This is a genomic window from Nocardiopsis yanglingensis, assembly GCF_045809185.1.
Lineage (GTDB): Bacteria > Pseudomonadota > Gammaproteobacteria > Xanthomonadales > Xanthomonadaceae > Stenotrophomonas > Stenotrophomonas yanglingensis.
In genome coordinates this window covers 173,182-223,189 of record NZ_JBJNRH010000001.1, presented here as the reverse complement: position 1 = coordinate 223,189, position 50,008 = coordinate 173,182, and the positions used below count along the sequence as shown (strand labels likewise).

At 66.6% G+C, this 50,008-nt stretch carries 46 protein-coding genes, 7 tRNA genes and 1 pseudogene; 29 read left to right on the top strand and 25 right to left on the bottom strand.

The window, feature by feature from the left end:
- Positions 1-135: 135 nt before the first annotated feature.
- On the top strand, positions 136-1,011 hold the full coding sequence (locus ACJ7C5_RS01025) for an EcsC family protein (protein ID WP_412702819.1): 876 nt from the start codon (positions 136-138) through the stop codon (positions 1,009-1,011).
- Between the two features lie 27 nt (positions 1,012-1,038).
- Positions 1,039-2,166 (top strand): annotated as a pseudogene (locus tag ACJ7C5_RS01020) (alkene reductase); the annotation flags it as partial.
- Between the two features lie 227 nt (positions 2,167-2,393).
- Here ACJ7C5_RS01020 and ACJ7C5_RS01015 read toward each other — a convergent pair.
- Positions 2,394-3,287, bottom strand: a complete 894-nt coding sequence (locus ACJ7C5_RS01015) for a mechanosensitive ion channel family protein (RefSeq protein WP_412702818.1) — start codon at positions 3,285-3,287, stop codon at positions 2,394-2,396.
- Between the two features lie 154 nt (positions 3,288-3,441).
- Positions 3,442-5,820: a phosphoenolpyruvate synthase gene (gene ppsA, locus ACJ7C5_RS01010; RefSeq protein ID WP_106468461.1), complete on the bottom strand. Its 2,379-nt coding sequence runs from the start codon at positions 5,818-5,820 to the stop codon at positions 3,442-3,444.
- Positions 5,821-5,964: 144 nt separating this feature from the next.
- On the opposite strand from ppsA, the gene ppsR reads away from it, so the two are divergent.
- The 5 genes from ppsR to ACJ7C5_RS00985 all read left to right on the top strand — a co-directional run bounded on the left by ppsR (position 5,965) and on the right by ACJ7C5_RS00985 (position 10,221).
- The gene (ppsR, locus tag ACJ7C5_RS01005; protein ID WP_014037622.1) at positions 5,965-6,786 is read left to right on the top strand and encodes a posphoenolpyruvate synthetase regulatory kinase/phosphorylase PpsR; all 822 of its coding nucleotides are present in this window, start codon (positions 5,965-5,967) and stop codon (positions 6,784-6,786) included.
- Between the two features lie 150 nt (positions 6,787-6,936).
- Entirely contained in the window at positions 6,937-7,446 is a 510-nt protein-coding gene (locus tag ACJ7C5_RS01000) for a DUF1249 domain-containing protein (protein ID WP_033833151.1), read from the top strand.
- A 42-nt stretch (positions 7,447-7,488) separates the two neighbouring features.
- Complete coding sequence (locus ACJ7C5_RS00995) at positions 7,489-7,977, top strand: NUDIX hydrolase (RefSeq protein WP_094000883.1); 489 nt, start codon at positions 7,489-7,491, stop codon at positions 7,975-7,977.
- A gap of 143 nt (positions 7,978-8,120) precedes the next feature.
- Positions 8,121-8,738 (top strand): DUF2239 family protein, encoded by a 618-nt coding sequence (locus ACJ7C5_RS00990; RefSeq protein ID WP_412702817.1) that lies wholly within the window; start codon positions 8,121-8,123, stop codon positions 8,736-8,738.
- Positions 8,739-8,856: 118 nt separating this feature from the next.
- Positions 8,857-10,221: an MATE family efflux transporter gene (locus ACJ7C5_RS00985; RefSeq protein WP_412702816.1), complete on the top strand. Its 1,365-nt coding sequence runs from the start codon at positions 8,857-8,859 to the stop codon at positions 10,219-10,221.
- A 224-nt stretch (positions 10,222-10,445) separates the two neighbouring features.
- Here ACJ7C5_RS00985 and ACJ7C5_RS00980 read toward each other — a convergent pair whose 3' ends face one another.
- Positions 10,446-11,090, bottom strand: a complete 645-nt coding sequence (locus ACJ7C5_RS00980) for a class I SAM-dependent methyltransferase (RefSeq protein ID WP_412702815.1) — start codon at positions 11,088-11,090, stop codon at positions 10,446-10,448.
- A 350-nt stretch (positions 11,091-11,440) separates the two neighbouring features.
- Between ACJ7C5_RS00980 and ACJ7C5_RS00975 the strand changes: the two genes are divergently transcribed.
- From ACJ7C5_RS00975 to phaC, 3 genes are read left to right on the top strand one after another with little or no spacing between them, the layout of a single operon-like run.
- Positions 11,441-12,055 (top strand): CDP-alcohol phosphatidyltransferase family protein, encoded by a 615-nt coding sequence (locus ACJ7C5_RS00975; RefSeq protein ID WP_014037616.1) that lies wholly within the window; start codon positions 11,441-11,443, stop codon positions 12,053-12,055.
- 22 nt (positions 12,056-12,077) lie between these two features.
- On the top strand, positions 12,078-13,142 hold the full coding sequence (phaE, locus tag ACJ7C5_RS00970; RefSeq protein WP_285317878.1) for a class III poly(R)-hydroxyalkanoic acid synthase subunit PhaE: 1,065 nt from the start codon (positions 12,078-12,080) through the stop codon (positions 13,140-13,142).
- The gene (phaC, locus tag ACJ7C5_RS00965) at positions 13,139-14,206 is read left to right on the top strand and encodes a class III poly(R)-hydroxyalkanoic acid synthase subunit PhaC (protein ID WP_412702814.1); all 1,068 of its coding nucleotides are present in this window, start codon (positions 13,139-13,141) and stop codon (positions 14,204-14,206) included. The genes phaE and phaC overlap by 4 nt, the downstream gene beginning before the upstream one ends.
- Before the next feature lie 58 nt (positions 14,207-14,264).
- On the opposite strand, the gene ACJ7C5_RS00960 is transcribed toward phaC, so the two are convergent.
- Positions 14,265-14,768: a DUF4822 domain-containing protein gene (locus ACJ7C5_RS00960; RefSeq protein WP_176433074.1), complete on the bottom strand. Its 504-nt coding sequence runs from the start codon at positions 14,766-14,768 to the stop codon at positions 14,265-14,267.
- Between the two features lie 110 nt (positions 14,769-14,878).
- On the opposite strand from ACJ7C5_RS00960, the gene ACJ7C5_RS00955 reads away from it, so the two are divergent.
- The 7 genes from ACJ7C5_RS00955 (at position 14,879) to ACJ7C5_RS00925 (ending at position 22,176) form a co-directional block, all read left to right on the top strand.
- Positions 14,879-15,211, top strand: a complete 333-nt coding sequence (locus tag ACJ7C5_RS00955; protein ID WP_412702813.1) for a YfeK family protein — start codon at positions 14,879-14,881, stop codon at positions 15,209-15,211.
- A 64-nt stretch (positions 15,212-15,275) separates the two neighbouring features.
- The gene (locus ACJ7C5_RS00950) at positions 15,276-15,479 is read left to right on the top strand and encodes a PspC domain-containing protein (protein ID WP_010484929.1); all 204 of its coding nucleotides are present in this window, start codon (positions 15,276-15,278) and stop codon (positions 15,477-15,479) included.
- Positions 15,476-15,928: a hypothetical protein gene (locus ACJ7C5_RS00945; RefSeq protein WP_412702812.1), complete on the top strand. Its 453-nt coding sequence runs from the start codon at positions 15,476-15,478 to the stop codon at positions 15,926-15,928. Before ACJ7C5_RS00950 ends, ACJ7C5_RS00945 begins: the two co-directional genes overlap by 4 nt.
- Positions 15,929-16,675: 747 nt before the next feature.
- Entirely contained in the window at positions 16,676-16,891 is a 216-nt protein-coding gene (locus ACJ7C5_RS00940) for a hypothetical protein (protein WP_005417149.1), read from the top strand.
- 207 nt (positions 16,892-17,098) lie between these two features.
- Positions 17,099-19,486, top strand: coding sequence for a Tex family protein (locus ACJ7C5_RS00935; RefSeq protein WP_412702811.1), 2,388 nt, complete (start codon positions 17,099-17,101; stop codon positions 19,484-19,486).
- 207 nt (positions 19,487-19,693) lie between these two features.
- Entirely contained in the window at positions 19,694-21,883 is a 2,190-nt protein-coding gene (locus ACJ7C5_RS00930) for a PAS domain S-box protein (RefSeq protein WP_412702810.1), read from the top strand.
- Positions 21,884-21,945: 62 nt separating this feature from the next.
- Positions 21,946-22,176 carry a hypothetical protein gene (locus tag ACJ7C5_RS00925; protein ID WP_097049223.1) on the top strand — a complete coding sequence of 77 codons (231 nt, stop codon included), beginning with the start codon at positions 21,946-21,948 and terminating at the stop codon, positions 22,174-22,176.
- Between the two features lie 39 nt (positions 22,177-22,215).
- Here ACJ7C5_RS00925 and ACJ7C5_RS00920 read toward each other — a convergent pair whose 3' ends face one another.
- Positions 22,216-23,304, bottom strand: a complete 1,089-nt coding sequence (locus ACJ7C5_RS00920) for a DUF5694 domain-containing protein (RefSeq protein WP_097049222.1) — start codon at positions 23,302-23,304, stop codon at positions 22,216-22,218.
- Positions 23,305-23,415: 111 nt separating this feature from the next.
- Between ACJ7C5_RS00920 and ACJ7C5_RS00915 the strand changes: the two genes are divergently transcribed.
- Together ACJ7C5_RS00915 and ACJ7C5_RS00910 are read left to right on the top strand one after the other, a co-directional pair.
- Positions 23,416-24,000 carry a GNAT family N-acetyltransferase gene (locus ACJ7C5_RS00915; protein WP_412702809.1) on the top strand — a complete coding sequence of 195 codons (585 nt, stop codon included), beginning with the start codon at positions 23,416-23,418 and terminating at the stop codon, positions 23,998-24,000.
- A 254-nt stretch (positions 24,001-24,254) separates the two neighbouring features.
- A complete protein-coding gene (locus ACJ7C5_RS00910) occupies positions 24,255-26,081 on the top strand; it encodes a methyl-accepting chemotaxis protein (protein ID WP_412702808.1) in 1,827 nt (608 codons plus the stop codon).
- On the opposite strand, the gene ACJ7C5_RS00905 is transcribed toward ACJ7C5_RS00910, so the two are convergent.
- The 3 genes from ACJ7C5_RS00905 to ACJ7C5_RS00895 form a co-directional block, all read right to left on the bottom strand.
- Positions 26,078-27,517 (bottom strand): GGDEF domain-containing protein, encoded by a 1,440-nt coding sequence (locus tag ACJ7C5_RS00905; RefSeq protein ID WP_412702807.1) that lies wholly within the window; start codon positions 27,515-27,517, stop codon positions 26,078-26,080. The genes ACJ7C5_RS00910 and ACJ7C5_RS00905 overlap by 4 nt on opposite strands.
- A gap of 114 nt (positions 27,518-27,631) precedes the next feature.
- Positions 27,632-28,177, bottom strand: coding sequence for a GNAT family N-acetyltransferase (locus ACJ7C5_RS00900; protein WP_412702806.1), 546 nt, complete (start codon positions 28,175-28,177; stop codon positions 27,632-27,634).
- A 70-nt stretch (positions 28,178-28,247) separates the two neighbouring features.
- Positions 28,248-28,333: transfer RNA gene (locus tag ACJ7C5_RS00895), tRNA-Leu, on the bottom strand.
- A gap of 132 nt (positions 28,334-28,465) precedes the next feature.
- Between ACJ7C5_RS00895 and ACJ7C5_RS00890 the strand changes: the two genes are divergently transcribed.
- Entirely contained in the window at positions 28,466-28,846 is a 381-nt protein-coding gene (locus ACJ7C5_RS00890; RefSeq protein ID WP_049443545.1) for a response regulator, read from the top strand.
- Between the two features lie 10 nt (positions 28,847-28,856).
- Here the strand turns inward: ACJ7C5_RS00890 and ACJ7C5_RS00885 are convergent, their stop codons facing one another.
- Positions 28,857-29,813, bottom strand: a complete 957-nt coding sequence (locus ACJ7C5_RS00885; protein WP_412702805.1) for an SOS response-associated peptidase family protein — start codon at positions 29,811-29,813, stop codon at positions 28,857-28,859.
- 77 nt (positions 29,814-29,890) lie between these two features.
- On the opposite strand from ACJ7C5_RS00885, the gene ACJ7C5_RS00880 reads away from it, so the two are divergent.
- Positions 29,891-30,307, top strand: coding sequence for a GNAT family N-acetyltransferase (locus ACJ7C5_RS00880; RefSeq protein WP_088026337.1), 417 nt, complete (start codon positions 29,891-29,893; stop codon positions 30,305-30,307).
- Between the two features lie 165 nt (positions 30,308-30,472).
- Here the strand turns inward: ACJ7C5_RS00880 and ACJ7C5_RS00875 are convergent.
- The 7 genes from ACJ7C5_RS00875 to ACJ7C5_RS00845 all read right to left on the bottom strand — a co-directional run bounded on the left by ACJ7C5_RS00875 (position 30,473) and on the right by ACJ7C5_RS00845 (position 31,808).
- A tRNA-Glu gene (locus tag ACJ7C5_RS00875) sits at positions 30,473-30,548 on the bottom strand.
- A gap of 47 nt (positions 30,549-30,595) precedes the next feature.
- Positions 30,596-30,671 (bottom strand) — tRNA-Ala (locus ACJ7C5_RS00870).
- A gap of 45 nt (positions 30,672-30,716) precedes the next feature.
- Positions 30,717-30,792, bottom strand: a tRNA-Glu gene (locus ACJ7C5_RS00865).
- 49 nt (positions 30,793-30,841) lie between these two features.
- Positions 30,842-30,917: transfer RNA gene (locus ACJ7C5_RS00860), tRNA-Ala, on the bottom strand.
- A 183-nt stretch (positions 30,918-31,100) separates the two neighbouring features.
- Positions 31,101-31,176, bottom strand: a tRNA-Glu gene (locus ACJ7C5_RS00855).
- 54 nt (positions 31,177-31,230) lie between these two features.
- Positions 31,231-31,306 (bottom strand) — tRNA-Ala (locus ACJ7C5_RS00850).
- A gap of 103 nt (positions 31,307-31,409) precedes the next feature.
- Positions 31,410-31,808: a heavy metal-responsive transcriptional regulator gene (locus ACJ7C5_RS00845; RefSeq protein ID WP_088026336.1), complete on the bottom strand. Its 399-nt coding sequence runs from the start codon at positions 31,806-31,808 to the stop codon at positions 31,410-31,412.
- A 185-nt stretch (positions 31,809-31,993) separates the two neighbouring features.
- Here ACJ7C5_RS00845 and ACJ7C5_RS00840 point away from each other — a divergent pair, with 185 nt between their 5' ends.
- The 8 genes from ACJ7C5_RS00840 to ACJ7C5_RS00805 all read left to right on the top strand — a co-directional run bounded on the left by ACJ7C5_RS00840 (position 31,994) and on the right by ACJ7C5_RS00805 (position 42,048).
- Positions 31,994-33,061: a GlxA family transcriptional regulator gene (locus tag ACJ7C5_RS00840; RefSeq protein ID WP_088026335.1), complete on the top strand. Its 1,068-nt coding sequence runs from the start codon at positions 31,994-31,996 to the stop codon at positions 33,059-33,061.
- 104 nt (positions 33,062-33,165) lie between these two features.
- Positions 33,166-33,945: a redoxin family protein gene (locus ACJ7C5_RS00835; RefSeq protein ID WP_412702804.1), complete on the top strand. Its 780-nt coding sequence runs from the start codon at positions 33,166-33,168 to the stop codon at positions 33,943-33,945.
- Between the two features lie 30 nt (positions 33,946-33,975).
- Positions 33,976-34,812, top strand: a complete 837-nt coding sequence (dsbG, locus tag ACJ7C5_RS00830; protein ID WP_088026333.1) for a thiol:disulfide interchange protein DsbG — start codon at positions 33,976-33,978, stop codon at positions 34,810-34,812.
- A 512-nt stretch (positions 34,813-35,324) separates the two neighbouring features.
- Positions 35,325-36,758: a DcaP family trimeric outer membrane transporter gene (locus tag ACJ7C5_RS00825; RefSeq protein WP_094000864.1), complete on the top strand. Its 1,434-nt coding sequence runs from the start codon at positions 35,325-35,327 to the stop codon at positions 36,756-36,758.
- A gap of 77 nt (positions 36,759-36,835) precedes the next feature.
- Positions 36,836-38,188, top strand: a complete 1,353-nt coding sequence (gene adiC / locus ACJ7C5_RS00820; RefSeq protein ID WP_006461445.1) for an arginine/agmatine antiporter — start codon at positions 36,836-36,838, stop codon at positions 38,186-38,188.
- A gap of 20 nt (positions 38,189-38,208) precedes the next feature.
- Positions 38,209-40,497 carry an Orn/Lys/Arg family decarboxylase gene (locus tag ACJ7C5_RS00815; RefSeq protein WP_006373744.1) on the top strand — a complete coding sequence of 763 codons (2,289 nt, stop codon included), beginning with the start codon at positions 38,209-38,211 and terminating at the stop codon, positions 40,495-40,497.
- 28 nt (positions 40,498-40,525) lie between these two features.
- Positions 40,526-41,428, top strand: a complete 903-nt coding sequence (locus ACJ7C5_RS00810; protein WP_412702803.1) for a cation diffusion facilitator family transporter — start codon at positions 40,526-40,528, stop codon at positions 41,426-41,428.
- A gap of 185 nt (positions 41,429-41,613) precedes the next feature.
- Positions 41,614-42,048 (top strand): RidA family protein, encoded by a 435-nt coding sequence (locus ACJ7C5_RS00805; RefSeq protein ID WP_049461600.1) that lies wholly within the window; start codon positions 41,614-41,616, stop codon positions 42,046-42,048.
- On the opposite strand, the gene ACJ7C5_RS00800 is transcribed toward ACJ7C5_RS00805, so the two are convergent.
- From ACJ7C5_RS00800 to ACJ7C5_RS00760, 9 genes are all read right to left on the bottom strand, one after another.
- Positions 42,045-42,758, bottom strand: a complete 714-nt coding sequence (locus tag ACJ7C5_RS00800; RefSeq protein WP_412702802.1) for an energy transducer TonB family protein — start codon at positions 42,756-42,758, stop codon at positions 42,045-42,047. The genes ACJ7C5_RS00805 and ACJ7C5_RS00800 overlap by 4 nt on opposite strands.
- Complete coding sequence (locus tag ACJ7C5_RS00795; RefSeq protein WP_412702801.1) at positions 42,751-43,551, bottom strand: ChaN family lipoprotein; 801 nt, start codon at positions 43,549-43,551, stop codon at positions 42,751-42,753. The genes ACJ7C5_RS00800 and ACJ7C5_RS00795 overlap by 8 nt, the downstream gene beginning before the upstream one ends.
- Positions 43,538-46,009, bottom strand: coding sequence for a TonB-dependent receptor (locus ACJ7C5_RS00790; protein WP_412702800.1), 2,472 nt, complete (start codon positions 46,007-46,009; stop codon positions 43,538-43,540). The genes ACJ7C5_RS00795 and ACJ7C5_RS00790 overlap by 14 nt, the downstream gene beginning before the upstream one ends.
- Before the next feature lie 64 nt (positions 46,010-46,073).
- The gene (locus ACJ7C5_RS00785) at positions 46,074-47,000 is read right to left on the bottom strand and encodes a FecR family protein (RefSeq protein WP_088026326.1); all 927 of its coding nucleotides are present in this window, start codon (positions 46,998-47,000) and stop codon (positions 46,074-46,076) included.
- Positions 46,997-47,506, bottom strand: a complete 510-nt coding sequence (locus tag ACJ7C5_RS00780; RefSeq protein WP_049461595.1) for an RNA polymerase sigma factor — start codon at positions 47,504-47,506, stop codon at positions 46,997-46,999. Before ACJ7C5_RS00780 ends, ACJ7C5_RS00785 begins: the two co-directional genes overlap by 4 nt.
- Positions 47,507-47,633: 127 nt before the next feature.
- The gene (locus ACJ7C5_RS00775; RefSeq protein ID WP_049461594.1) at positions 47,634-48,140 is read right to left on the bottom strand and encodes a hypothetical protein; all 507 of its coding nucleotides are present in this window, start codon (positions 48,138-48,140) and stop codon (positions 47,634-47,636) included.
- 109 nt (positions 48,141-48,249) lie between these two features.
- Entirely contained in the window at positions 48,250-48,474 is a 225-nt protein-coding gene (locus ACJ7C5_RS00770) for a hypothetical protein (RefSeq protein WP_412702799.1), read from the bottom strand.
- Positions 48,471-49,172: a glutamine amidotransferase gene (locus ACJ7C5_RS00765; protein ID WP_412702798.1), complete on the bottom strand. Its 702-nt coding sequence runs from the start codon at positions 49,170-49,172 to the stop codon at positions 48,471-48,473. The genes ACJ7C5_RS00770 and ACJ7C5_RS00765 overlap by 4 nt, the downstream gene beginning before the upstream one ends.
- Positions 49,169-49,942, bottom strand: a complete 774-nt coding sequence (locus ACJ7C5_RS00760) for a YggS family pyridoxal phosphate-dependent enzyme (protein WP_412702797.1) — start codon at positions 49,940-49,942, stop codon at positions 49,169-49,171. Before ACJ7C5_RS00760 ends, ACJ7C5_RS00765 begins: the two co-directional genes overlap by 4 nt.
- Between the last annotated feature and the right edge of the window lie 66 nt (positions 49,943-50,008).

Below are 50,008 nucleotides of genomic sequence, written 5' to 3'. Positions count from 1 at the left end.
CGCACCGGTTTGACCCGTTACCTGGTGGGCCGGGCCGGTGGCGGTAATTTCAGCGGCCTTCGTGACGTGTATCAGGTTGCCGGCCAGCGGCCGGCACTACCCTCCGTTCAACTCCCTGGCGCTAAGATCGGCGCCATGAACGAGCCCATCCTGCTCCCCCGCGACATTGCCCACGACGCCCGCGACTGGTCCGACCTGCAGCGGGCGGTGACCCTGCTGGAAGCGCCGACCCTGACCGCGCGCATGGCCAACCTGGTCGGTACGCCGCTGGAGTTCGCGGTGAAGGCACTGCCCAGCTCGGTCTCCAATCGCATCCATGGCGCCGTGCAGGCGGCGCTGAGCAAATCGGCGCAGACCGCGCTGTGGAGCATGGACAACACGCCCGGCAAGGGCGCGTCCACCCGCTGGCACAAGCTGGCGGCGGCCACCTCGGGTGCGGTCGGCGGGGCCTTTGGTTTCGCCGCGCTGTTCATCGAGCTGCCGGTGTCGACCACCATCATGATGCGCGCCGTGGCCGACGTAGCCCGCAGCGAGGGGTTCGACCTGTCCGAGTTCAGCACCCGCCAGGCGTGCCTGGAGGTGTTCGCGCTGGGTGGGAACTCGCCGCGTGACGATGCCAGCGAGACCGGCTATTACCTGGCTCGCGGCTTCACCACTGATGTGATGCGCCATCTGTCGGCCGAGCTGGCCGGGCGCGTGGTGACCGGCCGCGATCTGACCTTGGGCGTGGCGCCGAAGGAAGCTGGCAAGCTGCTGGCGAAGATGGTGGAGAAGGTGGCGGCGCGCTTCGGGGTGGTTGTCACCGAGAAATTCGCCGCGCAGGCGGTGCCGATTGTCGGCGCCGCTGCTGGTGCAACGCTCAATACCATGTTCACCGACTATTACCAGGACATGGCGCGTGGCCACTTCATCGTGCGCCGGCTGGAGCTGAAGTACGGGGAAGATGTGGTGCGCGCCTGCTATGACCGCGTGGCGCATGGCACGATCAGGATAGAACCCCGCTTGGAGTAGATCCACGCCATGCATGGATGAGCCTTCATGCCAGGCCATCCTTGCCTGCCAGGCACAACTGTTTTGCCACGCTCCGCCTGTTGCGCTGCAGCCGGCATCCCCATCCTTTGCGGCACTCCCCCGCAAGAGATCGCCGCCATGTTGTTCACTCCCCACCATCTGGGCCTGTTGACCCTGCCCAACCGTATCGTGATGCCGCCGATGACCCGCTCGCGCGCGGCAGGCGGCAATGTTGCCACTGCCGAGATGGCTGCCTATTACGCGCAGCGGGCCAGCGCCGGCCTGATCGTCAGCGAAGGCACCCAGATCAGCCCGCAGGGCCAGGGCTATGCCTGGACCCCGGGCATCCACAGCCCGGAGCAGGTGAAGGGCTGGCGACAGGTGACCGACGCCGTGCACGCTGCTGGTGGCCGCATCTACGCCCAGCTGTGGCATGTGGGTCGGGTCTCGCACGTCGCGCTGCAGCCCGGTGGTGCCGCGCCGGTGTCGTCGTCGGCGCTGCTGGCCGAGGGCGTGAAGGTGTTTGTCGACCCCACCGGCGCAGGCCCGGAAGCGGGCGTGGGCGAGATGATCCAGCACTCGATGCCGCGCGCGCTGACCGAGGCCGAGATTCCGGGCATCATCGCCGACTACGCGCAGGCCACCCGCAATGCGTTGGCCGCCGGCTTCGATGGCGTCGAACTGCACGGGGCCAATGGCTATCTGATCAACCAGTTCATCGATTCGCAGGCCAACCAGCGCACCGACGGTTACGGTGGCGCGCTGAAGAACCGGCTGCGCTTCCTGCGTGAAGTAGTGGAAGCGGTGGTGACGGTGGCCGGTGGTGAGCGCGTTGGTGTGCGCCTGGCGCCGCTGACCACCCTGCAGGGCGCGGTGGACGACACGCCGCAGGCCACCTATCTGGCTGCGGCACACCTGCTGGGCGGGCTGGGCGTGGGCTACCTGCACATCGCCGAGGCCGACTGGGACGACGCACCGCTGATGCCGGTGGCGTTCAAACAGGCGCTGCGCATGGTCTACCCGGGCACCCTGATCTACGCCGGCAAGTACACCGCCGAACGCGCGGAGCAGGCACTGGCCGAAGGCTGGGCCGACCTGATCGGCTTCGGCCGCCCGTTCATTGCCAATCCGGACCTGCCGGAGCGCCTGCGTCTGGGGGCGGAATTGAACCCGCCGGATCGGGCGACGTTCTTCGGCGGAGGCGCGATCGGCTTCACCTCTACCCCACCGGTGAAACAACGCGCCCCCCCCTCCCCCCGAGGGGGGCGGCCCCCGGCCCGCCACTACCGGGGTGTGCGGGGCCGGGCAGTGCCGGCCGCTGGCCGGCATTTCAATCTCGGATCGCCGGTGGGTGGGTGCCGACCGTTGGTCGGCACTCCCGATCAAGGCTTGTCGCGCACCAGCGCGTCGGCCTCGACCACGCCGCCATCCTTGCCATGCAGGTACAGGTGCATGTCCTGCTGCGGATACGGGATGTTGATGCCGGCCTTGTCGAAGCCCAGCTTGAGCTGTTCCAGCAGCGTGACCTTGGTGCCGAACCAGTCGGCCGACTTCACGTAGCAGCGGATGCCAAGATTGATCGCGTGCGCGCCCAGCTCATACACCACCACGTCCGGTGCCGGCGTCTGCAGTACGCGCGGGTCGGCCTTCATCAGCGCCAGCGCGGTGTCGCGTGCCAGCTGGATGTTGTCCTCGTAGCCGATGCCGATCACCAGTTCGACGCGACGCGTCGGCTCGGCGGTCAGGTTGATGATCGGTGCGGCGGTGATCAGCGTGTTCGGAATGGTGGTGTGCTGGTTGTCGGCGCCGGTAAGCACGGTCTGGAAGATGCGCACTTCGCGCACCGTGCCGGTCTGTCCGGCAATGGTCACTACGTCGCCGACACGGAACGGACGCAGCGTCACCAGCATCACGCCCGAGGCGATGTTGGACAGCGAATCCTTCAATGCCAGGCCAACAGCGAGGCCAGCGGTGCCGAGCACGGCCAGCAGCGGGGTGATCTGCACGCCCAGCGTACCAATGGCCAGCACGACCACGATGACCAGCGACGCGGCATACACCACATTGCGCAGGAAGCTGCCCAGCATCGGGTCCACGCCCATGCGCGCGGTGGCGCGTGGCATCGCATTGGACAGGCGTCGTGCCACCCACATGCCGACCAGCAGCACCACGATCGCGGCCAGCAACGGTACGCCGTAGGTTTCCAGCAGGCGTTCCCAATCGAGCGAGTGGAACCAGGGTGTTGCGGCGGGGACGGGCGGTGCGGCGGCGATCATGCGGAAGTTCCTTTGCTGCTACGGGACAGGCGCGAGGTGCGCGTGGCGTGTACGGACGCCAGAAACAGCAAGCCCCGCAGAGGCGGGGCTTGCGTGCAGCAGCAGTATCGGCTGACGCCGATGAACACGACGTCAGCCTGCGGCCTTCACGGCATCAGCCGTTGGCCTTCAGCTTGGCCAGGCGCAGCCAGGTATCGACCACGGTGTCCGGGTTCAGCGACACCGACTCGATGCCTTCCTGCATCAGCCATTCGGCCAGATCCGGGTGATCGGACGGGCCCTGGCCACAGATGCCGACGTACTTGCCCTTGGCACGTGCTGCCTTGATCGCCATCGACAGCAGCTTCTTCACTGCCGGGTTACGTTCGTCGAACAGGTGCGCGACGATCGACGAGTCGCGGTCCAGGCCCAGGCTGAGCTGGGTCAGGTCGTTGGAGCCGATCGAGAAGCCGTCGAAGATCTCCAGGAACTCATCGGCGAGCAGTGCGTTGGACGGCACTTCGCACATCATGATGATCTTCAGGCCGTTCTCGCCCTGCTTCAGGCCATTCTGTTCCAGCACCTCGATGACCTTGCGGCCTTCTTCCAGGGTGCGCACGAACGGAATCATGACCCACAGGTTGTCCAGGCCCATTTCGTTGCGCACGCGCAGCACGGCCTTGCATTCCAGCGCGAAGGCGGCCGAGAAGCTTGGGTCGACGTAGCGGCTGGCGCCGCGGAAGCCGATCATCGGGTTCTCTTCGTGCGGCTCGTAGTTGCTGCCGCCGATCAGGTTGGCGTATTCGTTGGACTTGAAGTCCGACAGGCGCACGATCACGGCATTCGGTGCGACCGAGGCGGTGAGGGTGGCGATGCCTTCGGCCAGGCGATCCACGTAGAAGCCGACCGGATCGGAATAGCCGGCGATCTTCTCGTCGATCTTCTTCTTCGTCGCTGCGTCCTGGCGGTCGTATTCCAGCAGCGCGTTCGGGTGGATGCCGATGTGGCTGGCGATGATCATTTCCAGGCGGGCCAGGCCGATGCCGGCGTTCGGCAGCTGGCCGAAGTCGAAGGCACGTTCCGGGTTGGCCACGTTCATCATGATCTTCAGCGGTGCCGGCGGCATGTTGCCCAGATCGGTGGTGGTGCGCTCGAAGCCGAGCTTGCCTTCGTAGATGAAGCCGGTATCGCCTTCAGCGCAGCTGACGGTGACCAGCTGGCCATCTTCGATCACCTTGGTGGCGTTGCCCGAACCGACCACGGCCGGTACGCCCAGCTCGCGCGCGATGATCGCGGCGTGGCAGGTACGGCCGCCACGGTTGGTGACGATGGCCGAAGCGCGCTTCATCACCGGCTCCCAATCGGGATCGGTCATGTCGGCGATCAGCACGTCGCCCGGCTGCACGCGGTTCATGTCGTCCAGCGTCTTGACCACGCGGGCCACGCCCGAGCCGATCTTGGCACCAACGGCACGGCCTTCGGCCAGCACGTTGCCGCCCTTTTCGGTCAGCGCGAAGCGCTCGATCTGGGTGGCATGGCTGCGCGACTTCACCGTTTCCGGGCGCGCCTGCACGATGAACAGCTTGCCGCTGACACCGTCCTTGGCCCACTCGATGTCCATCGGGCGGCCGTAGTGCTTCTCGATGACCAGCGCCTGCTTGGACAGCTCCTGCACGTCCTCGTCGCTGATCGAGAAGGTGTTGCGCAGTTCGACCGGGGTGTCCTCGATCCTGACGCGCTCACCCGGAACATCCGAATACACCATGCGGATCGCCTTGCTGCCGAGCGAGCGGCGCAGGATCGCCGGCTTGCCGGCCTGCAGGGTGGGCTTGTAGACGTAGTACTCGTCCGGGTTGACCGCGCCCTGCACGACCATTTCGCCCAGGCCGAAGGACGAGGTGACGAACACCACGTCGCGGAAGCCGGACTCGGTGTCCAGGGTGAACAGCACGCCGGAGGAACCGACGCCCGAACGCACCATCAGCTGCACGCCGGCGGACAGGAACACGTCCTCATGCTTGAAGCCGTGGTGCACGCGGTAGGCGATGGCGCGGTCGTTGTACAGCGAGGCGAACACTTCCTTGACCTTGTGCACGACGTCGTCGGCACCGGTGACGTTGAGGAAGGTTTCCTGCTGGCCGGCGAAGGACGCATCCGGCAGATCCTCGGCGGTGGCCGACGAACGCACGGCCACGGCCACGTCGCCGCCGCCGTTGTCGGCGCTCAGCTTGGCGTAGGCGGTGCGGATGTCCTGGTCCAGCTGCGGCTGCAGCGGAGCGTCGATCACCCAGGTGCGGATTTCCTTGCCGGCGGCGGTCAGCGCGTTGACGTCCTCGACGTCCAGCGTGGCCAGCTTGTCGAAGATGCGCTTGGACAGATCGTTGTGCGCGATGAAGTCCTTGAAGGCTTCAGCGGTGGTGGCATAACCGCCCGGCACCGAAACGCCCAGACCGGCGAGGTTGCCGATCATCTCGCCCAGCGACGAATTCTTGCCGCCTACGCGGGCCAGATCGGCCAGACGCAGTTCGTGCAACCACAGGATGTTCTCGTTCAAGCGCGATGCTCCGTTTGGCCATCGCCCGAGGCGGGCTGAGTGGCCGCGTCCGTAGGAAGAAGCCGATATGATGCCGGGCAGAGCACCGTCGGCACAAGCTTGTGCTGGCGGCCTTTTTAAGCTTCGTAGGGGGTAAAAGCGCGCATGTCGACCATCCGTCCGGTGTTCTACGTTTCCGATGGAACCGGTATCACCGCTGAAACCATTGGGCATAGCCTGCTTACCCAGTTCTCCGGGTTCAGCTTCATTACCGACCGCATGTCGTTTGTCGACGACCCCGAAAAAGCGCGTGAAGCCTGTGCCCGGATCCAGGCGGCGGGGGAGCGGTACCAGGTCCGGCCGATCGTGGTGAACTCCTGCGTGGACCAGAGCCTGAGCCTGATCCTGGCCGACAGCGGGGCGTTGATGCTGGATGTGTTCGCGCCGTTCATCGAGCCGCTGGAGCGTGAACTGGCCAGCCCGCGCCTGGCCCGGGTCGGCCAGGCCCACGGCATGGTCGATTTCGACACCTACCACCGTCGCATCAACGCGATGAACTTCGCCCTGACCCATGACGACGGCATCGCGGTGAACTACGACGATGCCGACGTGATCCTGGTGGCGGTGTCGCGCGCAGGCAAGACGCCCACCTGCATCTACCTCGCCCTGCATTACGGGGTGCGCGCGGCCAACTACCCGCTGACCGACGAAGACCTGGAAAGCGACCGCCTGCCGCCGCGCCTGCGTGCCTACCGGCGCAAGCTGTTCGGCCTGACCATCGACCCCGACCGCCTGCAGCAGATCCGCCAGGAGCGCCGCCCGAACTCGCGCTATGCCAACCTGGACACCTGCAAGCGCGAGGTGGCCGCGGCCGAGACCATGTTCCGCATGGAGCGGATCCCGACCCTGAGCACCACGCATACCTCGATCGAGGAGATTTCCAGCAAGGTGCTGGCCACGCTGGGGCTGCAGCGCGAGCTGTATTGATCCGTGCGCCACGACCAACGGTCGTGGGCTAAATGGGGGGCGGGCATTGCCCTTCCTCCGTGGTGGGTATCGACCGTTGGTCGATACCGAGCCCCTTTGGTCGGGACGATCCCGCCCCCACGTTGAAGCACCAACGTGTAGGATCGACCCATGGCCCGAGCCTTGCCCCGTACCGAACGCATTCCCCGCCTGAGCCGGCTGAGCTGGCTCATGGGCCTGTACGCGGAGAATTACCGCCACCTGGTGCGCCTGTTCGAACCGGCCGGACTGGTGGCGGGCAGCTACATTTCCTCGATCGGCGACGGCCTGGACGTGCGCCTGGACGTGATCGAGTGCCACCGCTACACGGTGGAACTGCGCCTGACCTACGACCTGGCCGACCCGGTTACCGGTGAGCCGGATCCCTCGGCGTATGTGCGTCTTTACCGTGACGCGCGCCAGGCCGAGACCACCCACTGCTACGTCGGCCGTCGCTGGCAGGACACCATGGGCCTGTACCCGCCGCCGGCGGAGCTGATCAGCCACCGCATGCGGATGAACACCTTCCTCGGCAAGTGGCTGGAATACCTGGCCGAGCGTGGCCACGGTGTCGCCACCCTGCGCCGCGATCCCGACGGCGCCGGTGCGCCTGCCGAGCGTCGCCTGTCGCTGGTGCGCTGATCGGCCATAATCCACGGCTGACCTGCCGCTGGATGCTGCCCCATGCCGTATACCCCGATCGTCGCCACCCTGGGCTATGTGCTGTCGCCCGATCGTCGCCAGGTGCTGATGATCCACCGCAATACCCGTCCTGGTGACCACCACCTGGGCAAGTACAACGGCCTGGGCGGCAAGATCGAAGCGGACGAGGACGTGGCGGCCAGCATGCGCCGCGAGATCGCCGAGGAAGCCGGCATCGACTGCACCGACATGCGCCTGCGCGGCACCATCAGCTGGCCCGGTTTCGGCAAGCACGGCGAAGACTGGCTGGGCTTCGTGTTCGTCATCGATGGATTCGAGGGCACTCCACACGGTGGCAACCACGAAGGCACGCTGGAGTGGGTGGACCTGGACAAGCTGGACACGCTGCCGATGTGGGAGGGCGACCGCAACTTCCTGCCGCTGGTGTTCGACGCCGACCCCCGCCCGTTCCATGGCGTGATGCCCTACAAGGACGGTCGCATGGTCAGCTGGTCCTACAGTCGACTGTGACCCGACGAATCGGGTGGGAGCCAACCTTTCGGATAGCTGCCACCCTTGGTTGGCACGCTCTCCTGGTTAATTAATACCCGGGCAATATTGACTCTCACAAATTACCCGGGCAATATTCGCGCATCGCCTCTGATGCCATTGCCATGCCTGTGTCCCGACTTCCTCCCTTCAGCTGTTTCGACGGCCATCGCCTGGTCGCTTCCGGTACCCCGGACGTTGCGGCCCTGGCGTTGAAACAACTGCGTGCCGACAACGCCGCCGGTCCGCTGCTGGTGTTCGACAACGCCAGCGGCCGAACCCGCGATTTCGACACGCGCGGCAGCGACGCAGAACTGCTGGCGCGGGTGACCGAAGCGTTTCCCGCCGCCATGGAGGCGGAGGCCGACGCCACTGCCGAAGATGTACCCGCAACCCCGCGTGGCCGTGGCCGCCCAAAGCTGGGCGTGGTCGCCCGCGAAGTGACGCTGTTGCCGCGCCATTGGGCGTGGCTGGCCGAACAGCCGGGTGGGGCCTCCGTGGTGCTGCGCAGGCTGGTGGAAGCGGCCAGCCGTGCCGGTGCCGACAAGGACCGGCAGCGCCGCCACAGCGAGCGTGCCTATCACTTCCTGCAGGCCATCGCCGGTGACCTGCCGGGTTTCGAGGAGGCCATCCGCGTGCTGTTCGCACACGACCGCGCGGGCCTGGAAGCGGCGCTGCATTCCTGGCCCGAGGACGTGCGTGACCACGCCCTGCGCCTGGCCTTCGAAGACGCTGACGGCTGAGCCATCGCGCCGTTGCTGAGCGACGGCGTCATCTGATTGCGGGCTGCGGCCCGCTTCCCCTGTGCTTGCTTTGCTGGCGGAAACGCCGGGCAGGGCGGTGCCTTGCCCAGAGAATCCCATGAGCACCCCTGTACATCCGACACCTCCGACCGCACCACCGCTGTGGCGCACCTACCTGACACTGCTGCTGCCGATGCTGCTGACCAATGCGCTGCAACTGGCCGCAGGCACGCTGGACAACATCTACCTCGGCCATCTGCTCGGCACACAGGCAGTGGCTGCAGCTGCTGCGTTCTTCCCGGTCTTCTTCCTGCTGCTGGCACTGGTGATGGGCCTGGCCACGGGCGCGATGGTGCTGATCGGCCAGGCCTGGGGCGCGGGCCGCCCGCAACAGGCACGCGCGGTGGCTGGCAGTGCGGTGGCGCTGATCCTGCTGCTGTCGGTGCTGGTGATGGCCGTGGGCGGCGGCTTCGCGCCACAACTGCTGGCGGCACTGGGTACGCCGGCGCCGGTCCTCGGTGAGTCCATTGTCTATGCACGCGTCCTGCTGCTGGGGGCTCCGGTGTTCTTCCTGTTGTGGCTGGCCACTGCCGTAAGCCGCGCAGTGGGGGATGCAACGACGCCACTGCATGCGCTGCTGCTGGCCACGGCGATCGGCCTGCTGTGCACGCCGCTGCTGATCCTGGGCTGGGCGGGCCTGCCGCAGCTGGGCGCGGCCAGTGCGGCAGTCTCGGCGGCATTTGCCTCGTTGCTGGCCCTGGTCTGGCTGATGTGGCGCTGGCAGCGGATGGGGCACCCCTTGGCGCCGGGGCATGAGCTGCTGTGCGCCATCCGTTTCGATGGCGCGATCATCCGCGCGATGCTGCGCATCGGCGTGCCGTCCTCGTTGCAGATGCTCAGTCTGGCCATTGCCGAGATCGTGTTGCTGGGCTGGATCAACCGCTACGGCTACACGGCCACGGCCGCCTATGGTGCGGTCAACCAGTTGATGAGCTGGGTGCAGCTGCCGGCGATGTCACTGGGCATTACCGCCACCATCCTCGCGGCGCATGCGATGGGCGCAGGGCGTACGGCACGGCTGCCCGCCATCGCTCGCACCGGCGTGCTGCTTGGGCTGGCGATGCTGAGCGCGGTGGTGCTGCTGGTGACGGTGCTGGCGCCCTGGCTGACCGGGCTGATCCTGGCGGCCGCAGAGGTGCGCGAATTGGCCGCATCGCAGCTGCGCACGGTGGTATGGGGCGTGCTGGCGATGGGAGGCAGCGCGGTGCTGGTCGGGGTGATGCGAGGCAGTGGCACGGTGATGTTGCCAGCGTTGCTGGGCATGGCGGCGGTACTACTGCTGGAGCTGCCGCTGGCGGTGTGGTTGCAGGCGCGGCATGGGCTGCCGGGGCTGTGGTGGGCGTGGCCGTTGGGACTGGTGGCCATGCTGGTGATGCAGGTGTTCTGCTTCGCGCGTTGGCGGCGACGGGTGCAAGTCGGGTAATACCGACCGCTGGCCGGCAACCCGGAATGGTCCGGGCAGCCGGCCAGCGGCCGGCTCTACCACGCGGTCGGATCACCGTCGTTGCGGCGGCTGCGGTGGGCCGGCCACTGGTGATGCAGGTGTTCTGTGTTGCTCGCTGGCGGCGAATGCAGGCTGGGTAGTGCCGGCCGCTGGCCGGCAATCCGGAATGCCGGGGCAGCCGGCCAGCGGCCGGCTCTACCACTTCAGCGCCGCTGTGCCAGCAGCAGGTGGAAGTGCTTTTCGCGGGTCTGGCCGTCATTGCCGCTCGCGATTTCGCGGTGGCTGCGCCAGGCCGAGACGCGGAAGCCCGACACACGCAGCGCCAGCTCCACCGCGTCCAGCTCATGCAGCTGGAAGTCGGCAGCAAATGGCAGGCTGCGCATGAAGCTGGCATCGCCAAAGGCCACGCACAGGCGGCCGCCCCGGCGCAGCACCCGCGCCAGCTCGTCCAGCACCGGGGCCAGGTTTGGCCAGAAGTACAGGGTGTTGACCGCCAGCGCGGCATCCATCGTGGCATCGGCGACCGGCAGCGCATGGGCGTCGCCATGACGCATCACCGCACGCTCGGCCAACCCGGCGCTGGCCAGCCGCCGGTTGCCGGCCTCGACCATGGCCGTGGACAGCTCGATACCCAGATAGTGGCTGCCGGCGGCCTGCAGCATCAGCGGTGCGAAGGCCGCATTGCCCGGGCCGACCTCCAGGATCCGTTCGCCAGCGCCAACGGCCAGCAGCCCGATCGCGGCCAGGTTGAGTGCGCCGTTGCTGCGGTTCATCGAGTCGGCGACCGCCAGCGCGGCGTTGCCATGGGGCTGCCGCAGCTGCGCGGCCAGGGTGGGAGCATCCAGCATCATCATCGTCCGTTGCAGAGTTTCGGACGTGGCGGCGGCGGGTCCGCCGGTGACCATAGCGCCGACCTTGTGGCTTGGGAAGTAGGGAAACCCCGCTCCGGGGTGATGAGGAAATGTCCACTGTCGCAGTCGGTGAGATCTGGTTGTCCACAGGGGGTGTGGATTACGCGTGGGCAACTTTGTGGATAAGCCGCGACAGGCGCCACCCCCCTAGGCTGTCAAGATGGGTGGCGAAAAATTCACCGCTGGTGAGGGTGGGTGAGGGAGCGGTGAAGAATCAGCCCTGTCGGCGCTGTCGCCGGCGGCGGCGCTCGCGGTAACCTGTGGGCCTTGATGCTCCGTGAGACTCCATGAAACGTCACTTCTCGATGCTGCGCGAATTCCAGCTGGCCGACTGGTTCACCCTGGCCAATGCTTTCTGCGGCACCGGCGCGGTGTTTGCCGCGATGCGCTTCCTGCAGGATGGCGAGCGCGGCTACCTGCTGTTCGGCATGGCGCTGATCCCGCTGGCCTTCATCTTCGACGCCCTCGACGGGCGCATCGCGCGCTGGCGCAAGTCCAGCTCGACCCTCGGCCGCGAACTGGACTCGCTGTCCGACGTGATCTCCTTCGGCGTGGCACCGGCAGCGCTGGCGTATGCGTGCGGCATGCAGGGCGGCTGGGACTGGCTGGTGCTGAGCTACTTCGTCTGCTGTGGCGTCAGCCGCCTGGCACGCTACAACGTCACCGCCGAGGCGCTGGCCGGCGACGAGGGCAAGGTCGCGTATTTCGAGGGCACCCCGATCCCGACCAGCCTGCTGCTGGTGATCGTGCTGGCGATCGCCGCCGGTACCGATGCCATCGGCCAGAACATCTGGTTCGGCCAGTGGCAGATCGGTCCGTGGCAGCTGCACCCGATGGTGCTGTTGTTCGCCCTGTCCGGGTCGCTGATGATCAGCAAGACCCTGCGTATCCCCAAGCCATGAGCCAGCCCTGCGGAGGCCTGCGATGACCAGCTCGGCCCACGACGCCGGCAGCAGTGATTTCGAAACCCTGGCCCGGCAGTACTTCGGCGCCTGGGGCGATGCCCTGCGCCATGCGAGCACGCCCGGTGCGCCGGCTGGCGATGACCCTGGCAGCTGGCAACGGCTGTTCGACTGGTGGGGCCAGCTGCTGCCCGAACAGGGGCAGGGTGCGCCGGAAGATGCCGTGCGCCGGTTCCGCGAACAGGCGGGCAGCTGGTACGGCACCATGCAGGAAGTCGCCGCACGGTTTGCCGGCCGCGACGCCAGCAGTGCCGACGTCGCCCAGGCCTGGCGCGAAGCGGTGCAGGGGCAGGGTGACGGCATGCTGCAATGGATGCTGCAGGGCGCCCGCGGCAGCACCCACGCCGGTGCCGCGGTTCCGGAGTTCGCCGCCTGGCTGCAGCAGTTCCAGCTGCAGGCGGGCCCGTGGCTGCAGAGCCCGGCGTTCGGGCCCGGCCGCGAGCACCAGGCGCGCTGGCAGGCCCTGCTGCGTGCGCAGGAGGAATACCAGCAGCATTCGCGCGCCTACGTCGATCAGATCAAGCAGGCGCTGGACGAGGCCTTCGCGCTGTTCGAGCAGCGGCTGGCCGAGCACGAGCAGCCCGGCAGCCAGCTGACCAGCGCCCGCGCGATGTTCGACCTGTGGATTGAAGTGGCCGAGGAGGCCTACGCCAAGGTCGCCATGTCCGAGCCGTTCCAGCAGGTGTACGCCGCGCTGGGCAACGCACAGATGCGGCTGCGGGCCGGCCTGCAGCGCGAGGTGGAACAGATGAGTGAACGGATCGGCCTGCCGACCCGCAGCGAGATGGACGCCGCCCACCGCCGCATCGCCGAGCTGGAGCGCAGCCTGCGCCGCCTGCAGGCACAGGTGGCGGTGCTGGCCGGTACCGCCGAGGTGGATCCGGTGGCACAGCCAGCGCCAGCGAAGGTGAAGCCGGTCGCGCGCAAGGCCGCGAAGAAGGCTGCGCCGGCAAAGAAGGCGGCTGCGAAGAAGGCGGCTGCGAAAAAGGCTGCACCTCGCGCTTCCACGCGGACGCGTGACCGATGAAAGGACCGCTGGGCTTCAACGCCGATGACCTGATGCAGGAGACGCTGGCCATGCAGCGCAAGCTGATGGAAGGGCTGAAGCTGCTGCCGCAGGTGGAAGACGTGAACTATGGCGTGACCGCGCGCGAGGAAGTGTGGCGCGACGGCAAGGTGGTGCTGTACCGCTTCGTCGGCGAACAGGCACCGACCCGCCGCACGCCGCTGCTGATCGTCTACGCGCTGGTCAACCGGCCGTACATGGTCGATCTGCAGGCCGACCGATCGCTGGTGCAGAAGCTGCTGGCGCTGGGCCAGGATGTTTACGTGCTGGACTGGGGCTACCCGGACCGCTCCGAACGCTTCCAGACCCTGGAGGACTACCTGCTGCGCTACATCGATGGCGCGGTGGATGCGCTGCGCGCGCGCAGCGGTGGTCCGGTGGACATGCTGGGCATCTGCCAGGGCGGCGTGTTCGCGCTGTGCTACGCCGCGCTGCGCCGGCAGAAGCTGGGCAAACTGATCACCATGGTTACCCCGGTCGATTTCCAGACGGCCGACAACATGCTTTCGCATTGGGCGCAGCAGGTGGATGTAGACCTGCTGGTCGACACGCTGGGCAACATCCCGGCTGATCTGATGAATGCCAGTTACCTGATGCTCAAGCCGTTCCGCCTGAACGTGCAGAAGTACGTGGGCCTGCTCGACATCCTCGATGACAGGGCCGCGCTGGAGGATTTCCTGCGCATGGAGAAGTGGATCTTCGATTCGCCGGACCTGGCGGGCGAGGCGTTCCGCGATTTCATCAAGCAGTTCTACCAGGGCAATGGGCTGATGAACGGCACGGTGCGGATCGGCGAGGAAGCGGTGGATCTGTCGCAGGTGACCCTGCCGGTGCTGAACATCTATGCCGAGCAGGACCATCTGGTGCCGCCGGACGCCTCGCGCGCGATGCGTGGACGCCTGGGCACCGAGGATTACACCGAGTCCAGTTTCCGTGGCGGCCATATCGGCATCTACGTGTCTGGTCGCGCGCAGCGCGAAGTGCCGGCCACGATCGATGGCTGGCTGAAGGCACGCGACGCGTGATTCCGGCGAACGGCGCAAGCGGCATCCCTGCCGCATCCACCGCTTCTGCAGGCCGCGCTCAGGGCTGCGTCGACCTCGGCTGTGCCGGCTGAGCCGGTAGCGGCAGCGCTCCCCTGAAGGGCGTGTGCTCCACATGGAGTGTGATTTCAGGATGCCCTTCCATGAAGGCTCGGGGCACCTGACGCGAGTAGGTGAACGTCCCTGCGTCGAGGACTTCCATCCGGCGGCGCAGCACCGGGCCGTGATCCGGCAGCGTGACCTGATGGATGCCATCGCCGGTGAAGAGGAAATAGCCGCCACCGCCCTTGGCAAGGCGCGAAGCGCCGTCTTCAGGATCGAAGTACTCGAACCGGTTGCTGCAGGCATCCCAGAGCGATACGCCGACCACGGCCGGATACCGGTCGATCAGGTTGCGCGTCCTGTCATCGCCTTCGTACACCGCCGTCGTAAGCCAGGCGGTAGCGGCAAGTGTGCGGGCTGCAGCGCCCGCGTGCGGACAGTCGGCCGCCGGCGCGCGAAACGTGGCGCATGCAAGCAGCAGGGCAAGGGGAAGTCGTGGCATGGAGCGTTCCTGTGGCATCCGGTGGTGCTTACAATCACCGGATGCAGGGAGAGAGCACCATGGGATTTGTCCGAAATCGAAGCCTCGCAGTCGTGTCAGTTGTTCTGCTCTTGGCCGTTTCCGTCGCCCACGCGGCCCCCGGCCCGCAGGCGCAGCGCGAAATCGCCCAGCTGATCTCCAGCCTGGACGGCTCCCAGTGCCGGTTCCAGCGCAATGGCAGCTGGTACGACGGCAGCGATGCGCGAGCGCATCTGCAGCGCAAGTACGACTACCTGTTGAAGAAAGACATGGTGGACAGCGCCGAGCAGTTCATCGAGCGCGCCGCCAGCCAGAGCAGCATGAGCGGCAAGCCCTATCGCATCCAGTGCCCGGGGCAGCCTGAACAGACCGCGGCCGCCTGGTTCGGCGCACGCCTGCAGGCCCTGCGCCACCGCACGCCGTAGACATGGGGGCGGTGTAGAGTCGAGCCATCTCGACTGCTTTTTCCCGTAGCCCAGGAGAACCGCCATGAACACCACGCCGCGCACGCTGTCGCGTTCATTGAACGACCGCATGATTGCCGGCGTGATGGGCGGCATCGCCCACCGCTTCGGCTGGAACCCCACGCTGGTGCGGATCGTGTTCGTGCTGGTCTCGATCGGCTCGGCGGCCTTCCCCGGCATCCTGGTCTACCTGATCCTGTGGCTGCTGATGCCGAACGAGGCCGATTGAAGACTGCCCCGGAGCCCTGGCCGATCTGGCTGCGCGCGCTGCAGGTGTTGGGCGCGGTGTGGACGTCACCCAATTCCCTGCTCGGCGTGATCGGCGGCCTGGCTGGCATGCTCGGCGGCGCGACGCTGCGCTGGAGCGGGCGGGACTGTGCCCTGGTGTTCGACCGCTGGCCGTGGGGGCCGGGCGGGGCGATCACGCTGGGCAATGTGATCCTGCATACCGGCCATGACCTGGGCATTTCCTGCCGCACCTATGCGCACCAGGCGGGGTGGGGCGTGGAGCCGCTGATCCGGCTGGACGATCACGAACGCGCGCACGTGTACCAGTACATGGTGCTGGGGCCGCTGTACCTGCCGGTGTACCTGCTGTGCGGCGGGGTGAGTGCGCGCAATCCATTCGAGCGCGCGGCCGATTATTTCGCCCGGTTCGGGCGTGGCTGGTGGCCGTAGTTTCCAGCCAACGGCGCAGCCCCTCGTGGCTTGGTCGCGGAATGCCTGCTTCCTGGGGCTGGCCGGGTGGGTGGGGCTGGCGGGGACGCCGTGAACCCATCCATGGGGGCTTAGCCGCGGCATCCATGCCGCGGATACCCCGCCAGCCCCACCCACCCGGCCGCTGACAGTTTCCGTGCGCGCCAGGCCACGGAAGAGAATAAAGAACAGCAGAAGCGGGTCGCGCGCTGCGCTTGCTCGCGAGCCGAGCCTGCGGTCGGTTTCGCGGACTGGCCTGAAAGCAGCCGAGCGTGGGCTCGGCTCTACAAAAAGCGGCCAGCCAGGCTGCTTTTGCTTTTGATCTTCTTTTTTCTTTTCCGTGGCTGGACGTGCCCGAAAACTGTCAGGGGTCGGTCGGGGTGGGGGCGCGGGACCGTTGGCGCCATGGATGGCGCCATCGAGCCCCCAGGGACGGGTTCACGGCGTGTCCCGCGGCCCCACCCCGCCCGGCCCAATCGCATGAAGCGCATTCCGCGACCAAGCCACGAGGGGCTGCGCCGTTGGCGGGAATACTCTGGGGATTCGTTAGCCGGAAGTTAAAGATCCGTAAGCATTCTGCTGCGATCCCGCAGTCATCTGCATGCAACCGATCGTCATTAGCCTTCGTGACGTTCCAGTCAGGTTCGACGCGGTAAGCTCTCCCTCGATGAGCTCGCAGCATCGCTCATCGAGTGCAGTACGCAGTAGCAATTTGGAGGAATACATCACATGGCAATCGTTCTTTATGTCGGTGGTAGCAAGGATGGCGAGAAGGGCGTGGTGCCCTACGGCTTCAGCAAATCCCGCGCCGACACCGCGCTGGGGCCGGAGTTCTACACGGAGCGGTTCATGGAACTGCAGGGTGTCGGCAAGGTCCGCCTGATGGCCCTGGAAGGCATGCGTGACGATATCGTCATGCAGCGCGCCGCCCGCCACTACCGCTGACCTTCGCAACACGCGGCAGGGCGCGCCCACCATCGTGCGCCCGCGCCGGCATCCCAGCCCAGGGCCAGTCCGAGCCCTCTCTTCGCCAGGATGCCGGCGTCCAATCCGGCTTGGCCGCTGAACCTCGCCCCCTGTCAATGCCTTGTCCGGCTCCGTCGTGGGTTGCCAGAATGGGGTCTTCCCGAAACGCGGCACAGACCTGAAGCAATGCACGACGCCAAGAACGCCCAGAGCGCGCTCGCCCAGCAGATCGCCCAGACCATCGCCGACGAGATCGGTGCCCAGTCCGCCCAGGTACGTGCCGCCGTCGGCCTGCTCGACGAAGGCGCCAGCGTTCCGTTCATCGCGCGCTACCGCAAGGAAGTGACCGGGGGTCTGGACGACACCCAGTTGCGCAACCTGGAAGTGCGCCTCACCTACCTGCGCGAACTGGAAGACCGTCGCGCGGCGGTGCTGGCCAGCATCGGCGAGCAGGGCAAGCTCAGCGACGAACTGCGCAACGACATCCTGGCCGCCGATACCAAGAGCCGGCTGGAAGACCTGTACCTGCCGTACAAGCCCAAGCGCCGTACCCGCGCCCAGATCGCCCGCGAGGCCGGTCTGGAGCCGCTGGCCGATGGCCTGCTGGCCGACCCGACGCAGGACCCGCAGGTCTTCGCGGCCACCTTTGTCGACACCGACAAGGGCGTGGCCGACACCAAGGCCGCGCTGGAAGGCGCCCGCGCGATCCTGATGGAGCGCTGGGGCGAAGATGCCGCGCTGGTTGGCGAGCTGCGCACCTGGCTGGGCGAGACGGGCGTGATCCGCGCCCGCGTGGCCGAGGGCAAGGAAACCGAAGGCGCCAAGTACCGCGATTACTTCGAGCATGCGGAGGCGCTGGCGAAGATTCCATCGCACCGCTTGCTGGCACTGTTCCGTGCGCGCCGCGAGGAGATCCTGTTCCTGGAACTGGACCCGGGCAGCGATGCCGAGGCCGGCCATCAGTACGCCGAGGGACGCGTGGCGCGCAAGGCCGGCATCGCCGACCAGGGCCGTGCCGCCGACCGCTGGCTGCTGGATGCCTGCCGCCTGACCTGGCGTGCCAAGCTGCACACCCATCTGCTGCTGGACCTGTTCAACCAGGCCCGCGAAAAGGCCGAAGCCGAAGCCATCGCGGTGTTCGGCGACAACCTGAAGGACCTGCTGCTGGCCGCACCGGCCGGCCCGAAGACCGTACTCGGCCTGGACCCGGGCATCCGTACCGGCTGCAAGATTGCCGTGGTCGATGCCACCGGCAAGCTGGTCGCCACCGACACCATCTACCCGCATGAGCCGCGTCGCCAGTGGGAGCAGTCGCTGCAGACGATCAAGCAGCTGTGCGCCAGGCACAACGTGGAACTGATCGCGATCGGCAACGGCACCGCCAGCCGCGAAACCGACAAGCTGGCCGGCGAAGCGATCAAGGCTGTCGCCAACCCGAAGCTGCAGAAGGTGGTGGTCAGTGAGGCCGGCGCCTCGGTGTACTCGGCCTCCGAGTTCGCGGCCAAGGAGTTCCCGGGGCTGGATGTGTCGCTGCGCGGTGCGGTGTCGATCGCGCGCCGCCTGCAGGACCCGCTGGCCGAGCTGGTCAAGATCGAGCCCAAGGCGATCGGCGTCGGCCAGTACCAGCACGACGTGGATCAGTACCGCCTGGCACGGGCGCTGGATGCGCGCGTGGAGGACTGCGTGAACGCGGTCGGCGTGTACGTGAACACCGCGTCGGCTGCGCTGCTGTCACGGGTGTCCGGCCTGTCGGCCACGGTGGCCGAGAACATCGTGCGCCATCGTGACGACAACGGCCCGTTCAAACGTCGCAAGGATCTGCTGAAGGTCGCGCGCCTGGGCGAGAAGACCTTCGAACAGTGCGCCGGCTTCCTGCGCATCGCCGACGGCGATCAGCCGCTGGATGCCTCGGCGGTGCACCCGGAAGCCTATCCGGTGGTCGAGCGCATCGTGGCCAGCACCGCACGTCCGATCAAGGCGCTGATCGGTGACGGCAGCTTCCTGCGTGGCCTGAAGGCCGAACAGTTCACCGATGCCACCTTCGGCGTGCCGACCGTGCGCGACATCCTCAAGGAACTGGAAAAGCCGGGCCGCGATCCGCGTCCGGAGTTCAAGGCGGCGCGTTTTGCCGAGGGCGTGGAGGACATCAAGGACCTGCGCGAAGGCATGGTGCTGGAAGGCGTGGTCAGCAACGTGGCCGCCTTCGGGGCCTTTGTCGATATCGGCGTGCACCAGGACGGCCTGATCCACATTTCGGCGCTCTCCGATACCTTCGTGAAGGACCCGCGCGACGTGGTCAAGGCCGGTGACATCGTCAAGGTGAAGGTGCTGGAGGTGGACGTGGCGCGCAAGCGCATCGCCCTGACCCGGCGCCTGGACGATACCCCGGGCCAGGCCACCAGCCGCCCGGGCCAGCGCGATGAGCGCGGCCAGGGCCAGGGGCCGCGCCGTGACGCGGGCGGCCAGAACCGTGGACCGAACCGCGGCCAGGGCGCTGGCGGCCGTCCCGCCCAGTCTGCGCCGCCGGCCAACAATGCCCTGGCCGAGGCCTTTGCCCGGGCGAAGCGCAGCTGAGGATCGTGCCCCCCGTCACGGTTGATCCGGGGCGGGGGACTTGTCGGTTTTCCCCGTGATTGCGCACACTTGCGCCTGAGGGGGGCCTTCGGCCTCCCCGCTGTCGCTGGGGAGGGCCATGACGCCAGCAGGACCCGCCGTCTTCGTCGCAGGCTGCAGCGCTTCGCTGCGGTCGGCGCCTGCCCGTGCCGGCAGGGGACCGGAGTGATGGCGGGCCAGGGAAACAACGGTAACGGGCTGCTGGAGCGGCGCCTGCAGGAGCTGGCCGAAGAACGCCGCCGGCTGGCGATGATCATCGATGGCACCGCTGCGGGCACATGGGAATGGAACGTGCAGACCGGCGAGATGCGGGTCAATGCGCGCTGGGCCGAGATCGTCGGCTACCGCCTGGAAGAACTGGAACCGATCTGCCAGAAGACCTTCCTGAAGCTGGTGCACCCGGATGACATCGCGTTGTCCGATGCAGCGCTGGATGAGCATTTTGAAGGGCGCGCCGACAACTACGCCTGCCTGCTGCGCATGCGCCACAAGAATGGCCACTGGATCTGGATCCAGGACCGTGGCCGGGTCTTTGAGTGGGATGGGCAGGGCAAACCGCTGTGGATGGCCGGTGCCCATGCCGATGTGACCGAGCTGCAGCAGGCCCGCCAGGATGCGGCCGAGACCCGCCAGCGCCTGCAGGCGGTGGTCGATGCCTCCGACGAGGTGGCGGTGATCGCCACCGATACCGACGGCACCATCACCCTGTTCAACACCGGCGCACAGCGCCTGCTCGGTTATACCGCGTCGGAGGTAGTCGGCCAGCGCCGCCTGGATGCCTTCCATGATCCGGCCGAACTGCAGGCCTGGTTGCAGCCGCTGGCCGATGCCGATGGCAATCTGCCCGGCGTCTTCGAGGCGCTGAGCGCGCGTGCGGACGGGCAGACCTACTCGCGGCAGTGGACGCTGCTGCGCAAGGATGGCCAGTCTCGCCAGGTGCGCCTGTCGATCAGCCGCATGGAGAGTGCCGATGGAGCGCGCATCGGCTACGTCGGCATGGCCATCGACATCACCGAGATCCTGCAGGCGCGCGCCGAAGCGCGGCTGTCGGCGGAGAAGTTCGCCGGGGCGTTCACCTCCGCCGCGCTGGGCATGGCACTGGTGTCGCTGGAAGGACGCTGGCTGGACGTCAACGACGCGCTGTGCCGGATCCTGGGCTACCCGCGCGAAGAGCTGCTGCAGGTCGATTTCCAGCGGCTGACCCATCCCGACGACCTGCAGACCGATCTGGCCCTGGTGCAGGACCTGCTGGCCGGGCGGCGCAGCCACTATCACCTTGAAAAGCGCTACCTCGATCGCGATGGACGCGTGATCTGGGCGCGGCTGTCGGTATCGCTGGTGCGCAACGAGCACGGCGAGCCGCTGCATTTCGTGTCGCAGATCCAGGACATCAGCGCCCAGCGCAGCAGCGAGCAGCGCCTGTTCGAGAGCGAGCAGCGCAGTCGTATCACGCTTGATGCGGTGGCCGATCTGGTGCTCAGTGTCAGCCTGGATGGCCGTATCGACTACGCCAATGCCGCCGCGGTGCGCACGCTGGCGGGCGACGGTGCACTGTCGCTGGCCGGGCACAAGGTGCAGGACGTGCTGGCGCTGACCACCGAGTACGCGCCGGGCTCGGTGCTGGATGTCTCGGTACTGCTGGACCCGGAAAGCAATGCCGTGGACCTGCATGCCGATCTGTTGCTTCGTCTCGGCACCGCCACGGTACCGGTGGACCTGACCCGCGCGTGGCTGCGCGATGACGAAGGCCATGTGCGTGGCGCGGTCTGGGTACTGCGCGACGACACCCAGCAGCGTGCGCGCCAGCGCGAAGCCCGCCACCTGGCCGAGATCGATCCGCTGACCGAGCTGAGCAACCGCCGTGGTTTCGAGGTTCACCTGCAGCAGGCCATCACCCGCGTCGAGCGCACCGGCCAGGCCGCCTCGTTGATGTACATCGACCTGGACCGCTTCAAGCCGGTCAATGACACCTGGGGCCATCTGGCCGGCGATGCCGTGCTGTGGGCGGTGGCCAGCGTGCTGCGCCACGGCGTGCGCGATTCGGACGTGGTGGCGCGGCTGGGCGGCGACGAGTTCGCGGTGATCCTGTCCGGGTGTACGCCGCGCCGCGCGGCCCGCATCGGTGCTGAACTACTGCACACCTTGGCATCGCTGTCGATTCCGTGGGACCGGGACCGCCTGCATGTGGGCGCCAGCATCGGTATCGCGCCATTGGCGGGTGGGATGAGCGTGGACCAGGCCGTGGCAGCGGCTGATGCCCAGTGCTACCGGGCCAAGGCGATGGGTCGCAACAACGTACAGGTGCAGGGCGAGGCCAGTGAGCTGCCGGGTGACGACATCGACCCGACCGAGAGCTGATCTCAGCCTGTGAGAGGACGTGCGCGAATACTGCGCGCACATCCACTCATGCAGGTGATCCCATGAAGGTCTGGAACCCGGTTGCGATGCGGGCCTACGCCCCGGCGATGGTTGGCTGGTGCCTCGCGCTGGCCGCCTGCCTGCGTGCGGAACAGCTGCGCGGCGACCTGCACGCGCAGGCCCTGCTGCCGGTGCTGCAGGGCGGCGCGGTCGCCCTGCTGGTGTTCACGCTGTCCTGCATCGGTGCCGCCAGCATCGTGCTGTGGCGGGCGGGCAGGAACGCGGTGGAGTGATGCGGTGGACGGTAACCGCATCCCCCATGTCATGTTGCATCAGCGCAGTACTTCATCCGAACTGACCAGCTGCACGTCGTGCATCAGGTTGAGGTAAGCCTCGTAGTAGCCCTTGTGCGAGGCGCCGACGATGGTCAGCATGCGCGCCCCCGGCTGTTGCCCAAGTACGTCGCGCATGTTGGCGACCATGCGCAGGTTGCGGGTTTCCCAGTAGCCCACATAGTTGCGGCCGAAGCCCTCGGGTGATGGTTCCACCAGGGTCGCACCGAAGTCGCTGTTGTAGGCCATCATCGCGGCGTCCGAGGTGTTGTAGGCGCGATACATCGCCAGCAGCCCCTCGGGTTTGTCGAGGTTGGCCTCGAGTTGCTCGTCAGCGGCCATTCGCGTCTTGACGAATGGATTGTCCCAGGCGGCCCGGATGGCTGCGATGTAGGCCTTCCTCCGGGATTCTGGCGTGGGCGAATCCGCGGTGTGGTCATCGACCGACCACAACCGTTCAAGACCCAGCCGTGCGGCCAGTACGCCTGCGACCATGCCCACTTCGTCCGGCCTGGTCATGCGGGTGTCGAGATAGCGCACCAGTTCAGGGGTCAGGCTGTCACCGGCACGACGCTCTTCGCCGGGCAACCGCAGCCACTGCACGACGGCCGAACCGTTCTCGCCTGCAGCGAGGAAAACCGCGGCCAATCGGCGCCGCTGGGCGGCGGTGGGTTTGCTTGGCCAGTCCGCAAGCAGGCGCTCCATCTCGGCGTTGGCGCTGGGGACGTCCAGGCCGGTTGCTGCCTGCGCCGGTGCCGGATCGACGCAGTAGTCCTCGACACTTCCGGCATAGCGGCCTGGATTGCGACGCATGAAGTCGCACTGCAGGCCGGACAGGTTCTCCACCGCGATCACCGTTGGCTGCCAGGCCTGCAGACGTTGCAGCAAGGGCTCCAGCATTGCCGGCTTGAAGGTCTTCGGCAGGCTGGACAGATGCGGGCTGCCCAGCACCAGCACCTCGTTCGGGCGACCCGCAGGCGGACCCTTCAGCTGGTCGGGATGGAAGGACGGCCGATAGGCGGCATCGGTAGCCAGGGCACTGGTACTGCACAGTCCCAGGAAGAGGTAGCTGGCCAAGCGTGCAAACATGTGATCTCCGTGTCCGTGAACATCCTTCAGGTCACTGCATGCTGGCCGTTTCCCTGCCTCCGGGAATCCCCCGTTGGTCATGGCCCATTCGGCTTGCGTTGCACGCGTCTCTTGAGCGAGGCTGGATTCAATGGAATCGTGCTGCAGGACATGACCCCAGGCAACCAGGCGATCGAAAGTGCGAGGTTGTGCCTGCGGCCTTTCACGGCGGCGGATGCCGATGAGGCATTCGCAGCGATCACGCCGGGGCTGACGCGCTACATGGCCTTCGAACCGCCGCCGTCGGAGGAGGCCTTTACTGCGGTCTGGCAGGCGTGGTTGCCCACCATCGCCGAGGGGACGGACATCACCTTTGTCATCCGCCGACGTGACGATGACACGTTCCTTGGTCTGGCCGGCCTGCATCGAACCATGGACGACGAGCCCGAACTCGGCATCTGGATCGACGAAGCGATGCATGGGCAGGGCTACGGCCGGGAAGCCGTGGCGGCGGTGTGGTCGTGGGCTTCGGGGCGCCTGCGATGCGCGGCATTCCGCTATCCGGTGGCCGAGCAGAACGCGCCGAGTCGGCGTCTGGCCGAATCCCTGGGGGGCGTGCCCGTTGCGCGTGAGCAGGAAGTGAAGTACACGGCGATCGTCTATCGCATTCCTGCGCGTATGCCTGGAGTTGCGACGGACGTCGCGGAATCCGGCTAAAGCCCCGATCCCCATCGCCGATATCCCCTCTGGATCCCGCTCCAGTCACCCGCTGCAGGACCCCAGGCTGCCCCCGATGGGCGGTCCGCGCTGTGTGTTCCGCCGTTCCCTATGCCGATCGCACCCGCACCAGACGTTCTTGCCAGCCGCTCGAGGGGTGCCTGCCGGTACCTGTAGTCCCAAGCAACTGAAGTTGCCGCCGGGCATCCCGCCCGTCGGGTCGCAACCGCTTACCGGACACCGAGGATCAGACAATGCTCATTCCAGGCTTCACGGCGGGCGCGCAGGCGCCGGCCGAGCTGCATACCCGCTGGTCGCCGTGGCGCGCGCTGCTGGGCGCACTTGCTCCGCAGCAGCGCACCCGCACCGAGCCGGCGGCAACCGACCGCGCCGAACTTGAAGCCCAGGTCGCGGCGCTGCATCGCGTGCAGGCGGTCATCGAGTTCGCGCTCGACGGCACCATCCTGCAGGCCAATGACAATTTCCTGCAGGCGATGGGCTACCGGCTGGACGAGATCCAGGGCAAGCATCATTCCCTGTTCGTCGACCCCGAACAGGCGCGTAGCGCCGAATACCGCGACTTCTGGGCGCGGTTGGGGCGCGGCGAATATGACGCCGGACAGTACCGCCGCTTCGGCAAGGGGCAGCGCGAGATCTGGATCCAGGCATCGTACAACCCGGTGCTGGACCGCCAGGGGCGGCCGTACAAGGTGGTCAAGTTCGCCACCGACATCACCGCGCAGAAACTGCAGGCGGCCGATTCGGCCGGGCAGCTGGCCGCGATCGCCAAATCGCAGGCGGTGATCGAGTTCAGCATGGATGGGCGCATTCTCTCGGCCAACGAGAACTTCCTCTCCGTCACCGGCTACAGCCTGGATGAGGTGCGTGGACAGCACCACTCACTGTTCGTCGAGCCGGGCCATCGCAGCAGTGATGAGTACCGCCGCTTCTGGGAGAAGCTCGGACGCGGCGAATACGATGCCGGCCAGTATCGTCGCTTGGGCAAGGGCGGGCGCGAGGTATGGATCCAGGCCTCCTACAACCCCATCCTCGACCTCAACGGGAAGCCGTTCAAGGTCGTCAAGTACGCGACCGACATCACCGCGCAGGTGCATGAGAACCAGGCCATGCAGCGCGCGGTGGCGCAGACCCGGGAAGTGGTGGCGGCTGCCAAACAGGGCGATCTGACCCGGCGCGTCGCCATGGCCGACAAGCAGGGCTCGATCGCGGAGCTGTGCGAGGGCGTGAACGCGCTGGTCGAGGCGATGGCCGCCATCATTGGCCAGATCAAGTTCGCTGCCGACACCATTGCGGTCGGTGCCACCGAAATCGCGCAGGGCAACAGCGATCTGTCGCAGCGCACCGAACAGCAGGCCGCCTCGCTGGAGGAGACCGCTGTTTCGATGAAGGGCCTGGCCGAGACCGTGCAGCGCACCGCGACCAACGCACGGCAGGCCAGCCAGCTGGCCGGTGGCGCCGCCGACGTCGCCGCCCGCGGCGGCAACGTGGTGCACGAAGTGGTCGAGACCATGGCGGTGATCAACGCGTCCTCGCGGCGCATCGTCGACATCATCGGCGTGATCGATGGCATCGCCTTCCAGACCAATATCCTGGCGCTGAATGCAGCGGTGGAGGCCGCACGTGCCGGTGAACATGGCCGTGGCTTCGCCGTGGTCGCCACCGAGATCCGTGAGCTGTCGCAGCGTTCGGCCAGCGCAGCCAAAGAGATCAAGCACCTGATCGACGAGTCGGTTGCCAATGTGGGGGCCGGCACCGCCCAGGTCGAGAGCGCGGGCCGCACCATGGATGAAATCGTGACCAACGTCCGCCGGGTGAGCGACCTGATGACCGAGATCAGCACTGCCTCGCAGCAGCAGAGTGACGACATCCAGCAGATGAACCATGCCGTCGATCTGATCGACCAGGGCACCCAGCAGAACGCGGCGCTGGTCGAGGAGGCCTCGGCGGCGGCACGCAGCATGGAGGAACAGTCGGCGCAACTGCTGCAGACCGTGGCGAGCTTCCGTGTGCAGGGCGGGGGCGGCCATCCGCATGGGGTGGCCGCGCTGCACGCGGTCTAGGCGCGGCGTCCGGCAGTCGCTTCCCCGGCCACCTCGGCCGGGGCGAGCTGCACGCAGTTGCGGCCGGCGTGCTTGGCCCGGTACAGGGCCTGGTCGGCGCGGTCGACCAGATCATCCGGCTCGCGCTGGTCGCTGGCGGACTGCCAGGCGACGCCGACGCTGATGGTCACATGGCCGTCCGGGGCGGGCAACGCCGCGTATTCGACAGCAGCACGCAATCGCTCGCCCAGATCCAGCGCATGCGAGGTGTCGGATGAGGGCAGGGCGGCGATGAACTCCTCGCCACCGTAGCGGGCCAGCAGGTCATCACCGCGCTGCAGGCAGCCGTCGAGGATCGCGGCAACGGCGCGCAGGCGGCGGTCACCTTCAGGGTGACCGTAGGTGTCATTGAGCCGCTTGAAGTGATCGATGTCGATCATCAGCACGGCCAGGCCCAGGCCTTGGCGGCGAGCGCGGCGGTGGGCCGCGCCAAGCGATTCATCGAAGCTGCGCCGGTTGCCCAGCCCGGTCAGCGGATCGCGCCGGGCCAGTGTTTCCAGCTCATCGCGCTGGCGCTGGATCTCGGCCTGGCTCAGCACGCTGCGCAGCGCATAGCCGAGCAGGGCGCCGATGAAGCCGACCGTGGCCAGGGTCGGCTGCAGGCGTGCGACCAGCAGCGCCACCATCATCAGCAGCAACGGCAGCATCAGTGGCACACCGGCATCGACGATGCGGCGCAGGTTGGGCGATACCTGTGCTGCAGAGCGGCGACGGTTGCTGCCGGCCATGATGGCCAGCAGTACGAACAGTCCGCTGATCAGCAGGTCGCCCCAGTTGCCGTCGGGAACCTGCGGCTGGTAGGTGTTGATGTAGAAGGCCAGCAGGAAGTAGCCCAGCGCGTAGATCGTCAGCGTCCGGAAAAAATCGCGGCGGTCCGGGTTGTCCTCGGCCAGGAAGCGGATCAGTGCGAAGCAGAACACCAGGCTGTTCTGCACGCTGCTCATGGTGTTCAGGCATTGCGTCCACAAGGCCGTGTTCAGCGGTGCCATCGCCCGCGTATGCCCGTAGTACAACAGCCACAGCAACGCGATGATCGCCAGGTCCACCGCACGGATGCAGCGGTTCCCGCCGCCCGGGCTGGCGGCCACGTAGGTCAGTGGAATCCGGTAGAACACGTACAGGATCAAGGATGACGCGGTCATCTGCGCAGGGTCGAGGCCGGCCACGTTGCGGTACAGCAGGGCCAGCAATGCAAGCGAGAACAGGCCCACGGCAGCGCCCAGCGTCCGCCATTTGCAGGCGGCCTGGCTGTCACGTGCGCGCCGCACGCAGGCCAGTGCAGCCAGCAGCGGGGCGGTGATCAGCATCAGGTAGGAACCGACCGGGTCCTGGGGGCCGATCAAGGCAATGACGAGCGCGTGCGTGACCAGAAAAAACAGTGCAGCACGCAACGTCATGCATTCCCCCGCCCCCGGATCCGGCAGGATCACGATAGGCAGATGTACGTGAGGCTGGCAAGAAAAGTGTGCGCTGCGTCTAGTGACAACCTTGTCAGAAGTCGCAGTTGTATTTCACAGGGGTGACGCGACGGTGCCCTCAAGGTGGGCGTACATCCAGAAATTCCGGGGGCGACCCCGCACCTTGCGATAGGCGTGCAGCAGTCCTTCGCGCTGCATGTCGAGGCGTTCCAGCACGGCGATCGAGCGGGCGTTGCTGTCCAGAACGGTCGCCTGGATGCGCGTCAGGGACCGTACCGCATGACCCCAGTCGAGCACCGCGCGTGCCGCCTGCGTGGCCAGCCCCTGTCCCTGCCAGTGCGGGTCGAGGTCATAGGCGAGCTCGCCGCGGCCATGCAGGAGGTCGATGCCGTTCAGGCCGAAGGTGCCGATCAGGCGGTCGCCGGCATCCACCAGTGCCCAGCGCTGGTCGGGGGACGTGGGCAGGTAACCGGCGATCAGCTGGCGCAATGCGGCTTCCGAGACCTCGTCCCAGCTGGTGTGTTCGATCACGCCCGGCAGAGACAGGTAGCGGGACCATGCGGCCGCATCATCCATCCGCAGGGCGCGCAGGCGTGCGGGCAGGGTGTCTGGAAGTGACGGCAGAAGTGACGCAGGCATGCCGGGCAGTGTGGGCATCCTGAGCCTGGAAAAGCAAAAGGCCAGGTCGAGGACCTGGCCTTTGATGCAGTGGTGCCGGTGAAAGGACTCGAACCTTCATGGGGTCACCCCCGGCTGATTTTGAGTCAGCTGCGTATACCATTCCGCCACACCGGCAGGCAGCATGCGAGTGTAACCGAGGTCGGCACGGCTTTCATAGAGGCAAGGCCAATCGGGGCGCTTCCTGTCGGCATCGACTCTGTGATGGCTATACTGCGGCGGCTTGAATGCCTCCAGGAGCGGTAGCCGATGACAGTGTTGCAGGACCTGAGGGTGCTGGTGGTCGAGAACGACGAGATGAGTGCCGCACTGCTGCAGATGCAGCTGGTGCATGCCGGCGCGACCGTGGTCGGGTTGGCGGCGAGCGTGGATGAGGCACTGCGCCTGTTGAAGGAAAGCTCTCCAGACGTGGCTCTGCTCGACTACCGCCTGGCCCGGAACGAGACCAGTGAGCCGGTGGCTGCAGCGTTGTCGGCACGCGGCGTGCCGTTCGTACTGGCGACCGGGATGCTGGCCGAGCAGTTGCCGGCGTCGATGCTGACCGGCGTGCTGCTGGTCAAGCCGTACCTGTCGGCGGATCTGTGCCAGGCGCTGGTGCGTGCCGTGGGTCGCTCCCGGGTCAAGGCCTGAGACCTGCGTTTCAGCCAGCTTCCTCATACACGTAGCGGATGTCCTCACGGTCGTCGAGGATCAGGTACTGCTGGGCCAGATCATCCGGATCGGGATTGAGCCAGGCGTCCAGGTGCTCCCTGCGGATCGGCACCACGCCGCGGTCGTGGCCCGCAGCGGCGACGTCGTGCGGAGGGGTGTCGGTGATCGTGGCGAATGACAGCAGGCGACCTTCCGGCCCTTCCCATTCCGCCCACAGGCAGGCCAGCAGCAGGTCACGCTGTGGATCGGGGCGGAACTCCAGTACCACGTCATCCTCCTTCTCGCCGGCGTCGAGCGTGCGCCCGGCGATGGCATGTCGGGGTACGTGTTCGTAGAACGCCTGTACCACCACCACGCCATGACGCAGGCCGAACGCGCCGCGCCAATAGCCTTCCAGGCTGTCTCGCCGCGCGTTGTAGGTGCCCGGATAAAGCACGTCGTTGCGCGCGGGTTTGTCCGGCAGCCGGCACTGGTAGCGCATCGGCTTGATCACGCGCTTGCCGTTCTCGCTGACCATCACAGGTGCGTAGGTGCCCGGGAAGATGCGGTTGTCGCGTGGCAGCAGCTGTACCCGGTGCAGGTCTTCCAGGCGGGACTGCGCGCGCTCGATGCGGTTGCCGGCCACGCGCAGGTCGTTGCGTGCCTTCTGGGTGGGGCGGGTCGCCAGGGTGGCGTTGGCGATATCGCGTCGTTCGCGCTGGCGCGCCAGCTCCGCTTCCAGGTCCTGGCGTTCCTGCGCATGCCATTGCTGGATCTTTGCAACGATGTCACGGCCCTGCTCGGTGCGCGCAGCGGCAAAGCCGTCGTCCATGGCCTTGGGCGTCTTCGGGCGCTTCTTGCCGGGATCGTGTGCGTACAGCTCCGCGAAATCTTCCAGCGACAGGATGGCGCCGAACTCGCGGACCAGCTTGGCGTAGTCGGCGCGGATCAGGGCGGAATAGCACATGGATGTTCTGCCGGCATGGGTCGCAGCGGCTGCGACGTGGATGCGGCAGGATAGCCCGACCTACAGGGAGATGCCGCATGAACAATTCCGTCGCCTGCCAATTCCGCGAGGGCGTGCCCACGGTCGAGGACTACTGCCAGCTGCGTGTACTGGCGGGCCTCAGCGCCAAGAGCCAGGAGGCGGCAACGCGCGCACTGCCCAACACGCTGTTTGGTGTCTGTGCGTACCAGGGCAGCGAGCTGGTGGCGATGGGGCGCATCGTGGGTGATGGTGGTTGCCACCTGCAGGTCTGCGATATCGCCGTGCTGCCACGGCTGCAGGGACAGGGGCTGGGCAAGGAGGTGATGCGCCGCCTGGATGGCTGGATGCAGGCGAACCTGCCGCCGTCGGCGTACGTCAGCCTGCTTGCCGATGGTGAAGCGCATCGGTTGTACGCGCAGTTTGGTTTCGCGCCCACCGCGCCGGCATCGATCGGGATGTATCGCCGGTTCTGAGGTGTGGTCGAGGTGAGGCCATACATGCATGGCGTGGATCTACTGGGCCAACCGGCCGCCGGATCCATCCCGGCCCTGCAGTAGATCCACGCCATGCGTGGATAGGGCCTTCCCAGGAATCGCAGGCAAAGAAAAACCCCGGCCGAAGCCGGGGTTTTAAAGAATTGGCGTCCCCACGGGGATTCGAACCCCGGTCGCCACCGTGAAAGGGTGATGTCCTAGGCCTCTAGACGATGGGGACGCACGAAAACTTCAAGTTGTAGATCCTTCGACGGCCTAATGTCGAAGTGGTGGAGCCAAGCGGGATCGAACCGCTGACCTCCTGCATGCCATGCAGGCGCTCTCCCAGCTGAGCTATGGCCCCATGAAACTCCGGATGTTCTGCCGGGAGCAGAGTCCGTTTTGAAACTGGCGTCCCCACGGGGATTCGAACCCCGGTCGCCACCGTGAAAGGGTGATGTCCTAGGCCTCTAGACGATGGGGACGCACGAAAAACTTTAAGTTGTAGAACCTTCGACGGCCTAATGTCGAAAGTGGTGGAGCCAAGCGGGATCGAACCGCTGACCTCCTGCATGCCATGCAGGCGCTCTCCCAGCTGAGCTATGGCCCCGTGTTACCGAGCCGCCTATCATACCTGCGTGTTCACGTTTGTGGAAGTCTTTTTTAAACTTTTTCGTTTCGGTTCAACCGCAGCCACGAGGGCAGGGGAACCGCAACGCCACAAGCTGAATGCCGGTAGGCGGTGAACAAAAAAGACCCGGTTATCGGCCGGGTCCTCGTTGTTCGTGATGAGTGGCGTCCCCACGGGGATTCGAACCCCGGTCGCCACCGTGAAAGGGTGATGTCCTAGGCCTCTAGACGATGGGGACGCAATTCTCATCAATGTTCTTTAGCGACCTTTCGACGGCCTAATGCCGAAAGATTGGTGGAGCCAAGCGGGATCGAACCGCTGACCTCCTGCATGCCATGCAGGCGCTCTCCCAGCTGAGCTATGGCCCCACGTCGCTGAGGAGCGAAATAATAGCCTTGCCCCAGGGGGTTGGCAAGCATTTGTTGCACTTTTCTTCACGTGCGCCGCAACGCCGATATCAGTCGCCCATGCCTATGCGTTGTCGTCGGTCAGTGCCGCCAGAATCGGGCACTGATCCAGCGAGCCGTGGCCGGGACAGGCGTCGACCAGCTGCGACAGCGCGGTGTGCATGCGCTGCAGTTCGGCCATCCGTTGCGCGATGTCCTGCAGGCGGGCCTGCGCGGTTTCGCGCACGCTGCCCATGTCCTGCTGATGGCGATCGCTGAGTGCGAGCAGTTCGCCGATTTCCTCCAGGCTGAAGCCCAGCGCCTTGGCGCGGCGGATGAAGCGCAGCCGGCGCAGGTCCGGCTCACCGAAGATGCGGTAGCCCCCGGCCGAGCGGGCCGCCGTCGGCAGCAGCTGCTGCCGCTCGTAGTAGCGCACCGTATCGATCGGCACGCCCGCCTGGCGGGCCAGTTGTCCAATGTTCATCGCGGATTCCTGCGGATGCTGCGGCCATTGTGAAGCCTTGAGTCTGGTCGAGGGTCAAGGCTTTACGCCGATGTGCGCATTCAGCGCACTTTGCAACTTTCTTCATAGCCCTGCCGCTGGACCAGTTTCTACCCTTCGCCTGAACCGGCCATTCGATGGCCTGCAACGAACCGAGGAGGTGGTCAGTGGATGGAATCAGGAACGAAGGATTCGTCGAGGTCGCGGTGGTCGAGTATCCCGGAGGCGACCCGTCCGCGGCGTCGGTGCTGGCGGAAATGGCCCACGTCGCCAATCGCCTCGCCCAGCAGCAGCGCCGACCGTTCAAGCGCGTACTGGTCACGCGCTGGATCGTACCGGCCAGCCAGACCGGCGTGCATCGCATTGCCGGTGCGGAAATGCTCGAAGCCGCCATTCCTGCGGTGATCGCGGTTCCCGGCCAGATCAGCCCCGGAACCTGCCTGCGTGCCGAAGAAGTCCTGCTGGACTGGCTGCGTGCCCACTACGACGGTGGCAGCCTGCTGGCCGCCGCCAGTGATGGGGTTGGTGTGCTGGCGCGTGCCGGCCTGCTGGCCGGGCGAACGGTCAGTGGACCCGATCTGGGGCGACATCCCGGATTGCAGGCGCAGGCGATGAGCTGGGTACCCAGTGAGCGTGCGCTGGTCGACGATGGCGATCTGCTGACGGTCGGTGGTTCGCAGGCCTGGCGTTTCCTGGGCCTGCGGCTGCTGTACCGGCTGCACGGGCAGGGGGTGGCGAGCGCGGTCGCGCAACAGCTGGGCATCACTGTGCCAGCGGGGATCCAGCAGGATCTGGAGCGTTTCAGTGCCAATTTCGCCCATGGTGATCGCGACGTGCTGAAGGCACAGCGGTGGCTGCATACCACTGCGGCACGAGGCGCCACCCTGGCGGCGATCTGTGAGGTTTCCGGGTTGGAGCCGCGCACGCTGCAGCGACGTTTCCTCCGGGCCACCGGCCTGCGCCCGATCGAGTACTGCCAGCGGCTGCGCATTGCCAAGGCCCAGACCCTGCTGCAGCAGGGGGCAGGTATCGACGAAGTTGCCTGGGGCGTGGGCTATGCCGATCAGAGTGCTTTCCGGCGCCTGTTCCTTCGTATCGTGGGCATGACGCCGGCCAACTATCGTCGCCACGTCAGCAGCAAGCGGCGCGAGAGGCCTCTGATGCCCTCGGTCGCAGGCAGTCTGCGCGGGTTGCAGGCACCTTCTGCTGTGCAGTTGGGGCGAAGTGCCGCCTGATGCCTGATATCGGGCGTCGCTTGCAACCTGGGCGCGACGCTTCGACCATGCAGGCAGTGGACGATTGAACAGGTGGGCTGATGTCGAGTGTTGGACCGGTACCCATGCCGGTGGTGTTGATCCTCGTTTGCATGTTGCTGGCGGCGGCTGTCGCCCGTCTGTGGCCACACAGGAAAGACGAAAGACCGCTGCCATCGGCAGCAGGCATGGTGTTGGACATGCTGCTGATCGGCCTGTTGTGTGGCCGCCTCAGTTTTGTCGCCCTGAACTTCGCGCTCTATCGCGAGGCTCCCTGGAGCATTCTGCAGATCGCCGACGGTGGCTATCACCTGGTGGTGGTGCTGGTGGCAGGACTGGCATGGGGTTTGTGGCGCTTGCGGCCGTGGCCCACGCTGCGTATGCCGGTGCTGATCAGCGCTCTGATCGGCGTGCTGCTCTGGGCAGGTGGCGGCCAGTTGCTGTCGGCCTGGCAGGAGCGCCAGATGCCATTGCCGGTGCTACAGGTAACGGACCTTCAAGGCGGCGAGGTCGATCTGCAGCAGTTCCGGGGCAGGCCGCTGGTGCTGAATCTATGGGCCACATGGTGCGGACCCTGCCGGCGCGAAATGCCCGTGTTGGCGGCGGCACAGCAGGCACATGCCGATGTGCAGTTCGTGTTCCTCAATCAGGGTGAAACCCTGGATGAGGTCCAGGGTTTCCTCGCCAGCGAACGACTGGTGCTGGGCAACGTGTTGCTGGACGATGACGCTGCCGCTTCAACTGTGCTGGGCGTGCAGGCCTATCCTTCCACGCTCTTCTTCGATGCCGACGGGCGCCTGCGTGAACTGCACCTGGGCGAACTGACTGCGGCCGGTCTTGAACACAAACTGCGCCGGCTGCGGTAGCCTGCCCGGGCATCTCACTACGGAGTTCCCATGTTGTCGACTTCCATGCGCATCGCTCCGGCGGTGCTGTTGCTGCCGGTCATGCTGGCATTGGCCGCCTGCAGCCAGGCCCAGACCCCACCGGGCAAGACGGCCCCGGCAGCAACTGCTCCGGTTGCTGCGACCAAGGGCGACCGTCCTGCCGTGCTGAAGGGCATCGAAAAGCACGGTTTCGAGGTCGTTGCCGAGTTCGATGCGCCGGGCGGCCTGCGTGGCTTTGCCGGCGTGGTGGGTGGCCAGCAACCGGCCGCGGCCTACGTCACCGCCGATGGCAAGCACGTACTGGTGGGCAGCCTGTTTGACGCCGAGGGCAATGACGTCGCAGCCGAAGCCGTGGAGAAACTGGTCGCCGCGCCGATGTCGGCCAAGATGTGGACCAAGCTGGAAGCCAGTGCCTGGGTGCGTGACGGCAAGGCCGATGCACCGCGCGTGGTCTATACCTTCAGCGATGCCAACTGCCCCTACTGTCACAAGTTCTGGGAAGCAGCACGGCCGTGGGTCGATGCCGGCAAGGTGCAGCTGCGTCACATCATGGTCGGCGTCATCCGCGAGGACAGCCCGGCCAAGGCAGCGGCCATCCTCGCTGCACGTGACCCGAGCGCGGCGCTGCTGCAGAACGAACACGATTTTGATCGCGGTGGCATCAAGGCGCTGCCGAACATCAGCCGCGAGATCGCTGGCAAGCTCGACGCCAACCAGGTGTTGATGATCGAGATGGGCTTCCAGGGCACGCCGGGTATCCTGTTCCAGGACGCGCAGGGCCAGGTGCAGCGTCGCGCCGGCCTGCCGCAGGGCGCTGACCTGCAGACGGTGCTGGGCCCGCGCTGAGTCGCGCCTCTCATCGTGAATGACCCACGGGCCCGCATGGCAGCATGCGGGCCTGTTGCTTTCCGTGATCAGGATCGATGTGCGGCCTGCGCATCATCTGTTCGTCGTCACGTCTGAATAGTGACTGACATCAAGCCTCGCGCCTTGATTCCAATCAAGGCCAAAAACGACAGGAGAGCTAGCCTGTGACGCATGGAATACAGCGTCAATGCGCGATGGATGCCGCGCTCGCCAGGCTCTGATCGGGGCCGGTCGGCTCAGCCATTCACGACACTCTCACCCTGTGCTTGTTACCCAGACCGCTGCGGTCGCCACCTCTCTGGCAGTGCGGCCTTGATGGCGTCGACATTGGTACAGGCAGGGCAGTGTCACGGTCCTGTTGCCTGTCATGCGCAGGCTGTCCGGTGTCGTCGACGCAGTATCCGCATTTCCAGCAACGGCGGCGCGAGGCCGGGGTGGCACATGCGTGCGTCCCGCCAGCGCGAATCAAGTGTTCGTCCAGGGAGGATGCAATGCGCGTGGCGGTACTGAGTCTGGCCTGCTTGACCGCACTGGCGATCACGCCGGCGTATGCACAGACGGACGACAAGGAGGACGCGCAGGCATTGCGTCGTGAGATCGCAGCCATGCGGCAGGCGCTGGAGGGCATGCAGCTGCGGCTGGACCGTCTCGAACAGCGCGATGGAACCGTTGGGCCTGCCACCGCGCAGGCGCCCGCGTCCGTGGTCGCGCCCGCCAGCTCTGCCCATCTGCTGCATCCCACCCAGGTGCCGGGCGTGGCACAACCCGTACTGCCGCAGCGCGAGTCGGTGGCCGATCCATCTACTGCTGCATCGCGTCCCGACAGTGCAGCTGGTCCGACCGATCCTGACCTGAAGGGCTTCTTCGCCATTCCCGGTACCGACACCGTGATCCGCATCGGCGGTTACGCCAAGCTGGATGCCATCGCAGATTCGCGTGCAGCGGGGGATGAGGATCAGTTCATTCCTTCGTCGATGCCGGTGGGCGGTCGTCATCGCGATGTTTCCAACTTCAACATCCATGCCAAGCAGACCCGCTTCAGCTTCGAGGCGCGACGTCCGACCACGCACGGCAACCTGCGCTTCTACCTGGAGAATGACTTCTTCGGCAGCAGTGACGGCTACGAATTCCGCCTGCGCCATGCCTATGGCCAGCTGGGCAATACCTACGCCGGTTACGGCTACTCCAGCTTCATGGATCCGGACAGCCTGCCTGACACATTGGACTTCGCAGGGCCCGGTGGTGCCGGCTACCTGTTGGTGGCGGGCATTCACCACAGCTTCGCGATGGGCAAGGGCAACACCCTGACCATCGCCGCCGAAGATCCAAAGACCGAACTGGCTGGTGCCAGCGATGAGCGGGCTGCGGTGAATCGGCTGCCTGATGTGACGGTGACGGCGCGTATGGAGCGCGACTGGGGTCACCTGCAGCTTGGCGCGGTGGCACGCAGCCTGGCCTATGACGGCGATGGAGAGCGCGACCGGCGCATGGCCGGCGGCCTGCAGCTGAGTGGCTCGGCATCGGTGGGCGAGCGTGACCTGCTGCTGTTCGGTGCGCTGGGTGGTCGCGGTCTCAGCCGCTACACCGCCGACCTGACCGGCTCCGGACTGGACGCGGTGGTCGGTGCCGATGGTCGCCTCGATGCACTGGATCTGCACGGCGGCTTCGTCGGCTACACGCATTACTGGTCCGGGCTGTGGCGTTCGAACCTGATCTTCGGCCAGCTGACCCTGGAGCGGAACGCCGCACTGGCGGCCGAGGCCTTCCGGCAGAGCCGCTACGGCGTGTTCAACCTGATCTGGAGCCCGGCGCCCTCGTGGACGATGGGCATGGAGCTGCTGTACGGCCGCCTGGAACAGCAGGGCGGCGCGCGCGGCGACACGGTCCGGGTGCAGGGCAGCCTGCAATACAACTTCATCAAATAGGCGCCAGCGGTCGTACGCCAGCGTAACCCGTCCCCACGCCCGGCTGCACCGGGCTCATGCCAGTACAGGAGATTGTCATGGCAGAAGCAAAGAAAATCGGGGTGGTCGGAGCCACCTTCCTCGTCGCCGGCAACATGATGGGCTCAGGCGTGTTCCTGCTGCCATCCAGCCTGGCCAAGATCGGTACCGCCTCGATCTGGGGCTGGCTGATCACCACCGCGGGCGCGCTGCTGCTGGCCTTCGTGTTCGCCAAGCTGGGCAAGCTGGCCCCCAAGGCGGGTGGCCCCTATGCCTATGCACGTGACTGGTTCGGGCCCTACATGGGCTTCCAGACCAATACCATCTACTGGTTCGCCAACTGGATCGGCAACGTCGCCATCCCGATCGCGGCGGTGGGCTACTTCAGCTACTTCTTCCCGATCCTGTCCGAGCCGCTGGTGCGCTGCATCGCGGTGCTGGTGCTGGTGTGGGCGCTGAGCTTCGCCAACATGATCGGGCCGGCCTTCGTCAGCCGCGTGCAGACGGTCACCACCAGCTTCGCGCTGGTGCCGATCCTGGGCATCGCGATCTTCGGCTGGTTCTTCTTCGATGCCGACATCTTCAAGGGCGCCTACAACGTGTCCGGTGAATCCAACTTCGGCGCGATCTCCAGTGCCGCGGCACTGACCCTATGGGCCTTCATCGGCGTCGAATCCGCTTCGGTCACTGCCGGCGTGGTGGAGAATCCGGAAAAGAACGTGGCCCGCGCCACCCTGGCCGGTGTGTTCCTGGCCGCCATCGCCTACATCGCCAGCTCCTCGGTGATCATGGGCATGGTGCCCAATGGCGAGCTGCAGACCTCCGATGCGCCGTTCGCGCTGGCCGCGGCCAAGGCGGTGGGCGGTTGGGGCGGTGCGCTGGTCAGCCTGTGCGCCTTCATCGGCGCAGCCGGTTCGCTGGGCGGCTGGATCCTGCTGACCGCGCAGAGTGCCAAGGCGGCCTCCGATGACGGCCTGTTCCCGAGCATCTTCAGCAAGACCAACAAGGATGACGTGCCGGTCAAGGGCGTGCTGATCGTAGCGGTGCTGATGACCCTGGCGGTGCTGGTCACCTCTACCTCGGAAACCGCGTCGGCACAGTTCGACGTCATCACGTCGGCGGCGGTGGTGCTGACCCTGCTGCCCTACATCTATTCGTGCGTGGCCTGCTACTTCGTGGTCGAGCGTTCGCACACCCTGGTTCACACCGGTGCGTTCTGGACGCTCACCAGCCTGACCGTCGTGTACTGCCTGTGGGCGATCTACGGCTCGTCGGGAACCATCGTGCAGTACGCCTTCCTGTTCGTGCTGTTCATCACCGTGTTCTATCCCTTCTTCAGCGAGGAGCGCCGCCAGCAGCGGCAGCGCGCCCGCGAGGCCTCGGCGATCAGCGCCGGCGCCCAGCGTTCCTGAGTTCGACAAGGAGAATCAACGTGTACTTCAAGTCCCTGGACTATCCGGTCATTGTCATCGACAACGACTACGAGTCGCCGCGCATCGGCGGCATCCTGATCCGCGCCCTGGTGGAAGAGCTGCGCAGCAACGACCAGCGCGTGCTGTGCGGCCTGAACCTGGATGATGCCCGTGCTGGTGCCCGCACCTACGTGGCGGCCTCGGCAGTGCTGATCTCGATTGATGGCAGTGAAGAGGTGGATGGCGAGTTCCAGCGCCTGACTGCCTTCCTGCGCGAGCAGAGTGCTCGCCGCGCCAATCTGCCGGTGTTCCTGTACGGCGAGCGCCGCACCATCGAAAAGGTGCCGAGCAAGCTGCTCAAGTACATCCACGGCTTCATCTTCCTGTTTGAAGACACCAAGAGCTTCATCTCGCGGCAGGTGATGCGCGCGGCCGAAGACTACATGAAGAACCTGCTGCCGCCGTTCTTCAAGGCGCTGATCCATCATGCGGCCGAGTCGAACTACTCCTGGCACACGCCGGGCCATGCCGGCGGCGTGGCGTTCACCAAGTCGCCGGTCGGTCGTGCATTCCATCAGTTCTACGGCGAGAACACCCTGCGCAGCGATCTGTCGATCTCGGTGCCGGAGCTGGGCTCGCTGCTTGACCACACCGGCCCGATCAAGGATGCCGAGAACGAGGCCGCACGCAACTTCGGTGCCGACCATACGTTCTTTGTCACCAATGGCACCTCCACCGCCAACAAGATCGTCTGGCATGGCACGGTGGCGCGCGGTGACGTGGTGTTCGTCGATCGCAACTGCCACAAGTCGCTGCTGCACGCGCTGATCATGACCGGTGCAGTGCCGGTGTACTTCACCCCCAGCCGCAACGCGCACGGCATCATCGGCCCGATCAGCCTGGACCAGTTCACGCCGGAGTCGCTGCAGCAGCGCATCGCTGCCAACCCGCTGGCCAGCCAGGCCTACAAGGCCGGCTCAAAGCCGCGCATCGCGGTGGTCACCAACTCGACCTACGACGGCCTGTGCTACAACGCCGAGAAGATCGCCGACGAGATCGGCAGCGCGGTCGACTTCCTGCACTTCGACGAAGCCTGGTACGCCTACGCCGCGTTCCACCCGTTCTACGAGAACCACTACGGCATGGCCAAGGGCAAGCCGCGTGAGCAGGATGCGATCATCTTCACCACGCATTCCACCCACAAGCTGTTGGCGGCGTTCTCGCAGGCGTCGATGATCCACGTGCGCAATTCGGCGCAGCGCAACCTGGATGCCGAACGCTTCAACGAGTCGTTCATGATGCACACCTCGACCAGCCCGCATTACGGGGTGATCGCGGCCTGTGACGTGGCCTCGAAGATGATGGAAGGCGATGCGGGCCGTTCGCTGGTGCAGGAAATGCACGACGAGGCCATCGCCTTCCGCCGCGCGATGCTGCATGTCCGCGATGATCTCGGCCGCGATGACTGGTGGTTCAGCGTGTGGCAGCCGACCCAGGTCGAGCGCAGCCTGGACAAGGGCGATACGCCGGCGCCGCTGGTGGCCAAGCGCGAGGAGTGGTATCTGCAGCCGGATGCGCACTGGCATGGCTTCGAGAACCTGGTCGACGACTATGTGCTGATCGACCCGATCAAGGTGACCCTGCTGACGCCGGGCCTGGCGATGGACGGCAGCATGGGCAAGCTGGGCATCCCGGCGGCAGTGCTGAGCAAGTTCCTGTGGGGCCGCGGCATCACCGTGGAGAAGACCAACCTGTACTCGGTGCTGTTCCTGTTCTCGATGGGCATCACCAAGGGCAAGTGGAGCACGCTGGTCACCGAACTGATGGCCTTCAAGGAACTCTACGACCGCAACGCGCCGCTGAGCCAGGCACTGCCGACGCTGGCCGCCGACTATCCGAATGCCTACGCCGGCTGGGGCCTGCGTGACCTGTGCGACGCGCTGCATGCGTTCAACCAGGAATTCGCCGTGGCCAAGGTGATGCGCGAAATGTACGTGGATCTGCCGACGCCGGTGATGACCCCGGCCGATGCCTACAACCACCTGGTCAAGGGCGAGATCGAACGGGTCGACATCGAGCAGATCAGTGGCCGCATTGCGGCGACCATGCTGGTGCCGTACCCGCCCGGCATCCCGACCATCATGCCGGGCGAGCGCTTCGGCGACAGCGACGAGCCGATCATCCAGTCGCTGCGCATCGCCCGCGAGCAGAACGCCCGTTTCCCGGGCTTCGAATCGGACGTGCATGGGCTCATCATCGAGCAGGAGGGGGATGCGGTGTCATACAAGGTGGAGGTGCTGAAGGCCTGACCCGCAATGGTCGGCCCTTCGGCGAACGATGGATACCGCGCGCGAGCAACGCATCCTGAAGTTCTCGATCGGGGTCACCCTGGCGGTGAGCGCGGTCGGCTTCATCGGTGGCCTGCTGGTGGGATCGCAGGCCATCCTGTTCGACGGCGTGTACAGCCTGGTCGACGTCGCCCTGACCCTGGTGTCGTTGTCGGTGCTGCGGCTGGTGGCGCGGGAGCAGAGCCCGCGCTTCCAGTATGGCTACTGGCACCTGGAGCCGATGGTCGAGGCACTGGGCGGTGTGATCCTGTCGCTGGCCTGCGTGTATGCGCTGGCCAACGCGGTAATTGGTTTGACGACGGGCGGGCACGAAGTGAAGTTCGGGCCCGCGCTGTGGTGGGCGGCACTGCTGAGTGCCAGCAACCTGGCGATGGCGGCATTCGTCGCGCAGCGTGCGCGGCACCTGCGCTCTGCTCTGTTGTGGCTGGACGTGCGCGGCTGGCTGCTGGGCGGATTGATGAGCCTGGCGGTGGTGCTGGCCTTCGTGCTGGCGCTGATCCTGCACGGCGGTGAGTGGCACCACTGGGTGCCGTACCTGGATTCAATCGTGCTGGCGTTGATCAGCCTGGCGGTCTTGCCGGTGCCGGCGCGCAGCGCGTGGAAGGCCATGCGGGAAGTGCTGCAGGTGGCACCGGATGATCTGGACCGGCGCGTGCAGCAGGTGATGCAGGCGTTCGTGACCGAGCGCGGCTATGCCGGTTTCACCAGCCACGTGGCGAAGATGGGGCGGATGCGCTTCATCGAGATCCACGTGTTGGCTGACCCGACCACGCCGATGGGGTCGGTGGGCGAAGTCGATGCGATGCGCGATGAGATCGCGGTGCGGCTGGACGCGCGCGCCAGCACATTCTGGTTGACCATCGATTTCACCGCAGACCCGGCGTGGACGTGACCTTGAATCTGTAGAGCCGAGCCCATGCTCGGCTGCTCCACGCGAACGGTAGCCGAGCATGGGCTCGGCTCTACAAGCGGGCGTGATCGTTACGCGTGGCAGACCACTCTGTTGCGCCAGTTCCATTTGACCTCAACCGAAGTTGAGGTCGCAGACTGCCTCGTATCCCCCACGAGGCATGCGGCATGAACCTGCTGACCACCCCGGACCTCAGCCATGGCCTGCTGGAACTTTTCAATCCTCCCGGTCTCTACGACCCTTCCGGCAACGGGTACTCACACGTGGCCGTGGTGCGGTTGCCGGCGCGGGTGATCCATATCGCCGGGCAGGGCGGAGAGGATGCCGATGGCCATCTCTCCCCCGGTTTCGAGGAACAGGTCGGGCAGGCACTGGACAACCTGCAGATTGCATTGCGTTCGGCGCAGGCCAGCCTGGCCGATGTCGCACGGTTGCGTATCCTGGTGGTCGACCACGACGAGGACCGGCTGGGCATCATCGCCCATCAGGTGCGGCGGCGCTGGCCGAACCGCGCGGCGCCGACCTGCACCCTGATTCCCGTGCCGCGGCTGGCGCTGGACGGCATGCTGTTCGAGATCGAGGCGGAGGCCTATGCCGCCTAGCGCAGGTAGTACTCCACCGGTACCACCAGCTCCTGCGGTGCCTTCATTTCCACGGGAATGGGCGGCAGCGGCTGTGCACGACGGAAGGTCTGCAGCGCTGCGTCATTCAGCATCGGCTGGCCACTGGACTGCTCCAGCCGCAGGGCCAGCAGGCGGCCCTCGCGGTCGATGCTGGCCCTGACCCAGGCGGTGCCCTGCTGCCGGCGCGAGCGCGCGGCGGCAGGGTAGTAGCGATAGCGCTCCAGCCGCGCCATCAGGCGGGCTTCCCACTGGTCGCTGGCGGCGCCGGCCTGGAAGTCTGCCGGTGGCGCGTCCGGAGCGGGCGGCGCGGCCGTGATCGATGCCGGTGCGGGACTTGCATCGGTCGCGGCCGCAGGCGGGGCGACCGGCAGCGGCTTTCGACCCGTCCCGCTCGTTTCGCTGGCGGCCAACTCGCCCTCGCGCGCGGCGGTGGGTTTCGGTGGCGGGGGCGACTTTGTCGGCTGCGACGCACGCGCCTGCTGCGCCTGGCTGGGGGTATCGGCCTGGCGCTCCTCGACCGGCTGCGGCGGCGTGGCCGGTGCCAGCAGGCGCAGGCTGATGCGCACGTCCTGTTCCGGTGGCGGCAGCATGGGTGGCGTCGCGACCCAATGCACCAGCAGCAGCAAGGGCAGCAGATGAAGGCCGATGGTGATCGCGATGGCCTGCCAGTGTTGGCCGCGCTCACTCATCGCCCGGCACCCACAGCAGATCGGCATCCGCCGCATCGACGGTTTCACCCGGCGAGGCCAATGCGATCACCAGCGCAGGCGTACCCGGTGACAGGTACCCCGGCACCCCGGTGCCGCGCAGTACATGCCAGCGACCCGCGACCAGCAGCGCCGGCGCGGGCGCATCAAACAGCACCTGCGCCATGCGCGTGTCGCGGGCCTGCTGCACGGCCAGCATCCCTTCCAGCAACGGTGCCGCGTCTGTGTGCTGGGCCAGCACCACCGCCGACAGGCGCTGGCGGGCAGCGGCCACCGGGAAACGCACCGCCTCGCTGGAGGCGAGCAGCGCGTTGACCTCGGCACGCGACAGGTTGCCGCCGAACAGCGGCGTGCCTGCATCGGCAGCATCCCGTACCAGCCCGCCATACGCGGCCCACGGCCAGCGCGTATCCCAGTCCAGCAGTTCCTGCAGGCGTGCACCTTCGGCCTGGTTGCCCTTGGCCAGCCAGCGCTGCACCCGCTGCAGGCGTGGCTGGCGCTCACTGGCGATCATTTCCAGCACCAGTGAACCCTGCGGGCGCTGCCGCTGCAGGGCCTGCAGCAGCCAGCGCTGGGCGGCGTGGTCTCCGGCGAGGTCATGGCGTTCACCCAGCAGCAGCCGCTGGGCATCCGCCGCACGCGTCACGAATGCGGCTTCGTCCAGGCGCTGGCCGGTATCCAAGTCGATCACCGTGCCAGGCATCGGCTGCGCGCTGGCCGCTCCCGCCAGGGCCAGCAGGCACAGCTGCAGCCAGCGACGGCTAGAACGCCACATTGACGCCCATCGAGACGGTACGGCCACGGCCGTTGCCGCGGTCCAGGATCGGGCTGAAGATGCTGTCGATCGAGGCATTGTTGTCATAGGCCTTGTTCTGCAGGTTTTCGATGTTCAGCCACAGGGTTGTATTGGCCTGCGGCTTGAAGCTGGCGTAGAAGTCCAGCAGCACGCCGGTGCCGCCGGTCTTGCGGGTCTGGAAGAAGTCGTAGCCTTCCTCGGTCGGGCCGGAGTACTCGGCGCGCAGGCCGGCCTGCACGCGCTGCTGCCACCAGCGGCCGCCCACGTCCAGCGTCCAGTAGCGGTCGGGCAGGGCGGTGATGTCTTCCAGGTTGACGAACTCGATGGCCGGCGCACTGGTGCGCGAGCGGGTCCAGCTCAGTGTGGCGTGGTAGTGCTCGCTGGCGTAGTGCGCCTCCAGCTCGATGCCATGCATGCGCACCACGCCGGGGTGATTCATCCAGCGCGTGGTGGCACTGAAATCGTCGGCATCCAGCACATCGGTCCAGGCATTGAGCTGCGGGTCGCTGTCGATCGGTACCACGAACGGCTCTACTTCCGGCGGGTGCACGATCAGCAGGTACTGCGGCTTGATGTAGTCGCGGATGCGGTTGTCGAAACGGGTGATGCGCAGCTGTGCCAGGTCACCGTCAACCAGCAGCGAATCGGTGCTGAGGTTGGCGCCGAACTGCAGGTTGCGCGAGCGTTCGCGACGCAGGAACGGATTGGCGCCGATGCCGTCGGCGACGCTGGCGTCCTCCAGCGGGATCTTCTCGAAGAACATCTCCTGCACGCGCGGCGGCCGCGACGTGCGCGAGACCTCGGCGAACAGCTGCAGCCAGTCGGTGGCCTGCAGTGAAACCGCCAGGCTCGGGCTGAGTGCGCGTTCGGTGCGGCGCACGTCGATGTCGCCGCCATTGATCTGCGCGCACTGGCCGGGCACATCCGAGCACACCGGGATGTGGCCACGGATGCCGAAGCGGTCCTGGCGCAGTCCTGCGGTGAGGGCGTAGATGTCGTACTGCAGCTCCAGCGTGCTGAACACGCTGTCCAGCTGGCTGCGGCCCTGCGGGTTGGCACCGCGCAGGGTGGGCGTATCGGCCACATAGATGTCCGATTGGTGCTTGATGCCGGTGTTCCAGCGCGCCTGCAGTGCACCGATGTCGAAGCGGCTGGTGTTGTCCACGGTCCAGCTGCTCAGGCTGCTGTGGGTGCGGCGACCGATGTAGCTGGAGTCCTCCACCGGCGGGTAGAACAGCCGGGTCTTGTTGCTGGCGAAGGTCGCACGCAGGTCGATCCACGGCGAGTAGGGCGTGTAGTGGTAACTGACGCGCTGGTTGCGCGCGGAAATCTGCCACGGGTAGTTGTGGTAGAAGTCGTTTTCGTAACGCATGTGGCTCAGGTCCAGCCGATGCTGGTCGCTGGGCTGCAGGCGCGCTTTCAACAGCCAGCTGCTGGGCTGCTGGCTGCCGGGGTCGGCACTGTTCTTCTGCCCGCGTGCCGTCGCGTATTCGCTGCTGCGGCTGCTGCTGGCGGCGGCCAGCAGGCCGAACTGGCGGTCGCCACCCTCTTCGCTGTGGCGCCAGGCACCGGCGAAGGTACGGCCGCTGCCGTAGCCGTTGTTGCCGTGGCGATAGCCAGCTCGCAGGCCCCAGTCGCGCCCCTCACCGAGCAGGTCGTCGATATCCAGCGTACGGAAGTTGGCACTGCCGGCCAGCGTACCGGCGCCATCGCCGCCGGCAACCGCACCGCGCTGCACGTCCACGCCTGCCAGCAGGAAGGGGTCGACATAGGCGAACGGGCCGCCCGAGCCATGCCCGGCATTGTTGCGGAAGGTCTGGGTGACACCATCGATCATGGTGTTGACCCGGCCGGCACCGGTCATGCCGCGGATGTTGACCTGCAGGCCCGGCTGGCTGCGCGAATGGAAGCTGTGGGTGCCGGGCATCGAGCGCAGCAGGCTGTTGCCTTCCTGGCGTTCGGCCATCGCCACGCGCTCGCTGCCGACCGAGGGCGCAAAGCCATCGCGGGTGGCCGGTACGTATTGGCTGGCACCGGCACCCGGTGCCTGGCCGTGCGCGGTAGTGCCCTGCACCCGCAGCGGGCCGGTGCGGCGGCTGCCATCGGCGCGTTCGGCCGGCGCCGGTTCCAGGGCGGCACGACGCGCATCCACGAAGCGCGGGCGCAGGCCGCTGCCCGCCAGCAGGCGCGTCAGGGCCTGCGCATCGTCGAAGTCACCGCGCAGAGCAGGCGCCGAATGACCGGCAGGCAGCGCCGCGCCGATCACCAGATCGACACCGGTCAGCCGGCTGTAGGCGTCCAGGGCGGCGGCCAGTGGCTGGGCGGGCAGATCGTAGCTTCGAGTGGCGGCCTGCGCGTGGGCGCTGTTTGGCAGCAGTGGAACGGTGCTGGCGCAGGCCAGCGACAGGGCGAGGACAAGGGGGCGGGGGCACAGCATCGGGGGCTCCAGGGGCTGACGCAGAGCGTCGTCATCCTGGGTAGACGCAGTGGTGCGCCCAATGTCAGGGTGCATCGCGCTGCTCCTCGCGCGGCGGCAACCACACCTGCATGCCCGCGCCGATACGCAGCACACGCACATGCAGCTGCGCGGCGAGCTGGTCGCGGTTGCTGGCGGCACCATCTGCATTGCCCAGCAGGGTGACCGGCCATTGGCGAAGCCGTGCACCGACGATCCAGGTATGTCCGCCATGCCAACGGTCCAGCCCCTGGGTGACGTCGGCCAGCGGGGCCGAAACCCAGTGCAGGCGCCGTTCGCGCCACGCCAGGGTGCCGCCGTCTGCGGGATGTGCTGCAGCAGTCGCTTGTCCGTTGAAGCGTATCTGCTGCCCCTCGCTGGCCTGCACGCTGGCGGTACCGCTCTCTACGCGGACGCTGTGCTCGGTGACCGTGACCACGCTGTTGTCGCCCTGTACGGCCAGATCAAACGCGGTTCCCAGCGCAGTGACCGTGCCCTGTGGGGTGTGTACCTGGAATGGCCGGCCGGCATCCGCGGCGACCTTGAACCAGGCTTGCCCCCGCTGCAGCTGCAACTGGCGGCGCTGTGCATCGACGCGCACATGTACTTCGCTGCCTGGTGACAGCAGGACATGCGAACCATCGGGCAGGGCTTCGTCACGGATCTCACCGGCGGCAGTGCGCAGTACCTGCGCGGCGGGTGGCGAAGCGGTGCGGCTGTACAGGCCTAGTGCGCACAGCAGCAGTACCGCAATGCCGGCCTCGCCCAGGCGCCGTCGCTGCCGCCGTTGCTGTTGCCGTTGCAGGCTGGGCAAGGTTGCACCGGCCTGCCACAGCTGCTGCAGATGCTGGTATTGCGCAACATGGCGCGGATCGGCCTGGCACCACTGGTCGAACGCGTTCTCGTCGCGGGTGCCATCGTGTCCATCCAGCCACCAGCGGGCGGCTTCGCGTGCGATCGCGTCCTGGCTCATGCACCCGGCACCTGCTGCAGGGCGACCAGGGCGCGCAGCAGATGGCCGTGCGCGGTCTGTCGGCTGATGCCCAGCTGGCGGCCGATCTCGGCCAAGGCCATCTGTTCCACACGCGCCAGCAGGAACACCTGGCGCGAGCGCGGTGGCAGCGCGGCGATGATCGCATCGAGATGGCGCAGCTGTTCGGCGTCGAGCAGGCGCTGCTCCGGCAGCGGTGCAGGATCGACGAGAGCGTGCAGCTGCGCCTCATCCAGCGCTTCCTCACGACGGCGCTGACGTTGCCGGAAGTGATCGGCGATCAGGTTGTGGGCAACGCGGTACAGATACGCGCGGCCATTGCTCAGCAGGCCGCTGGTGGCGACTTTGACGACACGCAGCCAGGTTTCCTGGACGACGTCATCGGCGTCGCTGCGTTGCGGGAGTTTGCGGCGGACATGGGCGTGCAGCGGCCGGTAATGGGCCGCACACAGCTGCGCGACATCCGTCGGTTCGACAGGCGTGGACACGGGGCGGGCGACAACTGGGAAAGGGAACAGCCCGCGGCGGCAAGGGCAGCGGCTGCACCTTACAGCAAAAGAGAATCATTTGCATCAACGAGGCGGGCGGCGAACGCTGCACAACCAGCCGCGGGGATCACCGTGGTGGGTAATCGCAGTGGATCTGCAGCGCTTCGGTGGGGTTGTGATGCAGCTCGAAGCCGCAGTCCTGCAGGCTGCGCTTCGCTCGTGCGACCAGCTCGGCATACCGGGCGACGCGGCGGTGCTGCCAGCGCGGTGGGGTGAATACGCCCAGGGGCAGCAAGCGCAGCCGCTTGCCGTGGAGTACCAGTGAGACATCGACATGACGGCCATCGATGTCGTGGCCGTTGGCGCCGAAGATGGCGTCGATTTCATCGCGGCGCTGCGGGTAGCAGGTGCGGAACACGGCAATGCCGATCCGTCGCACCACGCGGCGGAAGCCACCGAGACGGCTGTGGCTGGGTTCGAAGCCACGAGTGAGCAGCAGGCGCAGCCCGGTAGGCAGCAGAGCCTGCGCGTCGAGCAGGCATTGCAGTACCTCTTCTTCCAGTTGGATGCGGGTGGAGGGCCAGCGCGGGGCGATGAGCAGTCCGTGGTGGCTGCCGCGTTGCAGGGTCAACATCGGTGAAGCTTCGCACGCGGCCGAACAGCCGGGGTAGTGCCGGCCGCTGGCCGGCAAACCTGTTCTCCCGTCGGGTACCGGCCAGCGGCCGGCACTACCGTGACGATCGTCAGGTGTCGCGGTACTGGATCTTCGAAGCCAGTACGCGCAGGCCATCGGCATTGCTGGACAGGATGCGCTCTTCGCCGATGCCTTTCTGCCGTTTCAACTGGAAGCCCTGATCGGCAGGCAGCTGTGCGGCAATGGCGTCCATGCGCTGCAGGGCATCGGGGCCGCTGCAGTCGAAGTGGCCCCAGTGGGCGCCATCACGGTGGATCTGCAGTCGGTAGTTCATTGCGGTGTCTCCGGCAGGTCCTGCAGCCAATGGTCGAACATCGCGGTGGCGGCTGCGGCCAGTGGCGCGCCATAGCGACGCGCCTGCGCGCGCAGGTCGTTGGGATCGATGCCGGCCTGGGCCAGCTCCAGCGTGTGGCCGATCAGCCAGCGCTCAAACTGGCGGGCGTCCAGTTCCGGATGGCATTGCAGGGCCAGTGCGTGGCTGCCGATGGCGAACGCCTGGTGACGGCAGGCCGGCGTACTGGCCAGGCGGCGTGCGCCGGCCGGAAGCTCGAAGGCTTCACCATGCCAGTGCAGTACCGGGATGCCCTGCAAGGCCTGCAGCGGCGAGCGCTGGCCTTCATCGGTCAGCAGCAGTGGCGCAAAGCCGATTTCCTTGCCGCCACTGGGAGCAACGCTGGCACCCAGTGCACGCGCCATCAGCTGTGCACCCAGGCAGATGCCCAGGGTCGGCCGCTGTTGTTGCAGCCGGCGCTGCAGCAGGGCGATGCTGTCGGTGACGAAGGGATAGGTCGCTGTGTCATTGACACTGATCGGGCCGCCCAGCACCACCAGCAGGTCGGCTGTTTCGGCGGAGTCCAGCGCGTCGATACCGGCCTGCAGCACCTGCAGCTGCCAGCCCTGGGCCAGCAGCAACGGTTGCAGGGTGCCGAGGTCTTCAAAGGCAACGTGTTGCAGCACAACCGCGTGCTTCATGCCGGGGCTCCGCTGTTCGGCCAGTAGAAGCTGTCCGGTGTGGCGCGGGCGCCGAAAATGGCCTGGCCGACGCGGACTACGGTTGCACCTTCCTCGATGGCCACTTCGAAATCACCGGACATGCCCATCGACAGCTGCGACAGGTCCAGGCCGGGCGGAGCGGTGCGTTGCAGCTGGTCGCGCAGTTCACGCAGGCGCACGAAGCAGGCGCGCACGCGTTCCACCTCCGGGGTGAAAACGGCCAAGGTCATCAGGCCGCGCACGCGCAGGCGATCGAATGCAGGAAGCTGCTGCACGAAGGCCTCGACCGCGTCGGGTTCCAGGCCGTACTTGCTCGGTTCGGCCGAGGTGTTGACCTGCACGAATACATCCAGCGTGCGGTCTTCCAGCTGCAGGCGCTGCTGCAGGGCCTCGGCCACGCGCAGGCTGTCCAGTGCCTGGAACTCGCTGGCAAAGCGCGCCACGTAGCGCGCCTTGTTGGTCTGCAGATGGCCGATCACCGACCAGTGCACGCCCAGGTCGGCCATTGTTTCGGCCTTGCGCTGCGCCTCCTGCACCTTGTTCTCGCCCAGTTCGTGGCAGCCTGCGGCCACCGCCATGCGGATGCGGGCGTCATCGACGGTCTTGCTGACCGGCAGCAGGCGCACGCTGGCCGGGTCCCGGCCGACCCGCGCGCAGGCATCGGCGATGCGTTGGCGCACCGTGACCAGGTTGGCGGCGATCTGTTCAATGGACTGGGCAACGGGCCAGTCGGCAGCGGCAAGGGGCATGTGGGCACCTCCAATGCAGGGTGGCCAGGGTGGGATACACTGGCACAGGACAAGAGATATTTTGGC

Excerpts from the sequence above, each read along its gene's own strand:
- ACJ7C5_RS00905 (WP_412702807.1), bottom strand. The coding sequence starts at position 27,517 with ATGACGTTGCGTGCTGCACTGTTTTTTCTGGTCACGCACGCGCTCGTC.
- ACJ7C5_RS00880 (WP_088026337.1), top strand. The coding sequence starts at position 29,891 with ATGAACAATTCCGTCGCCTGCCAATTCCGCGAGGGCGTGCCCACGGTC.
- ACJ7C5_RS00990 (WP_412702817.1), top strand. The coding sequence starts at position 8,121 with ATGCCTGTGTCCCGACTTCCTCCCTTCAGCTGTTTCGACGGCCATCGC.
- ACJ7C5_RS00900 (WP_412702806.1), bottom strand. The coding sequence starts at position 28,177 with ATGCCTGCGTCACTTCTGCCGTCACTTCCAGACACCCTGCCCGCACGC.
- ACJ7C5_RS01015 (WP_412702818.1), bottom strand. The coding sequence starts at position 3,287 with ATGATCGCCGCCGCACCGCCCGTCCCCGCCGCAACACCCTGGTTCCAC.
- ACJ7C5_RS00930 (WP_412702810.1), top strand. The coding sequence starts at position 19,694 with ATGGCGGGCCAGGGAAACAACGGTAACGGGCTGCTGGAGCGGCGCCTG.
- ACJ7C5_RS00960 (WP_176433074.1), bottom strand. The coding sequence starts at position 14,768 with ATGCCACGACTTCCCCTTGCCCTGCTGCTTGCATGCGCCACGTTTCGC.
- ACJ7C5_RS00765 (WP_412702798.1), bottom strand. The coding sequence starts at position 49,172 with ATGAAGCACGCGGTTGTGCTGCAACACGTTGCCTTTGAAGACCTCGGC.
- ACJ7C5_RS00935 (WP_412702811.1), top strand. The coding sequence starts at position 17,099 with ATGCACGACGCCAAGAACGCCCAGAGCGCGCTCGCCCAGCAGATCGCC.
- ACJ7C5_RS00800 (WP_412702802.1), bottom strand. The coding sequence starts at position 42,758 with ATGAGTGAGCGCGGCCAACACTGGCAGGCCATCGCGATCACCATCGGC.
- ACJ7C5_RS00885 (WP_412702805.1), bottom strand. The coding sequence starts at position 29,813 with ATGTGCTATTCCGCCCTGATCCGCGCCGACTACGCCAAGCTGGTCCGC.
- phaE (WP_285317878.1), top strand. The coding sequence starts at position 12,078 with ATGACCAGCTCGGCCCACGACGCCGGCAGCAGTGATTTCGAAACCCTG.
- ACJ7C5_RS00950 (WP_010484929.1), top strand. The coding sequence starts at position 15,276 with ATGAACACCACGCCGCGCACGCTGTCGCGTTCATTGAACGACCGCATG.
- ACJ7C5_RS00770 (WP_412702799.1), bottom strand. The coding sequence starts at position 48,474 with ATGAACTACCGACTGCAGATCCACCGTGATGGCGCCCACTGGGGCCAC.
- ACJ7C5_RS00805 (WP_049461600.1), top strand. The coding sequence starts at position 41,614 with ATGAACCTGCTGACCACCCCGGACCTCAGCCATGGCCTGCTGGAACTT.
- ACJ7C5_RS01000 (WP_033833151.1), top strand. The coding sequence starts at position 6,937 with ATGGCCCGAGCCTTGCCCCGTACCGAACGCATTCCCCGCCTGAGCCGG.
- dsbG (WP_088026333.1), top strand. The coding sequence starts at position 33,976 with ATGTTGTCGACTTCCATGCGCATCGCTCCGGCGGTGCTGTTGCTGCCG.
- ACJ7C5_RS00835 (WP_412702804.1), top strand. The coding sequence starts at position 33,166 with ATGCCGGTGGTGTTGATCCTCGTTTGCATGTTGCTGGCGGCGGCTGTC.
- ACJ7C5_RS00980 (WP_412702815.1), bottom strand. The coding sequence starts at position 11,090 with ATGCTGGATGCTCCCACCCTGGCCGCGCAGCTGCGGCAGCCCCATGGC.
- ACJ7C5_RS00810 (WP_412702803.1), top strand. The coding sequence starts at position 40,526 with ATGGATACCGCGCGCGAGCAACGCATCCTGAAGTTCTCGATCGGGGTC.
- ppsR (WP_014037622.1), top strand. The coding sequence starts at position 5,965 with ATGTCGACCATCCGTCCGGTGTTCTACGTTTCCGATGGAACCGGTATC.
- ACJ7C5_RS00890 (WP_049443545.1), top strand. The coding sequence starts at position 28,466 with ATGACAGTGTTGCAGGACCTGAGGGTGCTGGTGGTCGAGAACGACGAG.
- ACJ7C5_RS00795 (WP_412702801.1), bottom strand. The coding sequence starts at position 43,551 with ATGTGGCGTTCTAGCCGTCGCTGGCTGCAGCTGTGCCTGCTGGCCCTG.
- ACJ7C5_RS01025 (WP_412702819.1), top strand. The coding sequence starts at position 136 with ATGAACGAGCCCATCCTGCTCCCCCGCGACATTGCCCACGACGCCCGC.
- ACJ7C5_RS00760 (WP_412702797.1), bottom strand. The coding sequence starts at position 49,942 with ATGCCCCTTGCCGCTGCCGACTGGCCCGTTGCCCAGTCCATTGAACAG.
- phaC (WP_412702814.1), top strand. The coding sequence starts at position 13,139 with ATGAAAGGACCGCTGGGCTTCAACGCCGATGACCTGATGCAGGAGACG.
- ACJ7C5_RS00925 (WP_097049223.1), top strand. The coding sequence starts at position 21,946 with ATGAAGGTCTGGAACCCGGTTGCGATGCGGGCCTACGCCCCGGCGATG.
- ACJ7C5_RS00790 (WP_412702800.1), bottom strand. The coding sequence starts at position 46,009 with ATGCTGTGCCCCCGCCCCCTTGTCCTCGCCCTGTCGCTGGCCTGCGCC.
- ACJ7C5_RS00920 (WP_097049222.1), bottom strand. The coding sequence starts at position 23,304 with ATGTTTGCACGCTTGGCCAGCTACCTCTTCCTGGGACTGTGCAGTACC.
- ACJ7C5_RS00940 (WP_005417149.1), top strand. The coding sequence starts at position 16,676 with ATGGCAATCGTTCTTTATGTCGGTGGTAGCAAGGATGGCGAGAAGGGC.
- ACJ7C5_RS00910 (WP_412702808.1), top strand. The coding sequence starts at position 24,255 with ATGCTCATTCCAGGCTTCACGGCGGGCGCGCAGGCGCCGGCCGAGCTG.
- adiC (WP_006461445.1), top strand. The coding sequence starts at position 36,836 with ATGGCAGAAGCAAAGAAAATCGGGGTGGTCGGAGCCACCTTCCTCGTC.
- ACJ7C5_RS00985 (WP_412702816.1), top strand. The coding sequence starts at position 8,857 with ATGAGCACCCCTGTACATCCGACACCTCCGACCGCACCACCGCTGTGG.
- ACJ7C5_RS00825 (WP_094000864.1), top strand. The coding sequence starts at position 35,325 with ATGCGCGTGGCGGTACTGAGTCTGGCCTGCTTGACCGCACTGGCGATC.
- ACJ7C5_RS00775 (WP_049461594.1), bottom strand. The coding sequence starts at position 48,140 with ATGTTGACCCTGCAACGCGGCAGCCACCACGGACTGCTCATCGCCCCG.
- ACJ7C5_RS00975 (WP_014037616.1), top strand. The coding sequence starts at position 11,441 with ATGAAACGTCACTTCTCGATGCTGCGCGAATTCCAGCTGGCCGACTGG.
- ACJ7C5_RS00785 (WP_088026326.1), bottom strand. The coding sequence starts at position 47,000 with ATGAGCCAGGACGCGATCGCACGCGAAGCCGCCCGCTGGTGGCTGGAT.
- ACJ7C5_RS00995 (WP_094000883.1), top strand. The coding sequence starts at position 7,489 with ATGCCGTATACCCCGATCGTCGCCACCCTGGGCTATGTGCTGTCGCCC.
- ACJ7C5_RS00845 (WP_088026336.1), bottom strand. The coding sequence starts at position 31,808 with ATGAACATTGGACAACTGGCCCGCCAGGCGGGCGTGCCGATCGATACG.